This is a genomic window from Ochrobactrum sp. 19YEA23 (genome assembly GCF_029909865.1).
GTDB lineage: Bacteria > Pseudomonadota > Alphaproteobacteria > Rhizobiales > Rhizobiaceae > Brucella > Brucella gambitense.
The window spans coordinates 1-57,115 of the sequence record NZ_JASAMQ010000011.1 but is presented as its reverse complement, the minus strand read 5'-3'; the positions used below and the strand labels follow the sequence as shown (position 1 = coordinate 57,115).

Genomic DNA, 57,115 nt, shown 5'->3' with positions numbered 1-57,115 from the left:
TAATCACGGGTGAATTTGATCGCAGAAACGTCGGTTGCAGAACCCGCTTTCATATGGGCAGGAACGACGACTTCAGGATTGCGCGCGGCAATCGCATCCAGTGTTCTAATCCATGCTTCGCGCTGCGCCAGGTCAGGCGTATCGGCCAGCCAGATATGTTCACCCGCTCCAATCAGGACACCGCCGAACACCGCTTTCAGCGACGGCACCCAGAGATAGCGGCGATTCGTCATGCCTTCAGCCGGAACGATTTCGATCTCGTTGCCTTCCAGCGTAAGCGTCTTTTCATCCGATGCCTGCGGCAAAACAAGATCGGACAGGCTCTGCGGGCCATTCTCCTTGAGTTGCGGTCCCCAGACCTTCAGCTTCGTCTCGACATTGCCGTCGATGGCAGCAACGGCCTCAGGAGCAGCAATGATTTTGACATCGGGGAAAGCCGACTTGATTTCACGCAGGTTGAAATAATAGTCGGGATCGCTCTGGCTAACATAGACTGTGGTGAGCTTCTTACCGGTTTCCTTGATCTTCTCGGCAACTGCCTTGCCATCGGAGAAGGTGAAACCACCATCAAGAAGAACAGCCTCTTTCTCTCCGGTCAACAGAACCGGTGTCCGGTTGAAGCCGTTCTCATCGGCCTGAAAAAACTGCCATTTCAGCGGCGCTGCTTTTTCCTGTGCCGCTGCCGGACCAGCAACCGCCAGCCCCGCCACACCTATTGCTGCAAAGACTGCGCCTCGCAGGATGTCTGAAAATCGCTCCATCTGAATACTCCTGAAATTATGATTGAACCGACGGCAATACCGAGCGGCTTTCATGCGTGACGCTTCGGGCAAGTCCCTTCCCAATTTTCGCATCACGCCTCGGGCAATATGCAAATTGTAAATTAGTTCATTTGAAACAAGGAGTTATAAAAATGTTTGTAAGGAACAGCGATGTTACCTTGCTGAATTCCTTGAGCCTTTTTGTCATCAGCGAAACAAAAAAAGCGGCGCCCGGAAGCGCCGCTCTTTGAATTTCAGATCAATGAACCAATCAGAGCTTCGAGAGCTTCTGTGCCAGTGCGAGGAAAACCTGTTCGGCCAGCTCTTCTGCTGCACGCTTGCGCGCATCGCGTTCGGCACGCAGGTTTGCGAATTCCTGACGCGGACGATCGAAGGAAGCGCCCGTCGTACGTGTACCTGTGGCAAGCGGCTTGCCGTCCTTGTCACGCAGCACGAAATTCGACGTCGCCTTGACGATACCAGCCGATGGACGGCCCGTACGGTCGGTCTGATCGCCGATATCCACACTCACGGCGGAAATCGTGTTCGTGCTCAGGCCGAGGCTCAGACGATACATCGGATTGGCTGGCTCGCCAGCGCCACCGCCCAACAGGAAGATCAGGCGATTGCGAACCTGCTGGCCGTACACGTCATGGGCCGCATCAACGGACACAGAAGCAAGCTTTGTGCGCATGTCCGGCGTCACGCTGCCGCCGATGGAACCACCTGCGCCGCCGCCCGATGAATAGAGCGGCTGCACCGTGCAGGCAGCAAGAAGAGCCGCAGCTCCCACAGCCACAAAAGCGACGCGGAAAGCCTTGATTGCGGAGAGGAAACGATCAGGCAACGACATTGACGATCCTTTGCGGCACCACGATAATCTTCTTCGGCGAGCCCCCGTCGAGCGCAGCCTTGACGAAGTCAAGTTCGAGCACCGCCTGTTGAATGCTAGCTTGATCAGCGTCGCGGGCGATTGTCAAATCCCCACGCTTCTTGCCGTTGATCTGCACGGGCATCACAATCTCGTTTTCCACCACCAATGCGGCATCGAATGCCGGCCATGGCGCGCGGGCGACCAACGTTTCCTGTCCGGCGATCTTGCCGCCCAGTTCCGTCAGGCACTGTTCAGCCAGATGCGGCATCATCGGCGCGAGCATCTGGATGAGCTTTTCCGTGGCGTCACGAACAGCGCCCTTCAGCTCGTCATCGGCCTTGTCCGAGGCGACAAGCTGCAACGGTGCTGCAAGCGCATTCACCAGCTCATAAAGACGCGCAACACCGCGATTGAAGGCGAGCTTTTCGATATCGTCGCCAACAGCGTTGACCGTCTTATGCACGGCCTTGGAAACGGCAAGCGCTTCGCCCTGCGACCCGGTCTTGGGCGCAATATCTTTCAGATGCTCGGCTGCTTCCGACACCAGACGCCAGACGCGCTGCACAAAACGATGTGCGCCTTCTGCGCCTGCTTCCGTCCAGATCACGTCACGCTCTGGCGGCGAATCGGACAGCATGAACCAGCGCGCGGTATCTGCACCATAGGAAGAAATGATATCGTCGGGATCGACGACATTCTTCTTCGACTTGGACATCTTTTCGATGGAACCGATTTCGACCGGCGCGCCGCTATCCAGCATGGTCGCTATGCGCTTGCCGTCAATGTCCTCGATGCGGATATCGGCAGGCGCAACCCACTGGCCATCAGCCTTGTAGGTTTCGTGCACAACCATGCCCTGCGTGAACAGGCCCTTGAAAGGCTCGTCCAGACCGACATGGCCCGTGACCTTCATGGCGCGGGTGAAGAAGCGCGAATAGAGCAGATGCAGGATCGCGTGTTCAACACCGCCGATATACTGGTCGACCGGCAGCCAGCGATCAGCAACCGCACGATCCGTCGGCTCGTTTTCCCATGGAGCCGTGAAGCGGGCATAGTACCAGGACGAATCGACGAACGTATCCATCGTGTCCGTCTCACGACGAGCTTCGCCGCCGCATTTCGGGCACTTCACATGACGCCATGTCGCGTGACGGTCCAGCGGATTGCCCGGACGGTCGAAATCGACATCGTCCGGCAGCTTGACAGGCAGGTCGGCGCGCGGCACCGGATTGACGCCACAGCTTTCGCAATGGATCATCGGGATCGGGCAGCCCCAATAACGCTGGCGCGAAATGCCCCAGTCGCGCAGACGGAACTGCACCTTGCGGGCCGCTTGCGGCTGATTGCCGAGTGTGGACTGCTCCAGACGGTTTGCAACCTCGTTAAAGGCTGCTTCCGGAGTCAAACCATCAAGGAAGCGCGAATTGATCATCACGCCATCATCGGTAAAGGCCGTGTCGGTGATGGCAAAAGTCGCAGCATCGTCACCCTTCGGCAGAACAACCGGCGTTACCTTCAGCGCATATTTATTGGCGAAATCCAGATCGCGCTGGTCGTGCGCCGGGCAGCCGAACACAGCGCCCGTGCCATATTCCATCAACACGAAATTGGCGACATAGACCGGCAGCTCCCAGTTCTCGTCGAACGGATGCTTGACCTTGACGCCGGTATCGAAGCCCTTCTTTTCAGCGGTTTCAAGCGCTGCAAGCGACGTGCCGTGCTGGTGACATTCTTCGATGAAGCCCGTGAGCGATGCGTTGTTTTCCGCAAGCTTCTTGGCCAGCGGATGATCGGCGGAAATCGCGACAAAGGCCGCGCCGAACAGCGTGTCGGGACGCGTCGTGTAAACCTCGATTTCCGAGAAGCCTTCCGGTGCCGTCTTGCCGTCGAGCGCAAAACGAACCTGCAAGCCTTCCGACTTGCCGATCCAGTTGCGCTGCATCAGGCGGACTTTTTCCGGCCACTGGTCAAGCGTGTCGAGACCGGCCAGCAATTCTTCGCTGAAATCGGTGATCTTGAAGAACCACTGCGTCAGTTCGCGCTGTTCGACCAGCGCGCCAGAGCGCCAGCCGCGACCATCCACCACCTGCTCATTGGCAAGCACGGTATTGTCGACCGGATCCCAGTTGACCTTGGAGGTTTTGCGCGTCACCAGGCCTTTTTCGAACAGGTCGATGAACAGCATCTGCTGACGGTGATAATATTCCACATCGCAGGTCGCGAATTCACGCGACCAGTCAAGCGACAGGCCCATGGACTTGAGCTGGCGCTTCATCGTGTCGATGTTCTGGTAGGTCCATTCCTTCGGATGCACCTTGTTCTGCATCGCCGCGTTTTCCGCAGGCATGCCGAAAGCGTCCCAGCCCATCGGGTGAAGGACGTTGAACCCCTTGGCGCGCTTGTAGCGGGCGACGACATCGCCCATCGCATAGTTGCGCACATGGCCCATATGGATGCGCCCCGATGGATAGGGGAACATCTCAAGCACATAATACTTCTCGCGCGGATCGCTGTTGTCCGTTTCGAAAGTCCGGTTTTCTTCCCAGACTTTCTGCCAGTGAGCTTCCGCCACGCGCGGATTATAACGTTCGGCTGCCATGTCCGTATTTACTCGTACGAAGGTGATGCAATAAGGAGAGTCGATATTTAATGGCGACCTTCACCACGTATTGGCGAAAGCGTCAACCTTTTGCGGATGAAAAGCCTGAAAGCGAGAGTTTCATGTCAGATATCGTCACGAACCTGAACACGGTCAAGGCCGCAATCGCCACTGCCGAAAAAGAAGCGCATCGTAACAAAGGCTCGGTCACGCTCGTCGCCGTGTCGAAAACCTTCGATGCGGATGCAATCCGCCCGGTGCTTGACGCCGGACAGCGCGTCTTCGGCGAAAACCGCGTGCAAGAAGCGCAAGCCAAGTGGCCTGAACTGCGCGATGATTATTCCGGCGTTGAACTGCATCTGATCGGCCCACTGCAATCGAACAAGGCCGCCGATGCCGTTGCCCTGTTCGACGTCATCGAAACGGTCGACCGCGAGAAGATCGCAGCAGCCCTTGCCGACGAGATCAACAAGCAGGGCAAGAGCCCGAAACTCTATGTGCAGGTCAATACGGGCCTGGAAGAACAGAAGGCCGGCATTGCACCGAAGGATGCCGTTGCCTTTGTCGCGCGGTGCCGCAGCGAACATGGCCTCGTCATCGAAGGACTGATGTGCATTCCACCGGCAGATGAAAACCCGGGACCGCATTTTGCCCTGCTGGAAAAGCTCGCCCGCGAAGCTGGTGTCGAAAAGCTCTCCATGGGTATGTCGGGCGATTATGAAACCGCCATCGGCTTCGGCGCAACTTCGGTTCGTGTCGGCTCGGCGATTTTTGGCGGACGTTCCTATACGTCTCCAGCCTGAACCTCACCGCGCGCTTTGATGCGACCGATGATCCGCGTGTAGACCCAGGCAAGCGCAATCGCCACGGCGCATCCAAGCGCGATTTCGACAAGCCTTGAAAGGGCGAGCAGCAATTCCTCATTGCGCGTCTGGGCAAAGCGTCCCGCATCCATGACAATCACCACGGTTGCGGGCGCCAACCGCCAGTTGATCGGATATTTGTCGATCATCAGGATGAGCAGCACCGTTAATGCCGCGCCGAACAGGCTGGCCAGCGGAGAATAACCGAATATCCAGATCGTCAGCATCCCGATGGAACAACCGACCGCCGTGTTGATCGCCCGCGCCTGCGCCAATGCCAGTGTCGCCCGCACATCCGGATCGGAAATGATCAGGACGGTAATCACGGCCCAGATCGGATGCTCAATTCCCACCCAGCGAAGCGCGAACCAGCAAATAAGGCAACCGAGCAATGTCTTCGAGGCGTAAAGCAGCGCCTTGCCTGGATTGGTCAAATGCGGAAGCGTCATATGGCCTCGGTTGCCTGTTTGCTCACATTATCGTTCAGTGCAGAACGATCTCCCCTTGCACATTCCTCCAGTCCGATGGGCCGAGCAAGCGGCAATGCGTATAGGTCACCGAATGCAGCGGCCCGTCGATCTCCCGTTTCCAGAACTCGATGAAATGGTGCAGCACCGGAAATTCCGGCGCGACATCATATTCCTGCCAGACAAACAGCTGAAGCAGATGCGGATGATCCGGCATGTGATAGAAGAGTTTCGCCGTCGTCAGACCATAACCGGCGAGTTGCAGTTCGAAGGCCGATTTCGCGTGAAAAGCGGACGTCGTCATGGCGATTTCCCCTTTTTGTGAAGAGCCATATATTCGGCTCCTGGATTTGAGATAATCACTCCAAATGGTTTTTAAAGTGTAAAAACAATATGTTAGCAACAAATGGCTATGAGTGCTGCCAATTCAAAGATTTAACCTGCGTCATTGTGGACGAGAGACGCACCAATCGTCTAATTTACCTTCACAGCTTAGGAAGCTAGATAAGACCCAACAGTGGTTACGAACCACGCACCGACGAGAGGACGTTGGTGAAACTTGGAGGAAATGATGTCGGAAAAGCTTTACCCCGTACTGCCGGAGGCAAAGAAGAACACGCTCATTGACAATGAGACCTACCTCGAATGGTACAAGGAAAGCGTGAGCGATCCGGATGGCTTCTGGGCCAAGCACGGTCGCCGCATCGACTGGTTCAAGCCTTTCACCAAGGTCAAGAACACCGATTTCAACGGCGACGTATCCATCAAGTGGTATGAGGACGGCGTCACCAACGTCTCCTATAACTGTATCGACCGCCACCTGAAGAGCCGTGGCGACAAGGTCGCGATCATCTGGGAAGGTGACAACCCCTATATCGACAAGAAGATCACCTATCGCGAGCTTTATGAAAATGTTTGCCGCATGGCGAATGTTCTTAAGAAGCACGGCGTCAAGAAGGGCGACCGCGTCACGATCTATCTGCCGATGATCCCGGAAGCCGCCTATGCCATGCTCGCCTGCGCGCGCATTGGCGCGGTGCATTCGGTGGTTTTCGCAGGCTTCTCGCCGGAAGCGCTGGCCGGTCGTATCGTCGATTGTGAATCCACTTTCGTCATCACCGCCGATGAAGGCGTGCGTGGCGGCAAGCCCGTTCCGCTGAAGGAAAACACCGACACCGCCATCGATATTGCCGCCAAGCAATATGTCATGGTCAACAAGGTGCTGGTCGTGCGCCGCACCGGCGGCAAGGTCAGCTGGGGTCGTGGCCGCGATCTCTGGTATCATCAGGAAGTCGCCAGCGTCGAACCGCATTGCGAACCGGAACCGATGAATGCGGAAGATCCGCTGTTCATCCTCTACACCTCCGGCTCCACCGGCAAGCCGAAGGGCGTGCTGCACACCACTGGCGGTTATCTGGTCTATGCCTCGATGACCCATCAATATGTTTTCGACTATCACGACGGCGACACATATTGGTGCACGGCAGACGTGGGTTGGGTCACCGGCCATTCCTATATCGTCTATGGTCCGCTGGCCAATGGCGCCACAACACTGATGTTCGAAGGTGTACCGAATTTCCCCGATCAGGGCAGGTTCTGGGAGATCATCGACAAGCACCACGTCAACATCTTCTATACCGCACCAACGGCCATCCGCGCATTGATGGGCGCTGGAGATGAATTCGTCACCCGTTCTTCCCGCTCATCGCTGCGCCTGCTCGGCTCGGTCGGCGAGCCGATCAATCCGGAAGCCTGGGAATGGTATTATCACGTGGTCGGCGATGAAAAATCGCCCATCGTCGATACCTGGTGGCAGACGGAAACCGGCGGCATTCTGATCACACCGTTGCCCGGCGCAACCGATCTCAAGCCCGGCTCCGCTACGCGGCCCTTCTTCGGCGTCAAGCCGCAGCTCGTGGATAATGAGGGCAACGTGGTTGATGGCGCGACCGACGGCAATCTGTGTATCACCGACAGCTGGCCGGGCCAGATGCGCACGCTTTATGGCGACCACAAGCGTTTCATCGAGGCTTACTTCTCCACTTATAAGGGCAAGTATTTCACCGGTGACGGCTGCCGCCGCGACGAAGACGGCTATTACTGGATTACCGGTCGCGTCGATGACGTGCTGAATATTTCCGGCCACCGTCTTGGCACGGCGGAAATCGAATCGGCGCTCGTCTCGCATCACTCGGTTTCGGAAGCCGCCGTTGTCGGCTATCCGCACCCGATCAAGGGACAGGGCATCTATTGCTACGTCACCTTGATGACGGGCGCTGAGGCGCAGGACGCTGATGAGCTGCGCAAGGAGCTGACCCAGCATGTGCGCAAGGAAATCGGCCCTATCGCGACACCGGACAAGATCCAGTTCGCGCCCGGCCTGCCGAAGACCCGCTCGGGCAAGATCATGCGCCGTATCCTGCGCAAGATCGCCGAGGACGATTTCGGCTCACTGGGCGACACGTCGACACTCGCCGATCCGGGCGTCGTGGACGATCTGATCGAAAAACGCCAGAACAAGAAGTAAAACAAAAAGGCCGGGAAATTCCCGGCCTTTTTGTTGATTGTTGGCTTGTCACGCTATCGCCGAAGCTTGGTGAGATTTTCGGTCCTGCATGCCGAAAATCGTGGTCTTCGAGAACCGGAGCGGAGTGTACTTAAGTACATGAGCACCGGAAGCGCAGAAGAACGCGATTTGCAGGCCGCAGGAGCGGGAATATCCCAAGCTTACGAGCTTAGAAGTCGATGGTACGCCCCTTGATCTCCCAATCGCCGAAACGCGCCGGGTCCTTACCGCCGCGCCCGCCGATTTCACGCGGGGCTTTGGCATTCGTTTCGGCGGCGCGGCGTTCTTCCGCTTCCTGGAGAGCGCGCTGGGCAGCCGGAGGCAGATCGTCAAACTTGCGCGGCGCAGCGTTCTCGTCGATGTCGGTTTCGTTGAGTTTATCGGTCATCCGCTGAAGTCCTATTATTGAAGCGCAGGCTTTTGATACCCATCATATAGGCAGGAATAGGTGGGACGCAAAACCCTGTTTGAGATAAACTCTCGCTGAATTGGAGACCAGAACGCATGAATATGACGAAAACTGCCATGCTGATTGCTCTCATGACAGTCATGTTCATGAGCATCGGCTATTTGCTGGGCGGCGGCGGCGGCATGATGATCGCGCTGGTGTTCGCTGTCGGTATGAACCTGTTCGGCTACTGGAACTCCGACAAGATGGTGCTGCGCATGTACAATGCGCAGCAGGTGGATGAACGCACAGCCCCGGATTATTACCGCATGGTGAGCGGACTTGCCGCCAATGCCGGTCTGCCCATGCCGAAGGTGTTCATCATCCACGAAGACCAGCCCAATGCTTTTGCCACCGGACGTAACCCGGAAAATGCGGCTGTCGCCGCCACCACGGGTCTTCTTCAGCGCCTGACGCCGGAAGAAGTCGCAGGCGTGATGGCGCATGAGCTGGCGCATGTGCAAAACCGCGATACGCTCACCATGACCATCGTGGCGACGCTGGCTGGTGCCATTTCGATGCTCGGCAATTTCGCTTTCTTTCTGGGCGGCAACCGTGAAAACGGCAATGGCGTTATTGGCGTCATCGGCACCATTCTGGCGATGATCGTCGCGCCCTTTGCCGCAATGATCGTGCAGATGGCCGTCAGCCGCACCCGCGAATATGCCGCCGACAAACGCGGCGCGGAAATCTGCGGCAATCCGCTGTGGCTGTCTTCGGCGCTCAACAAGATCGCGCGCAGCGCCAAGGCTACCGTCAATGAAAATGCCGAACACAACCCGGCAACCGCGCATATGTTCATCATCAATCCGCTAAGCGGACGCGGTGCCGACAATCTTTTCTCAACCCACCCGGACACCGATAATCGTATCGCAGCGCTTGAACAACTGGCCGGGGAAATGGGTATTCGCTCGGCGGGAATGGCTCCACGCGCTGCTGCCCCTTCCCAAAGCAGTGGTCCATGGGGTAATGCAGGCGATAGTAACAGTGGTGGTTCCGGCTATCGGGGCCCATGGTCCTAAAAGCGTATCCCAAAAGCGCAAAGCCGTTTTGGATGAGATGCGCGCCAGATAAAGTAGAACAGCGTGAACGATAAGAAACCCGCGCCAAAGCGCGGAAACAACAAGCCGTTAGTACAGAACAACACCGTGGATCGCCCCGGCTTGCCGGCGCGCCAATGTGCAGCGCGTCTGCTGGGTGCGGTGATTGAAAAGAACACCTCGCTCGACGGACTGACCGACAACAGTCACGGCCACCCGCAATATCTGGCGCTGGAACCCCGTGACCGTGCGCTGGTGCGCGCCATTCTTGGCGCAAGCCTGCGCAATCGCGGCGCTATCGAACGGGCCATTTCCAAGCGTCTCGACCGGCCTTTGCCGGAAAACGCCGTCGCGCTGAAGCATTTGCTGCATGTCGCCGTGGCGCAGATTTTCTATCTCGACCTGCCCGACCATTCGGCCGTGGATCTGGCGGTGGAAGCCGCCAATGCCGATCCGCGCAATCGGAAATATGCCGGTCTGGTCAATGCATTGCTGCGCCGTCTGTCGCGCAACAAGGAACGCGCGCTCGCACACACATTGCTACCGGAAGGCAATGTGCCCGAATGGTTTTCCAAGAGCATCGTCGATGCTTACGGCGCGGAAAAAGCCGCAGCCATCTTTGCCATGCATGCCTATGAGCCGCCGATCGACTTCACCGTGAAGGGCGATCCGAAAGTCTGGGCTGAGAAACTGGGCGGTATTGCGTTGCCGAATGGTTCCGTTCGCGTGCATACCGTTGAAGGCGCACTGACCGATCTCCCCGGCTTCGCCGAGGGTGACTGGTGGGTGCAGGATGTGGCGGCAAGTCTGCCTGCGCGCCTGATGGGCGACATCAAAGGCAAACGCGTCGCCGATCTTTGCGCGGCACCGGGCGGCAAGACGGCCCAGCTGGTTCAGCAAGGCGCTGATGTCACCGCGCTCGATCTGTCCGAAAACCGGTTGAAGCGTCTGCGCGGCAATCTGGAACGCCTTGGTTTCGAAGCAAAAACCGTCGCGACCAATCTGATGGATTTCGCGCCCGAAGAGCTTTTCGATGCTGTACTTCTTGATGCGCCCTGCTCGTCCACCGGCACGGTGCGTCGCCATCCCGACGTTCCTTGGACAAAGACACCACAAGATATCACGAAGCTCGCCGATCTTCAGGGCAAGCTGCTGGCCCATGCTGCAACGCTGGTGAAGCCGGGCGGCGTGATCGTCTTTTCCAATTGCTCGCTGCATCCGCTTGAAGGCGAGGAAATGGCCCGCAAGGCGGCGGAAAATCCGCTGCTGGAACCCTACCCGATCACCCTTGATGATTGTCCCGGTCTTGAAGGGCTGATCACCAGCGAAGGCTATCTGCGCTCCACGCCAGCCGATCTGCCAGCGGACCGTTTCGACGGCGATCCGCATATGGCGGGCATGGACGGTTTCTTCGCAGCACGCTTCAAGCGGCGCTCGTGAGCCAACCAAATCGTAAAAATTGTCATAACGGGTAGCGATACCCGTTATGGTTAACGCTCGATTCATCATTCTATAGAATTGTAAAGAAGGCCGGAATTCTGATCCGGCCTAGAGGATTAGAGCATTTCCAGCAAAAGTGCGAAGCGGTTTTGCATTGGATATGCGTAAACACAATGACAAACGATACGGAGAAAGACCGGGTGGCAGTCGCGCTGAGCGAAACCCCTCACCTTTGGGGACTGGCCGTAGCACAGGCGTGGCGCAAGTTTAGCCGCCGCCTGCGTATGGGGCCGCTTTACAGCTGGCGCTTCACCGGCTTTACGCCCGACCGTATCCTGATTGCACCGCCGGATCTGCGTGTTGCCGATCCGCAGCTGGCGCAGGAATTCTATCACGGGCGCTTCGCGCTTGCAGGCCGTCTCGTCGAAACCGGCGGGCTTTCGCCCTTTGCCGTCGAGCCGCCGACACCCGAATGGGAAGCAGCGTTGCAGAGCTTCGGCTGGCTGCGTCACCTGAAAAGCGCAAACAGCGAACTGGCGACTGCCAATGCGCGGGCGCTTGTCGATGACTGGATGCGCATGTTTGGCAAGCGGATCGGAGGTCTTGCCTGGGCGCCCGAAGTGACGGCGCAGCGCATCATCGCCTGGTTGCAGCACTCCAATCTTATCCTTTCCGGCGCAGAAATGCCCGCCTATCGCAAGTTCATGCGTTCTCTCGCCATGCAGGTTCGCTATCTGCGCACGGTGGCAGGTGCGATGGACGACGGCGAAGAGCGGCTGCGCGCACGTATCGCGCTGGCTTTCGCGGCGCTCGCATTGCCAGTGTCACCGCCAACCGCACGGGCTGCCCGGCGCAATCTCGAATATGAGCTGAAGCGCCAAATTTTGCCCGATGGCGGGCATATCTCGCGCAATCCGGTGACAGTTCTGGAGCTGCTGGCTGATCTTCTGCCGCTGCGCCAGACCTATGCCAATGGCACGGAATCGCCGCCGAAAGCCCTGATTGAAGCAGTGGAGCGCATGCTGCCCGCATTGCGCTTCTTCCGGCATCAGGATGGCAGCTTGGCGCTGTTCAACGGCGTTGGCCCGACCATGCCGGAGCGCATCATTTCCGTGCTGCGCCACGATGAAACGGCTGGTTCACCGCTGACCCATGCGCCCTATTCCGGCTATGAACGTCTTTCCATGGGATCGACGACCATCATCGCCGATACGGGCCTGCCGCCGCCGGTCACCGCCTCGCGGGACGCCCATGCGGGCTGTCTCGCCTTCGAAATGTCCTCCGGACGCCAGCGCTATATCGTCAATTCCGGCATCGACCGTTTCGGCCCGCCGGAATTTCGTCCATTGGGACGTTCGACCGCCGCCCACTCAACGGCGACCATCAACGACACATCATCGTGCCGGTTCAGCCTCAATGCCGGGCTTTCCAACATGATCGGCACGCCGATCATTGCCGGGCCGACGCGTGTGCAGCGCGACCGTATCGAAGAAATGGGCAGACAGGGTTTTGTGGCAAGCCATGACGGTTATGCACGCCTGTTCGGCATATATCACGAACGCCGCCTCGTGCTCTCACACAATGGCAGCGTCATTCAGGGTGCCGACCGCTTCTATCGCGGCGACGGGCGACCATTGAAATCCAATGGGCGCGACAATATTGCGGTGCGGTTCCATCTGCACCCCACGGTCGATATTTCCTACGATGAAAATGGCCTGATCGTCCTGTCTGCTGACCGGGACGACACCTGGGTTTTCTCCTGTTTCGAGGTCGCGCCACAGCTCGAAGATACGATCTTCTTCGCCGGTTTCCGCGGGCCTGTCACGTCCAAGCAGATCGTGCTGTCTTTCCCGGCTTCCGAACTGCCGGAAATCAACTGGCAGTTCAGCCGCGTGGCGCTGGGAAGCTACGTCTGACCCACCCCTCCGGTCACGGATGCGGCGGCGGGAAGCCGTGCCGCTCCGTCAACGCGGCCAAAATTTTGTGCGGATCGGCAATCAGCGAACGCCCCTGATAGGTGCCCGTTTCGAATGGCAAGCGGTCGCCATCTTTCAAAACCAGCAACGGCAGAGACTGATTTTCCTCACCCGCAAGCTGGATCACCTTCTCGCGCGGTATTGCAAATGCGACGCGCTCGATCTTCAAATCTCCACCGAGTGACGGAAACGACGCCAGAACGCCCTCGATCAGCGCGCAATGCCAGCAGTAGAATTCCTGTCCGGGATAGGCCGGATCTTTGAAACCCGGCGTCAGAAGAAACAACGTATCTTGGGTCATTTTGCTTTGGCCTCAGAGCGAATGGATTTACAAATACCCGCTTCGACATTCCATAGCAGTTCTTCACCAAGCCGTCTTCAAAAGTGAGTAACCGTTGCGGAACCGGATGTACTGCATATCGTTCCGGTTCGACACCGGTCCTCAACAACAGGAGTTACCCCATGGGCGAAAAGATCAACCAGCGCATCGTGCTCGCATCGCGTCCGGACGGACGCCCTACGGCGGAAAACTTCCGGCTTGAGGAAGCGGCAATTCCGAGCGCTGGCGAAGGCGAAGTGCTTCTGAAGCTGCGCTATCTTTCGCTCGACCCCTATATGCGCGGTCGCATGAGCGCCGCCAAATCCTACGCGGCACCAGTGGAGATCGGTTCGGTCATGGAAGGCGGCACCGTGGGCGAAGTGGTGGAAAGCCACAGCGCAGGCTTCGCGCCAGGCGACTTTGTACTGTCCCATTCCGGCTGGCAAAGCTATGCGGTGGCCAATGCCTCAGCCTTGCGCAAGCTTGATCCTGAGCAGGCACCACTGACCACCGCGCTTGGCGTTCTCGGCATGCCGGGCTTCACCGCCTATTCCGGCCTCTTGACCATCGGCCAGCCCAAGGAAGGCGAAACCGTTGCGGTTGCCGCAGCCACCGGTCCGGTTGGTTCCGCCGTCGGGCAGATCGCCAAGCTGAAGGGTGCACGGGCGGTCGGCATTGCGGGCGGTGCAGACAAGTGCAAGGCGCTGATTGACGAATTCGGTTTCGACGTCGCGGTTGACCATCACAGCCCGAACTTTGCGCAAGAGTTGGCACTGGCCTGCCCGGACGGTATTGACGTCTATTTCGAGAATGTCGGCGGCAAAGTTTTCGCGGCGGTCTTTCCGTTGCTGAATCCTTTTGCCCGTGTGCCGGTTTGCGGGCTCATCGCGCAATATAACCAGAGCGGTCCATTTGACGGTCCCGACCGCCTGCCAGTGCTGATGCGCGATATCCTGTCCAAGAGCCTGACCATTCGTGGCTTCATCCAGCGCGACTTTGCCGACCAGCGCCCCGCTTTCTATCACGATATGGCAAAATGGATCGCTGACGGCCAAATCCGCTATCGCGAAGACATTGTGGAAGGACTCGAAAACGCACCGAAAGCCTTTATTTCCATGCTTGAAGGCGGCAATTTCGGCAAACTCGTCGTAAAGCTCTCATAGAATGCAACTATTCCGCTTGCAGAACCACGTTGCAAGCATAATGCTACGCCGGGTTTCGGGGATGCGAGTCACTTCGGCGAGGCAGGCAGATCATGGGTGAACGCCAGCAGGCTGGCATAGGCGAGGATGCAGGCGGTCCGGGACGCGAGCGCCAGGAAGAAGCGCGCCGTATTCTGGATCGGCTGGACCGCGAACAGACCGGGGCGGAAGGTCTCGTCCGTCGCGGTTTTGCCCACACCGCCAATCACCTTGCCGCCGGGGACGCGCCGGAAAACGACCGTATCGAACTCTGGGCTACCCGCATCGGACGAACCCTCGGCCTTCTCATCACGCTGGCGATCATCGTCTGGCTCCTCTTTTATCTCATGCAAAGCTAGGTCTAACATGACGCTTTCTGCGCCTTCGGACGCGACAACCGTTATTGTCATTTCAAGCCATGTCGTGCGCGGTTCGGTGGGCAACCGGGCCGCTGTCTTCGCATTGGAAACGCTGGGGTTTCCTGTCTGGGCCGTGCCAACCGTAGTCCTGCCCTGGCATCCCGGCCATGGCCCAGCCGGGCGCATCGTGCCGCCGCCGGAAGAATTTCTGCGCCTGATGCAGGATCTTCAGCGCGCACCGTGGTTAGGGGAAGTCGGCGCAATCCTGACGGGCTATCTTGGCCACCCGGAACAGGCGGCAGCCGTTGCCGAGCTGGTCAAGGGCGTCAAGGCCCAAAACCCGAACGCCGTCTATCTCTGCGATCCGGTGATTGGTGACGAGAAAGGCCTCTATGTGCCGGAGGCAACCGCTATCGGCATCCGCGACAAGCTCATGCCGCTTGCCGATATAGCAACGCCCAACCGGTTCGAACTATCCTGGCTGACGGGCGTGCCGCTTGAAGACAACAAATCGCTGATGGAAGCTGCATTGGATGCGGGCCCGGCGACCATGCTTGTCACCTCCGCCTTCCCGCTGATGGCGGGCAGCATCGGCAATATATTGCTGACGCCGACCATGGCGCTGATGGCAGAGCATCGTCGTGTGGACGGCCCAACCAACGGGCTTGGCGATCTGACCTCGGCTGTGTTTCTCGCACGCCGCCTTTCCGGGCAATCGGAAGAAAAGACCTTGCAGAGTACAACGGCTGCCGTGTTCGAAATCATGGCGCGCTCGGCAAAACGCGGCGCCGATGAGCTGATGCTGGAAGCCGACGCCTCCAGCCTTGCCACGCCCATGGCCATGGTCCAGACGCGACGTCTTGTGCACCCAACCAAGGGATTGCGCGCTTGACGCGTGAAGCGACGCCCGTTGCAGGCGTCGATGGCTGCCCGGGCGGCTGGATCGCCGTGTCGGGTGAAGGCAGTGGCATGCGTGCCGACGTTTTCAGCAGCTTTGGCGCACTGATTACGGCGCTGCCGGCCAATGCCGTTATCGCGGTTGATATGCCGATCGGATTACCGGAAACAGGCACACGCGCAGCTGAACGCACAGCGCGGGCGCATCTTGGCGCAAGACAATCGAGCCTCTTTTGCATTCCTCCGCGCGAAGCCGTTTATGCCGAAGATTATCGTGAAAGCTGCGCCCGCTCGATGGAGCGGTCCGATCCACCCCGCAAGGTTTCCCGACAGGCCTTTGGACTGTTTCCGAAAATCCGCGAACTCGACACGGTTCTGCGCGGCGAACCCCGTCTGCGCGAGCGTGTAATCGAATCTCACCCGGAACTCGCCTTTGCGATGCTGAACAGTGGATCCGATGGCCCAAGCGCCATGACGCTGCCCAAGAAGATCAAAGGGCGTGTCAATCCAGAAGGCATGGCCGAACGCCAAGCCTTGCTGATACGCTGTGGTCTGCCGGAAAATTTTGTCAGCCTGCGCGCTCCGCGTGGCGCAAAGGATGATGACTTTCTCGACGCCTGCGCCATGTTTCTCGTGGCCAGACGTTATACGCACGGCAAAGCCCGAGCACATCCTGCCCTTGCCGAGCATGATGCACACGGTCTGCGAATGACGATATGGGCCTGATCATTTTGATTGATCTCGGTTTTCGATAAGGATATTGAAACGCCATGGCTGATCTTCCGGACACACTCCTCTCGGGTTACAAAACCTTCATGACGGAGCATTTCGCGCGGGAAACCGCGCGCTATCGCGAACTGGCGGAAAAAGGACAATCACCGGAAACTCTGGTTATTGCCTGCTGCGATTCCCGCGCTGCTCCCGAGACAATCTTCAACTCTGCGCCCGGCGAAATCTTCGTCCTGCGCAATGTTGCCAATCTCATTCCCCCTTACGAGCCCGACGGCGAGTTTCATGCGGCATCGGCTGCGCTGGAATTTGCTGTGCAAAGCCTCAAGGTGAAGCACATCGTGGTCATGGGCCATGGACGATGCGGCGGCATTAAAGCTGCGCTCGATACGGAAAGCGCGCCCCTGTCGCCTGGTGATTTCATTGGCAAATGGATGAGCCTGATTGCGCCTGCGGCTGAAGCTGTCAGCGGCAACAGCCTGATGACGCCGACCGAGCGCCAGACAGCACTAGAGCGCATTTCGATCCGTTATTCGCTGAATAATCTGCGCACCTTCCCTTGCGTCGATATTCTGGAGAAGAAGGGCAAGCTCAGCCTGCACGGCGCATGGTTCGATATTTCGACCGGTGAGCTTTGGGTAATGGATCACCAGACCGGCGATTTCAAACGCCCTGAAGCCGGCGAACCCATTCTGTAATTCTTGCCATACGGCAATAAAAAGCCCCGGTTGAACCGGGGCTTTTTTGATTCCAGAACATGCGGAGCGCTTCAGCAGCGCTCCGTCATTCTTCTTAATTCCCGTCGATAGCCTTGCCCATGACGGCAATGGCGCGCTGGTAAACCTGCGCTGCATTCCAGCCCTGGATCGCGCCATAATTCGGCTCACCCGGCTGATAGCCAGCACCGCGGCTCCAGCCATGGCCAACCAGGAAGTTGGCGGTCGAGTGAAGAGCGTCCGCCTTGTTCTTCAGATCGAAATGAGCACTGCCCGAACCGCTGACGCCGTATTTCAGGACGTTTGCCGGCATGAACTGGGTCTGGCCAACTTCACCATGCATGGCGCCAACAGCCTGCGGGCTGAGGTCGCCCTGATCGACGAGCTTGAGTGCAGCGTAGAGCTGTTCGGTGAAATATTCGGTACGGCGGCAGTCATAGGCCAGCGTTGCAACGGCCGAAACCGTGTTCTGCTTGCCCAGATAGTTGCCGAAGCCGGTTTCCATGCCCCAGATCGCGATCAGCGGACCGGCAGGAACACCGTAACGCTTTTCGATATTGGCGAAGAGAGCCGCATTCTGCGCCTTCATGGCCTTGCCGCGCTTGATGATCGTATCCGCGCCGCGCTTCTTCATGAAGTCTTCGAAGGAGAGCTTGAAGCTCTTCTGATTGCGGTCGGCATTGATGGTGGCCTGCGCATATTTGGTGCTGGCCAGCGCGCTGATGCCCGCCTTGCCAACGCCGCGCGATGGCGCTTCCTTCAGGGTCTGCTGCAGCCACGCATTGTAACCGGCAGCATTATTGCCGCATTGTGCGGCCTGCGCCGCGCCTGCACCCGCAAACATGCCCGCTGCAAGAACTGTCGCCGCCCAAATCCGGCCCTTGGCAGTCAACGCCATTCTTATCTCCTTGTGAGTGATCTGCTTTGAACTGTTCCGCGAAAATGATTCGCCTTATGCGGGAATTTGCCATTCCCACACCGTAATGTCATCGGCGGATATGCGCTAAATCGGGTGAAAGAACGGCAAAACGACCGAGTTTTGCTTGACATTCGGCGCTTTGAGCCCTAATCCACCCCTCAATCTATCCGCGATCTTCAGAACGCGAGCCACCGACCGGGACCCATTTTGGTATAAAGCGATCCCGGAGGTCCACATCCGACAGCGCGTTGCGCCCTCGGGTGCTGTATCGCTTTGGGTGCTTCTTGAACTGGCAGACACGCGGGAGGATCTATCCCGGATAAGCCTCCCGCCTACTCCCGGATATAAGGAAACGCGATGTTTGAATCACTTCAGGAGCGTCTTGGCTCCATTCTGAACGGCCTCACCGGACGCGGCGCTCTCTCTGAAAGCGACGTGACGGCAGCGCTGCGCGAAGTGCGTCGTGCGCTCATTGAAGCCGACGTTTCGCTGGAAGTGGTTCGCTCCTTTACCGACCGCGTTCGTGAGAAGGCAGTCGGCGCAGAGATTCTCAAGAGCATCAAGCCCGGCCAGATGGTCGTTAAGATCGTCCATGACGAGCTTATCGAAATGCTCGGCACCGAAGGCGTTTCCATTGATCTCAACGCGCCTGCGCCAGTCGTCATTATGATGGTCGGCTTGCAGGGTTCGGGTAAGACGACCTCCACCGGCAAGATCGCCAAGCGCCTCACCGAGCGCCAGCGCAAAAAAGTGCTGATGGCCTCGCTCGATACGCGCCGTCCGGCCGCGCAGGAGCAGCTTCGTCAACTGGGCATCCAGACCGGCGTCGACACGCTGCCGATCATCGCCGGTCAGACGCCGGTCGAAATCGCCAAGCGCGCCGTTCAGGCCGCCAAGCTTGGCGCACATGATGTCGTCATTCTCGACACCGCCGGCCGCACGCATATTGACGAGCCGCTGATGGTGGAAATGGCGGATATCCGCAAGGCCGCCAATCCGCATGAAATTCTGCTGGTTGCCGACAGCCTGACAGGTCAGGACGCTGTCAATCTGGCGCGCAATTTTGATGAACGCGTCGGCATCACCGGTATCGTTCTGACCCGTATGGACGGTGACGGTCGTGGCGGTGCAGCCCTTTCGATGCGCGCGATCACCGGCAAGCCGATCAAGCTGATCGCCACCGGCGAAAAAATGGATGCGCTTGAGGAATTCTATCCCAAGCGTATTGCGGACCGTATTCTCGGCATGGGCGACATTGTTTCGCTCGTCGAAAAAGCTGCTGAAAACATCGACGCGGAAAAAGCCGCTGCGATGGCCAAGAAGATGCAGTCCGGCAAGTTCGATCTCAACGATCTCGCCGACCAGTTGGGCCAGATGAAGAAGCTCGGCGGCATGGGCGGCATCATGGGCATGATGCCCGGCATGGGCAAGATGAAGGATCAGGTTGCTGCAGCCGGTCTCGACGACAAGGTCTTTGACCGCCAGCTCGCCATTATCGGTTCCATGACCAAGGCTGAGCGCGCCAATCCAGACCTTTTGAAGCACAGCCGCAAGCAGCGCATTGCCAAGGGTTCCGGCACCAACGCTGCCGACATCAACAAGCTTCTCAAGATGCACCGCCAGATGGCCGACATGATGAAAGTCATGGGCAAGGGCAAGGGCGGAATGATGAAGCAGATGATGGGCGGCCTTGCCAGCAAGATGGGCCTTGGTGGCGGCATGGGCGGCCTCGGCGGCATGCCGGATCTGTCGAAGATGGACCCGAAGCAGCTTGAAGCACTTGCCAAGCAGGCGGAAGCGGCTGGTCTGACGAAAGGCGGCGGCTTGCCTGGACTTTCTGGCGGCGGTCTCCCCGGTTTGGGCGGACCCAAGCTTCCGGGTCTTGGTGGCGGCCTTCCAGGTCTGCCGAAGAAGAAGTGAGCATTATGAGCGACGAACAGAACACTGCACCCGCCGAACTTCTGTCACTGCGTGCCTCCATCGACAATATCGATGCGGCGCTGATCCATATGCTGGCCGAACGCTTCCGCTGCACAAAGGCAGTGGGCGTGCTGAAGGCCGAACGGGGCCTTGCCCCGGCTGACCCGGCTCGCGAAAAGCGTCAGGTCGAGCGTCTTCGCGCTCTGGCCGTCGACGCCCATCTCGACCCCGATTTCGCCGAAAAATTCCTGAACTTCATTGTGAAGGAAGTCATTCGGCATCATGAGCATGCCGCTGCCAATCACAGCGGAAAATAAATAGCCGATAACGGCTCGATCCATTGCCCAGACGGGCAGAACTACCGATAGCCCGTCAGGGCCAAACAATTGTCTAAAGGAAAGAAAAATGTCCCTCAAGATTCGTCTCGCCCGCGCTGGCTCCAAGAAGCGTCCTTACTACCACGTCGTCGTTGCCGACGTCCGCAGCCCGCGTGACGGCCGTTTCATCGAAACCGTTGGCGCATGGAACCCGATGCTGGCCAAGGACGCTGAACGCGTAAAGCTCGACGCCGACCGCATCCAGCATTGGATCGCTCAGGGCGCACAGCCGACTGATCGCGTTCTGCGCTTCCTCGACCAGGCTGGCATTGCCAAGCGTCCGGCTCGCAGCAACCCGACCAAGGGTGAGCCAGGCAAGAAGGCTCAGGAGCGTATCGCTCTGGCCAAGCAGGCTGAAGAAGAAGCTGCTGCCAAGGCTGCAGAAGCCGCTGCTGCTGCCGCTGAAGCCGCAGCCGCTCCAGCTGAAGAAGCTGCTGCAAGCGAATAATCTTTCGCGCAGTTTGCGTTTTGAGAAAGCGGCGGAGCAATCCGCCGCTTTTCTTTTATGCGCTGGCCTTCATTTGTCCGGGAAGACTTGCCGTGAGGTCCAGTTCCCATGTCTGGCCAATCAGATCGACACCGAAGGAATGGTGCGGCGCTTCTTCGACAAGCCTAAATCCGGCGCGCTCATAGAGACGCCGCGCAGCCGTCAGAACACTATTCGTCCAGAGTGTGAGGCGCTCATCGCCGACATCCTGCGCGCGCTCGATACAGGCATTGACGAGCTTTGCCCCGACACCTGCGCCCCGCGCATCCGGTTCGACATAGAGCAGGCGCAGTTTCCCAAGTTTAGGCTGGTCGCCCTTGACCAGAAAGACCGATCCCACGATGCGACCGTCGATTTCCGCCACCCATGCTGCATCATGGGCAGGGTCGAAAGCCTGCTTGAAATCGGCGAGAATGCGGGCGACGAGCGCTTCATAATCACTGTTCCAGCCATATTCGCCGGTATAGAGAACGGCCTGGCGATGGATGATCCAGCCGAGATCACCGGCTTTGAGATCACGCAAGAGTACGTGCCCGGTCTGATCTTCATCGAAAACGCGCATGATCGCACCGGTTGCCGTCAGCAGATCGCGACGGCGGTCGGGTTGTAACCCATCGAGAAGTTCGCCCACGGCATCGCAGGTATTGCGCTCCAGAGCGCTGAATGTCGTGCGGCCAGCCTCGTTCAACAGAATTGGGCGGCTGCGACCGCCTTCCGGATGCGGCTCCGTCTCGATCAGTCCGCGCTCGGTGAAGCGCTTCAATGTCCTGCTCAGCTGGCCACGATCAAGTCCCAGCGCCCGCATGATATCCGCCGCGGTTGGCGCGGCGCGATGTGCGATTTCGTAAAGAATACGCGCCTCGGTCAAGGTGAACGGGCTTTTGTCGAGATGCGCGTTCAACAGGCCAAGGCGGCGCGTATAGACACGATTGAAAGCGCGCAATGCGCCAATGTCATCTCGTTTTTCCACGTCCGTCATCGCTGCATACGCCGTCGTGCGGCGTCTCCCTATGTTGACTCTATCAATATCCAAAATGTTGACTAAGTCAACATAGGGCTGAAACGCATGGCATACTCTCACCAAACGGACTGGACGAGGCGCGAAATTACGCTATCTTATTGATTTGACGGCTCGCATTTGCGTGATTGCGAATATTCGGGCCACGACATCAGTATTCGGGCGCTTGGCAAAGCGTCCTTTTTCAGGAGAAACCCATGTCGGCTGCGACGGTTGCCTCTTCTTTTTCTTTCCGCCGTATTTTCATTGCTCTTGGTCTCACCCTTCTTGTTCCGCTGCTCTCCGCATGCGGTTTCAACACGATCCCGACCAATGAGGAAAAGGCCAAGGCTGCCTGGAGCGAGGTGCAGAACCAGTACCAGCGCCGCGCCGATCTCGTGCCAAATCTGGTTGAGACCGTGAAGGGCTATGCGGCCCATGAAAAGGACACGCTGCAAGCGGTGATTGATGCGCGCGCCAAGGCCACGCAAGTGCAGATCACGCCGGAAACGCTCAACAATCCTGAACTCTTCAAGCAGTTCCAGGACAATCAGGCCAATCTCACCAGCGCCCTGTCGCGCCTGATGGTGGTGGTCGAGCGCTATCCGGACCTCAAGGCCAATCAGAACTTCCTCGCGCTGCAATCGCAGCTCGAAGGCACGGAAAACCGCATCGCCGTGGCGCGCCGCGACTATATCGAAGCGGTTCGCGTCTACAACACAACGCTACGGACCATGCCGACCATGATCTGGACCTGGATCTGGTATCGTGACGCCCAGCCGATGCAGACCTTCAGCGCTGATGCTGGCAGCCAGACAGCACCGCAAGTCAAGTTTAACTGACGGTCGCTTCCGTGGCGGCGGGCACAGCATTTTCGCGCGATCATCGCGGCCTTCACTGGCCGCGATACCTGTTTGCATTCATCGTTCTGCTGTTTTCCGCTATCCTGACCCTGCAACCGACCTCGGTTGCTTATGCGCAGGACACGACGAAGCAGACACCTGCCCTCACTGGTCGGGTGGTCGACAATGCGGGCATCATCGACCCGGCAGAGCGGCAGCAACTGACCCAGAAACTGGCGGATTTTGAAGCCAGGTCGTCTGATCAGGTGGTGGTGGTGACGGTGCCGAGCCTCAATGGCGAGGATATCGAATCCTATTCAAACCGCCTGTTTCGCAACTGGGCACTTGGCCAGAAGCAGGAAAACAACGGCATCCTGCTCGTTGTCGCGCCGAACGACCGCAAGGTGCGTATCGAGGTCGGCTACGGGCTTGAAGGCACGATGACCGATGCACTGTCGAGCGTTATCATCAACGGCACCATCATTCCCGCCTTTCGCACTGGCGATTATAGCGGCGGCATCGTGCAGGGCGTGGACGGCATTCTTTCCGTTCTCTCCGGTGATGCAGCCGAACTTGAAGCGCGCGCCAAGCGCAATGCGCAAACCAGCTCGGACGATGTGGACTGGGTTGCCGTCATCTTCATCACCTTCTGGTGCCTGATTTTCTTCGGCGGTTTCGGTTTCGCGGTGCTTGCCCCGATCTTCGGACGCAAGCTCGGCCCCGGGCGCTATGAGTGGCTGGGCATGACAATCAACACCAATTCAAGCGGCGGCTCCGGCGGTCGTGGTGGCGGCTGGGGCGGCGGCGGTGGCTGGTCATCCGGTGGCGGTGGCGGCGGCTTTGGTGGCGGCGGCGGTTCATCGGGTGGCGGCGGCGCCTCGGGAAGCTGGTAGGGAGACGCGACGATGAAGCATCACACGCTGATTGGCGCCGAAGACCACACTCGCATTGCAGAGGCAATCCGGCAGGCGGAAGCCGAGACCAGCGGCGAAATCTACGCCGTGCTGGCGCGCAGCAGTGACGACTATTTCTTTGCAGCGGGTTTTGTCGCGACTTGCGGCATCCTGCTTGCTTCGGTCATCGCCGCCTTGCTCGCACATTGGTACTGGTTTGATATCAGCCTGCCGATGTTCGGCCTTGCCATTTTGGCCGCCTTCATTTCGGCGATGCTGGTTCTCTGGCTCTTCCCATCAATCCGCATGCTGCTGGTGCCGCGCCGTATCCGCTACAAGCGCGCTCATCTCAACGCACTGCAACAATTCCTCGCGCGCAACGTCCACATCACGGAAAACCGCACCGGCATTCTGCTCTTCGTTTCCATGGCCGAACACTATGCCGAAGTCATCGCCGATGCGGGTATTCATGCACGTGTCGAACAGGACGAATGGAACGCCATTGTCGCAACGCTGATCCATCATGCGTCGCGGTCGCAGATGGCGGAGGGGTTCGTCATGGCGATTGGTCAGGCGGGCACGCTTCTGGAAAAACACTTCCCCGCAAGCGCCGACAATATTAACGAATTGGACGATCATCTGATCGAACTTTGACAGCGCCTACACCTCAGAATCATCTACGACTTTGGTCTGAATTGTGGCGAAGCGGAGCCATTTCCGCCGTCAGCGGACGTCGTTTTATAGCGCACGGTGAATTTCTCCGGTATTTTTAGAAAAATTGCCCGAAGTTTTCGATATTTTGTTCCAAATTAAATGGATTAGATGCCAATTTTCTGACTTTTCGGGAAATTTTTCGTTATTCGCAGCGATTTGTCATCGAAAGAAAAGTCTAATCTGCTAGTTTGGCGCGCATTGCCATCATGACAGGAGTATCCGACGTGACTGCAAAGCAGGATCGGTCGAGCAAAGTTAAGAATTCCAAGGCAAGCAAAGAGGAAAAAAAGGGGGGGAAGCCGAAGGCGCTGGCAGCCTTCTCACAGCTCCTCTTCGAGTGGGCCCCGCCAGAAGATCTGGCTGCTTACGATGCCGAAGCTCTCGACAGTTCTGCCCGCCATGGCTATGCGGCGCTTGAATCCTACCGCAAGGGTAAGAGCATCATCAGCGTCGATAATGGCATCGAGCGTCACGGTCGCCCGGTGAATGTCATCACCATCGTCAATGACAACATGCCGTTCCTGCTCGATTCCATTCTGGGCGAGCTGAACAATCACGTCAGCCAGATTTTCATGGTCGTGCACCCGGTTCTCGATATTGCTCGGGAAAAGGATGGACTGGTCATTCTCGGCGAAGCATCGCAGCTCGCACCCGCCAAGGGCGTTGAGCGCGTCAGTCTTGTGCAAATTCACCTCCCCGCGCTTGGCAAACAGGCCAAGGCCGATCTGACGGACGGGCTGAAGCGCGTTCTCGGTCAGGTGCGTTTTGCCGTCAGCGACTGGAAGCCGATGTTGAAGCGTCTCGATGACGCCATTGCAGATTACAAGCGCGCTTACGAGCTGAACGGCAACGCCGCCATGCCCGAAGCCATCGCCTTCCTCGAATGGCTGCGCGACGATCATTTCATCTTCCTCGGCATGCGTGAGCTTGCCTTTGAAGGCTCAGGCAAGAAGCGCAGCCTTGTCGCTGTCAAGGAGCCGCTTGGCGTCCTTGGCGACAATGAAGTGCGCGTCTTGCGCAAGGATGACGACGACACGGTAACGCCGCGCGAAGTCACAGAATTCCTCGATAGCAGCGAGCCGCTGATCGTCACCAAGGCAAACACGCTGTCGCTGGTGCATCGCCGCTCCTATCTCGACTATATCGGCGTGAAGATCTTCGGACCGAAGGGCGAAGCCGTGGGTGAACTGCGCCTCGTCGGCCTGTTCACATCGGTCGCCTACATCAGCTCGGTCGCCAGCATCCCGTTCATTCGTTCAAAGGCCGATGCCGTCATCAAGCATCTGGGCTTCAACCGCGAAGACCATTCGGGCAAGGCGCTGATCAACGTGCTGGAAGAATATCCGCGCGATGAGCTTTTCCAGATCGACACGGAAAGCCTGACAGCCAATGCCGAACTCATCCTCGCGCTGGGCGAGCGTCCGCGCGTGCGCGCCATTCCCCGTCTCGATCGTTTCGGTCGTTTCGCGACCGTGCTGGTCTATATCCCCCGTGACCGCTACGACTCGGTCGTGCGTGAAAAAATCGGCCGCTATCTCGTCGACGTCTATGGCGGCGACAGCTTTGAGTTCCACCCGGTCTTTCTTCAGAACGGCCTGACACGCGTTCAGTTCGTCATTCGCCGTCACGAACGATCTACCCCGCATATCGACCGCGAAGCACTGGAAGCGGAAGTCCGCGCCATGGTCCGCACCTGGGAAGATGCGGTGCGTGAAAGCGTTGAAAATGCCGATGCAGGCGTCGTGGCGCTGGCTGCGAGCTTCCCGCCATCCTACCGCGAAATCTTCACCGCGCCGGAAGCGCTGGTCGATGCCGAGCGCATTGCCGGTCTCAGCCCGGAAGCACCGCTTTTCGTGGATTTCTACCGCTATCGCACCGATGGACCAGATGCGGTTTCACTGAAGCTCTATCATCACGGTGCGCCGGTCGTGCTATCGCAGCGCGTGCCGCTTTTGGAAAATATGGGCTTCCGCGTCGTCAGCGAACAGACCATCGACCTGCCGCAAGCCGGAAAAGACGGTGCACCGGTCTATGTTCACGACATGCAGCTCGTCAACGCCTATGGCGCGCCCGTCGATCTCACCGATGACGGCGAAATGCTGGAAGACGTGTTCCGCACTGTCTGGGACGGCTTTGCCGACAATGACGGCTATAATGCGCTGGTACAGACGGCGCGCCTCACCGCGCGCCAGATCATGATCCTGCGCTCCTATGGCCGTTATCTGCAACAGGCAGGGATCGCCTATTCGCAGGGCTTCATCGCAGCCGCGCTCAACCGCTATCCGGAAATCGCCAGCGATCTTTATTCGCTGTTCGATCTGCGCTTCAACCCAGCGGCGAAGCGCCGTGACGCCGCCGAAAAGAAGCTGATTGACGCCATCGAAACAGCACTTCTGGGCGTGCCGAGCATCGATGACGACCAGATCCTGCGCCGATTCCGCAACCTGATTGAAGCGACACTGCGCACCAATGCCTATACGCTGGATGGTGACGGCAAGCCGCGCGTGACCTTTGCCTTCAAGCTCAATCCGCGCCTCGTCGACGGACTGCCTGATCCGCGCCCGTATCGCGAAATATTCGTCTACGGCCCGGAAGTCGAAGGCGTGCATCTTCGTTTCGGCGCAGTGGCTCGTGGCGGCCTGCGTTGGTCGGACCGCGCACAGGATTACCGCACCGAAGTGCTGGGCCTCGTGAAAGCACAGCAGGTCAAGAATGCCGTGATCGTGCCGGTTGGCGCCAAGGGCGGTTTCTATCCGAAACGCCTGCCAGTGGGCGGCGACCGCAACGCCGTGTTTGAAGCGGGTCGCGACGCCTATAAGGTGTTCATCTCGACGCTTCTTTCGGTGACCGACAATATCCACGACAACGATGTGGTGCCGCCACAAAATGTCGTGCGTCACGACAATGACGATCCTTATTTCGTCGTCGCCGCCGACAAGGGCACGGCTACCTTCTCCGATACGGCCAATGCCATCAGTCAGGCGCATGATTTCTGGCTGGACGATGCTTTCGCATCGGGCGGTTCCGCCGGTTACGACCATAAGGGCATGGGCATCACCGCCCGTGGCGGCTGGGAAGCCGTGAAACGGCATTTCCGTGAATTCGACATGGATATCCAGACCGAGCCGTTTACGGTTGTCGGCGTGGGCGACATGTCGGGCGACGTGTTCGGCAACGGCATGCTGCTTTCCGAGCAGATCAAGCTGGTTGCCGCCTTCGACCATCGCGACATCTTCATTGATCCGAACCCGGTTCCGGCTGACGGCTTTGCCGAGCGCAAGCGCCTGTTCGAACTGCCGCGCTCCAGCTGGCAGGATTATGATCGCTCCAAGCTGTCGTCCGGTGGCGGCGTCTATAGCCGCAGCCAGAAGACCATCACATTGTCTGCCGAAGCAGCAGCCGCAATCGGCCTTGCCAAGACCACGGCAACGCCGCAGGAAATCATGACGACCATCCTGAAAGCTCAGGTTGATCTCTTATGGTTCGGCGGTATCGGCACCTATATCCGCGCCTCCAGTGAAACGGATGCGCAGGTCGGCGACCGCGCCAATGATGCCATTCGCATCACCGGCTCGGATGTGCGGGCCCGTGTGATCGGCGAAGGCGCCAATCTCGGCATGACCCAGCGCGGACGTATAGAATATGCGCTCGCTGGTGGTCGCAGCAACACCGACGCCATCGACAATTCGGCTGGCGTCAACTGCTCGGACGTCGAGGTCAACATCAAGATTGCGCTGGCCGCAGCCATGCGTTCAGGCAAGCTCAAGCGCCCTGCCCGCAACAAGCTTCTGGTCAGCATGACCGACGATGTTTCGGAACTGGTGCTGCGCAACAACTATCTCCAGCCGCTGGCGCTTTCGCTGAGCGAGCGTCAGGGCTTGGCGGAGCTCCCCTATCAGGCACGCTTCATGGCGGAGCTGGAAAACCGGAAGCTTCTGGACCGCAAGGTCGAGTATCTTCCATCGGATGCGCTCTTGACTGAGCGCCAGAAGGCTGGCCAGCCGCTGACCCGTCCGGAACTGGCGGTGCTGCTGGCCTATGCCAAGCTGTCGCTCTCCGACGATCTGGTGGCGAGCGCACTTCCAGACGAGCCTTACTTCCAGTCGCTGCTGTTCGGCTATTTCCCGAAGCGCATGGCTAAAACCTATGCCGAGGAAATCTCCGGTCACCGCCTGAAGCGGGAAATCGTTGCGACCTTGCTGGCAAATGATGTCATCAATCGCGGCGGTATCACCTTCATCAGCCGTCTGGCCGACACGACCGGCAAGTCGCCTTCGGATATCGTTCGCGCCTATGTCGCCGTGCGTGACGGCTTCGAGATCGATGCGATCTACGACGCCATTGACGCATTGGATAACAAGGTGCCGGGCGATGTGCAGAACCAGTTCTACCATCTGGTCGGCGAAATGTTGCAGGCGACGACAGCTTGGGTTCTGCGCAACGATACGACCCGCGCAAACCTCACCGAGCTGGTTGGCACCATCGTCAAGGCGCGCGCCGAACTGGAACCGCGTTTCGAAGGCCTGATGCCGGAATTCCTGCGCAACGCTGTGCGTGCCGACAAGGCCGCCTTTGTTGAGAAGGGTGCGCCGGAAAAGCTGGCCCAGCGTCTCGCCAATCTCCAGCTTGCGGGCATCATGCCGGATATCGCGCTGATCGCGCATCTGGCGGAAGCCGATCTGGTGGCAACGGCCAAGGCCTATTTTGGCGTGTCGGAAGCCTTCCGCATCGGACGCATCGAAGATGCCGCTCGGTCCATTCCCGTCACTGACTATTATGACGGATTGGCTCTGTCGCGTGCCAGCGAGACCATCACGCAGGCCGCGCGCGGGATCACCATCGCCGCTCTGAAGCGCTTCGCCAAGGAGAAAGACCCGGCTGCGGCGTGGCTCGATGCAGACGGCGTCCGGATCGAACAGGTGAGAAACCGCATGGTCGCGCTCACCGAAGGTGGTGACCTCACCGTCTCGCGTCTGGCCGTTGCGGCGGGCCTGATGTCGGATCTGACGCAATAATCCGCACCGACAACAAAAATTTAAAGGGCAGCTTAGAGCTGCCCTTTTCATTTCTTGTCGGGCAACCATGGTCCGTATAAGCTCCGGCCACATTCGCAAGGGAGTGGCATTTGACCGATCAGGCAGTCAGCGAACGCAGCTACGCATCTCGTCGCGGCATATGGGGCTGGATGCTGTTCGACTGGGCGGCGCAACCGTTTTTCACCGTCGTCACAACCTTCGTTTTCGGCCCCTATTTCATCTCCCGCATGGCGGCAAACCCGGAAGCCGGACAGGTTGCATGGGGCTATGGCATCGCTGCGGCGGGCTTTATCATTGCCGTTCTGTCGCCAGTTCTGGGTGCTGTTTCGGACCGTACGGGCGCACGCAAACCCTGGATCGGCTTCTTTGCCGTTTTGAAGATCGTCAGCCTGTCGCTCCTCTGGTTCGCCGCACCGGGCGCTAGTCTGTTCTGGGTGCTGCTGGTCTTCGCAATCGCCTCGACTGCCGCCGAATTCTCCATTGTCTTCAATGATTCCATGATGCCGCGCCTCGTGCCGCGCGCGGATATTGGACGTATCTCCAACATCGCCTGGGGGCTTGGCTATCTGGGCGGCATGATCATGCTGATCTTCGTCGTGCTGTTTCTGGCCGGATCGCCGCAAACCGGCAAGACGATCATCGGCATTGAACCGCTTTTCGGCCTCGACCCTACAACCGGCGAAGATGCTCGCATTACAGGCCCGCTCGCAGCGCTCTGGTATCTGGTCTTCGTGCTGCCGATGTTCCTCTTCACGCCGGATTCGGCGCGGGGCGAGCCTTTGTTCAAGGCGATGCGTCATGGTCTTTCGGAACTGAAAGCCACGCTGCGCGAAGTGCGCCAGCGCTCCGGCATCATGCGCTTTCTGATTGCCCGCATGGTCTATCAGGATGGCGTCAACGCTTTGCTGGCGCTGGGCGGAGGCTATGCCGCAGCCATGTTCCACTGGTCGATTACCGAGATCGGACTGTTCGGTATGATCCTCAATGTCATGGCGATCTTCAGTTGCCTTGCCGCCAGCCGCGTGGATACGCGCTTCGGCTCGAAAGCCGTGGTTATCGGGTCGCTGGTGCTGCTGCTGCTCGCCACGCTCGGTATCGTATCGACAGGGCGTGACTACACGTTTTTCGGGCTGCTTCCCTTTGCGGAAAGCACCGCGCAGGGACTTTTCTCGACGCCCGCAGAACATGCCTATCTGATTTATGGCCTGATGATCGGCGCGGCCTTTGGCCCCGTGCAGGCGTCATCGCGCTCGTGGTTTGCACGCAGCATCCAGCCGGAAGAGTCCGGCCGTTATTTCGGCATCTACGCGCTGGCTGGTCGTGCGACCAGCTTTCTGGCCCCATTTCTGATCGCAACCGTGACGGCAATCAGCGGATCGGCAGCAATTGGAATGGCAGTGCTGGTGATTTTCTTCGCCGCGGGTCTCTATCTGACGAAAATGACGCCCTATCCAGCCGAGCGCCCTGCGTGAAAACTGGCGCGAGAATAATCGCACCAGCTCCGTGACCTCAACTTACATCATGCCGACCGCGCTGGCCGCGCCGATGGCCAGCAGACCGCCGACGATCGGCGCGGCAACGGGCACCCAGGCATAAGACCAGTCAGAACCGCCCTTACCTGGAATCGGCAAGAGCGCATGCGCGATACGCGGTCCAAGATCACGCGCCGGATTGATGGCATATCCTGTCGGCCCGCCAAGCGAAACGCCGAGTGCCCACACGAGAAGACCAACCATCAGCGGAGCGAGAACGCCATCGGCGCCAACAGCCTTGGCACCAATCGCGATGACCACGAAGACAAGCACGAAAGTGCCGATGATTTCAGTCACACAATTGGCTGGAATGTTGCGGATTGCCGGGGCCGTGCAAAACACGCCAAGTTTCAGCGCCTTATCCGTGGTCGGCTTCCAATGCGGGAGATAGGCAAGATAGACAAGCACTGCCCCCACAAAAGCACCCAGCAATTGCGCGGCGATATAGGGAACCACTTCCGCAGCCGGAAAGCTCCCCGCCGCATAGAAAGCGAGCGTGACGGCAGGGTTGAGATGGCCGGCAGCCCCCGCCGCAACTGAAACCATAACGCCGCAGAGCACGGCCAGACCCCAGCCGACCGAAATAACGATCCAGCCGGAATTCTGTCCCTTGGATTGTGCCAGAAGCACATTTGCGACGACCCCGTCGCCAAGCACGATCAGCACCATCGTGCCAAGGAATTCGCCGAAAAAACCACTGGTCATAATCTCATCCCGAAAAAATTCACATTGCAGAAATTCATCCGGTGGACGCGTAATGCCCACCGGCCTGCTAAAAAGGTTTTGCAATTCTCTGTTTCGCTCGGTCTCAACGACCGAGCTTCAGCTTCAATCCACCCAGTTCAGGGAGCGTTGCACCGCTTTTTCCCAGGATGCGAAAAGGCTCTCCCGCTCCTTCTTCGGCATTTTCGGATGCCAGCGATGACCAACCTGCCAGTTTTCCACGACATCTTCCGTGGATTTCCAATAGCCGACGGCAAGGCCAGCGGAGTAAGCCGCACCCAGCGCCGTGGTTTCCACGATCTTTGGGCGAACCACTGGCACGTGTAGAATATCGGCCTGAAACTGCATGACGAAGTCGTTGACGGTCATGCCGCCATCAGCGCGCAGTTCACTGATCTCGACGCCGGAATCCTTCACCATTGCTTCCAGCACCTCACGCACCTGATAGCAGCTTGCTTCGAGCGCCGCGCGGGCAATATGGCCCTTATTGGCAAAGCGGGTCAGCCCGGCAATAACGCCACGCGCCGACGATTCCCAATGCGGCGCGTAAAGCCCGGAAAATGCAGGCACGAAATAGACGTCGCCATTATCGTCGACGGTGCGGGCGAGCGTCTCGATATCGCTGCTATTGCGAATAATGCCAAGATTGTCGCGCAGCCACTGCACCAGCGCCCCGGTAATGGCGATGGAGCCTTCCAGTGCATAGGAGGGCTTGGCATCACCGAGCTTGTAGGCGACGGTGGTCAGCAGGCCATAATTCGACGAAACGAGCTTGTCGCCCGTATTCATCAGCATGAAGCAGCCCGTACCATAGGTGTTTTTGGCCGCACCTGGCTCCAGACAGGCCTGTCCGAAAAGCGCAGCCTGCTGATCGCCGAGAATACCGGCGAGCTTTACGCCGTTCAGGGCCCGGACGGTAATCTCGCCATAGACCTCGCTTGAGGAGCGTATCTCCGGCAGACAGGCACGGGGAATATGGAAAAGGTCGAGAATTTCCGCGTCCCATTGCAAACTTGCAATATCCATCAGCTGTGTGCGCGAGGCATTGGTGACATCAGTGATGTGAATGCCGCCCTTCGGGCCGCCGGTCAGGTTCCAGGCCAGCCACGTATCGATGGTGCCAAACAGCGCCTCGCCCGCCTCGGCCTTTTCGCGGGCGCCCGGAACATTGTCGAGAATCCAGCGCAGTTTCAGTCCGGAAAAATAGGTGGCAATCGGCAGGCCGGTTTTGGCGCGCAGACGATCCGCGCCACCGTCTTTGGTATATTGCGACACGAGGTCAGCAGTGCGCGTATCCATCCAGACCAGCGCATTGTAGAGCGGCTGGCCGGTGGCCTTGTCCCAGAGCAGCGTTGTCTCGCGCTGATTGGTAATGCCGACAGCGGCAATATCTGCCGCCGTCAGCTTGGCCTTCTTCAGCGCCTCGGCGACGACATGCTGCGTGTTGCGCCAGATCTCAAGCGGGTTGTGCTCGACCCAGCCAGCCTTGGGGTAAATCTGCTCATGCTCGCGCTGATCCATGGCGATGATATCGCCTTGCTGATCGAAAATGATGCAGCGTGTGCTGGTGGTTCCCTGATCAATGGAACCGATAAATTGCTTCGTACTCACGGTATCCTCCCGTCGAATATCTTTCTGTAAAACCTATTCAGTTTACATCAGGTGATGAAACGCTCCGCTTGTGCCGTGGGCACCCTCCTTCTGATGCAAAGCATGCTCGCATTTGCGCGACCGCTTACAAACGAATGTAAAACGAAACAATTCGAAACTCAACGAAAACAAAAAAGCCCCGAAATTTTTCGTTTCGGGGCTCGTTTTCAGATTGTAAACCAATGAATTAATGGCGGAAATGACGCATCCCGGTCATCACCATGGCAATGCCATGCTCATCGGCAGCAGCGATCACTTCTTCGTCACGCATCGAGCCGCCGGGCTGAATCACAGCCGTGGCACCCGCCTGAACAGCCGAAAGTAGACCGTCTGCAAACGGGAAGAACGCGTCGGAAGCGACCACACAGCCCTTGGTCAGCGGTTCTGCGAGACCGGCAGCTTCTGCCGCATCTTCTGCCTTGCGGGCAGCGATACGTGCGGAGTCCACACGGCTCATCTGGCCTGCGCCAATACCAACCGTTGCGCCGTCCTTCACATAGACGATGGCGTTCGACTTCACGTGCTTGGCGATGCGGAAGGCGAACTTCATGTCGTTCAGTTCAGCTTCGCTCGGGCTGCGCTTGGTCACGACCTTGAGGTCGAGATCATCAACAACGCCGTTGTCGCGTGATTGAACCAGCAAACCACCGGCAACTGTCTTCGCGGCAATGCCCTTTGCGCGCGGATCAGGAAGGCCGCCCGTCACCAGCAGACGCAGGTTCTTCTTGGCGGCAACGATGGCCTGTGCACCCTGCGTTGCATCGGGAGCAATGATGACTTCCGTGAAAATCTTGACGATTTCCTCGGCGGCATCTTCATCCAGCGTCTTGTTGAGCGCAACAATACCGCCAAATGCCGACACCGGATCGCAGGCCAGCGCCTTCAGATAGGCATCCTTGATAGATGTGCCTTCCGCCACGCCACACGGATTGGCGTGCTTGATGATGGCAACCGCAGCCGTGCGTGCCGGGTCGAACTCGGCAACGAGTTCGAATGCCGCATCGGTATCGTTGATATTATTGTAGGAAAGCTGCTTGCCCTGAAGCTGTGTTGCCGTGGCAACGCCCGGGCGCTTTTCGCCAGAGAGATAGAAACCTGCGGTCTGGTGCGGGTTTTCACCGTAGCGCATGACCGAATGCAGCTTGCCTGCAACCGAACGCCAGACCGGCGTTTCTTCTTCAATGGCTTCGGCAAACCAGTTGGAAATCGCCGCGTCATAAGCCGCAGTGCGCGAGAAGGCCTTTGCGGCAAGCTTCTTGCGGAAAGCGAGCGGCAGCGAACCGCCATGCTTCTCAAGCTCGGTGACCACCTCGTCATAGTCTGTCGCATCCACGACAGTTGCGACATAGGCGTGGTTCTTGGCCGAAGCGCGGATCATCGCCGGGCCGCCAATATCGATATTCTCAACCGTGGTGTCGTAATCGCCACCCTGGAAGCGGACTTCCTCAAACGGATAGAGATTGATCACGGCGAGATCGATGCCGCCGATCTTGTGCTCTTCCATTGCGGCAACATGTTCCGGGTCGTTGCGCACGGCGAGCAGACCGCCATGGACTGCCGGATGCAGCGTCTTCACGCGCCCATCCATGATTTCGGGAAAACCGGTGATTTCGGAAACGTCACGAACCGGAATGCCTTCTGCGGCAATGGACTTGGCCGTACCGCCGGTCGAGAGGATCTCGACACCATGCGCATGAAGCGCCTTGGCGAATTCGATCAGGCCGGTTTTGTCGGAAACGGAAAGGAGGGCGCGGCGCACCCGATGAAGATCGGGAGCGGGAATATGCTTTGAGCTGACAGCCATAGGAAACGGTCTCTTCGTTGCTGAAGCGTTTTGCGTTCAGGAAAGGGGACAGCGTCGCCGTAGCACAGTCGGACAAGGAATCCTACCGCAAAAGACCGGAAACCACCGGCGAAAGAAAAACCCCGCCTTGAAGGCGGGGTTTCCTGTGAGACATTGCGACTATTAAGGCGCCTTACTTCATCGTCGGGATGACGAATTCAGCCCCATCCTTAACCCCACGCCGCGCGCCCGCAGCGAAGCGAGGACGCGCAAACGTAAAGAATCGTCTGGCTTACTTCATCGTCGGGATGACGAATTCAGCCCCATCCTTAACCCCAGACGGCCAGCGCGAGGTGACAGTCTTGGTCTTGGTGTAGAAGCGGAATGCATCCGGTCCGTGCTGGTTGAGATCGCCGAAGCCGGAAGCCTTCCAGCCGCCGAAGGTGTAGTAAGCGATCGGAACCGGGATCGGTACATTGATACCAACCATGCCGACCTGAACACGGCTTGCGAAATCGCGGGCCGCATCGCCGTCACGGGTGAAAATGGCAACGCCGTTGCCAAATTCATGATCGTTCGGCAGAGCCAGCGCTTCCTCGTAGTTCTTGGCGCGAACGACCGAGAGAACCGGACCGAAGATTTCTTCCTTATAGATGCGCATGTCGCGCGTCACATTGTCGAACAGGCAGCCGCCCATGTAGAAGCCATTTTCATAGCCCTGCATCTTGAAGTTGCGGCCATCGACAACAAGCTTTGCGCCTTCTTCGACACCGAGATCGACATAGCCGCGGATGCGGTCAAGGGCGGCCTGCGTGACAACCGGGCCGTAATCGGCGGAATTGTCGGTGGACGGGCCGATCTTGAGCGATTCAACGCGCGGGATGAGCTTTTCCATCAGGCGGTTGGCGGTGTCTTCACCGACAGGAACGGCCACGGAAATTGCCATGCAGCGTTCGCCTGCCGAGCCGTAACCAGCGCCGATGAGCGCATCGACGGTCTGGTCCATATCCGCGTCCGGCATGATGAGCATGTGGTTCTTCGCGCCGCCGAAGCACTGCACGCGCTTGCCGTTCGAGCAGCCGCGACCATAGATATACTGGGCAATCGGCGTGGAACCAACGAAGCCGATGGCCTGTACATCCGGATCGTCGAGCAGTGCATCGACAGAATCCTTGTCGCCGTTGACGACGTTGAAAATACCGGCTGGCAGACCAGCTTCCATGAACAGTTCAGCCAGACGCATCGGGACACCCGGGTCACGCTCGGACGGCTTCAGAATGAAGGCGTTGCCGCAGGCAATTGCCGGACCGGCCTTCCAGAGCGGGATCATGGCCGGGAAGTTGAACGGGGTGATGCCGGCAACAACGCCGAGCGGCTGGCGCATGGAATAGGTGTCGATGCCCGTGCCGGCATTGTCGGTGAATTCGCCTTTCAGCATGTGTGCGGAACCGAGGCAGACTTCCACCACTTCGAGACCGCGCTGAATGTCGCCCTTGGCGTCGGCAATGGTCTTGCCATGCTCACGCGCCAGCAGTTCGGCCAAGCTGTCATATTCGGCTTCAACGAGTTCAAGGAACTTGCGCAGGATGCGCACGCGGCGCTGCGGGTTGGTCGCTCCCCATGCAGGCTGTGCAGCCTTGGCGTTTTCGACAGCGGCGCGCACTTCAGCCTTGGTGGCAAGCGCGACTTTGGCCTGTACCGTGCCGTCGAGCGGCTGGAAAACGTCGGCGGTGCGACCGCTATTACCGGCAACATGCTTGCCGCCGATGAAATGTCCGATATTGCGCATCGAGAAACCTCCCTGATTACCGTTTATGAGAACATACCCTGCCCTCATCGTTGCACCTATCCTGACTCTGCAAATTCATGATTGCAAGGCGCTGAAAAGCGTATCCGTTGTGCATTTTTTATAGTACGAAACATGATCCCGAAAAGTGCGAAGCGGTTTTCGGACAAGATCATGGTCAGGCAAAGTACATTATGAACTGGGATGATATTCGCATATTCCTCGCGGTCGCGCGCTCGGGCCAGATTCTGGGCGCGGCCAAGCGGCTTGGCCTGAACCACACCACTGTGGCGCGACGGCTGACGGCACTTGAAACAGCGCTTTCCACCACGCTTCTGACGCGCCGGACCAATGGTTCGACGCTGACACAGGCGGGTGAGGAATTTCTACTCGCCGCCGAGCGCATGGAAGCGGAAATGCTGTCCGCCCGCGCGCAGGTTGGCAATGCGGATGTCGCGGTTTCAGGCACAGTGCGCATAGGCGCGCCGGATGGTTTCGGCGTGACCTTTCTTGCACCGCGCCTCGCTCGGCTGACACAGCAATATCCAGACCTCACCATCCAGCTGGTACCGGTGCCGCGTTCTTTCTCGCTGTCCCGACGCGAGGCCGATATCGCTATTACCGTCGAACGTCCGGATCAGGGACGGCTCATCGCGCGCAGACTGGTCGATTATACGCTCGGCCTTTATGCCCACCGCAGCTATCTGGAAGCCAACGGCACGCCCGAAAATTCAGACGACCTCAACCACCATCGCCTGATCGGCTATGTGGAAGATCTGGTCATCAACCCATCGCTTGCCTATGCGCCGGAAATCAGCCGCGACTGGAAACCAGCTTTCGAGGTGTCGAGCGCTCTGGGACAGGTGGAAGCGGTGCGCGCAGGTGCAGGCATAGGCATTCTGCACTCGTTCATCGCCCGCGCAGACCCCGATCTTGTGCCGGTTCTGCCCGACCGGGTGATCCGGCGCGCCTATTGGCTCGCCTATCACGAATCCGCCCGCACATTGCGGCGCGTGACCGCCGTATCGGCACTCATCTCGGAACTGGTGGAAGGCGAAAAATCGCTATTCAGTTGAGGGCAGGCATGCTCAATTGAGCCGCATATAGGCGGCCATAACACCCACAATCATCGCAGCCGGAACGAACAATGCGTCAAGGCCGATGAAAGCATGGCCAAGGCCACCAGCAACCGCACCGAGCATCAGCGACAGCCAGACAGAAACATGCTGCAACCAGCGCCACTTTGGCGTTTCGCCGCGCAGCGAACAGGCAAGGTCGGCGGCGGCATTGAAAAGCGTTCCGGTCACATAGGTCACGCCGAGACGCGCCGCCCCTATGGGCTGGACGGCAGCATTCTGCGCGCCCATCGCGGCGGCGAGCAGCAGCACCGGCTGGATGAACATCGATCCCTCCCGCCGTAGCACGCCCACTGCCAGCAAGATCGCCACGACGCTGGCCATCACATAGAGGCTGCCCCAGCGCCCATAGGCGCGCACGGTCAGTGTGCCGAAAAACGCGCCCAAAAAGAACAATATGATCAGGATGGCGGGAAACCAGACCAGCACAGAGCCTTGAACGCCGGGTTGCCCCGCGAGTGCGACGCCGAGCTGCGTGGTATTGCCGCTCATGAAGGAAGCGAAGAAACCGCCTAGTTGCAGAAAGGCTATCGCATCAACGAAACCAGCCGATGCGGTAAGAACCAGACCGAGCGACAATTTGGAATTCGGTGTCATTTCACTGGACTTCGGGAAAGGAAACGACCCGGCTTCGACAATGCCGGGTCTTGCTAGAAGTGGAACTGATACTCAGACGCGTTTGACGATGCGCAGAATGATCAGAAGTATTGCCGCGCCGATGAATGCGTTGATGATCGAGGCAATGATCCCGCCGCCAACGGAGAAGCCGAGGCGCGGCAAAAGCCAGCCTGCAAAGAACGCGCCGATCACACCAACAATAATATTGCCGATCATGCCGAAGCCACCGCCCTGCACGACCTTGCCGGCCAGCCAGCCCGCAACGAGACCGACAAAAAGAAATACGATTAGACTTCCAACATCCATGCGCTTTTCTCCCTCCAGAGCACATCCCGAAAAGTGTGAAACGGTTTTCGGACGAGATGTGCGTCAAAACAAACGGTTAGAGCGCCGTCACCCGACGCATCTGGAGTGAGTTGACAATATGTTGGTCGAGCACACAAGAGGGGTGCGAAAATTTGAGCACATCCTGAAACAGCCTCGCATTTTTCAGGATGTGCCTGAAAATTACGGCGCCAGATGCCGGAATGCGGCGACGACTTCCTCGTAGACCTTGCGCTTGAACGGCACGATCAGTTCCGGCAGCTGCTGCATCGGCTTCCAGTCCCAGCTGTCGAATTCAGCCGTGTGACCACCGGGCGGCGGATTGATCGCGATCTCGCTTTCATCGCCCTCGAACCGATAGGCAAACCATTTCTGAGTCTGGCCGCGATATTTGCCCTTGAGCGCCTGCCCCACCAGATGCGGGGGCAGATCATAATTGATCCAGTCCGGCGCTTCGGCAAGCAGCGAGACCGACTTCATGCCGGTTTCTTCATAAAGTTCGCGCAATGCGGCTTCGACCGGGTCTTCGCCCTTGTCGATGCCGCCCTGCGGCATCTGCCAGAGCTGCGTTGCGCCATCCATCTCATCGCCCGGAATGACGATGCGATGACCGGCCCAGACGAGACCGGCCTTGTTCAGCACCATCAGCCCGACACAGGGGCGGTAGGGCAAGCTTTCAGGATCGACGGGGCCTTTGTGCTTCGACATGACATTCTCCATGATATGCAGCATTTCCAGCAAAAGTGCGTAGCGGTTTTGCGTAGGATAATGCGTAAAAACAACTAGTGTCGTTCCGGGTCGCGAACCAGCGCCGAAACGGGAACGATTTCGATGCCGCGCTTCTTGACCTCATTCGCCCAATCCCGCACTGCATCGACGGTCACGCCGAATGCGGAGCCGGTGCCAATTGCGCTGCCATTGGCGCGCGCAATGCGTTCCAGCTCATTGAGCCGGTCGAGCACCGCCGAGCGATCCTGCGACGCATCGATCAGCACATCGGCTGCCGCATAGGGCACGGCGTCCTTTTGCGCGATCTGATCGGCCTGACTGCGGGCAGACGTACCATCATCCAGATAATAAAGCCCGCGCCTGCCGATCTCGCCCAGCACCGGCGCAAATGCATCCGCCTCGCCGGTAAAGCGTGCGCCCATATAGTTCATCACACCGGCATAATTTGTCATGCGTGACAACGCCCACAAAAGCGACGTCTGGTTTTTGGCGGCTCCGTCATCCACGGTCAGCGTGTTGCGCCCGGGATTGATGCGCGGATAGTCGAATGGCTCCATCGGCAATTGCAGCAAAAGCTCATGGCCGTTCTGACGCGCCGCCTGCATCCAGCGTTGCAGGCTGTTACCCTGCGGCGCGAAGGCCAGCGTCACTTCCGATGGCAGCTTCTCTACAGCTTCCATGCTACCGGTCTGTGACAGGCCAAGCCCGCCAATGACCAGCGCGATCCTTGCGCCCCGCGCACCCGACCAGCCGACGGCATAGGCATCCATCGGCCGCAAGCCGTCAGAGCCGCGCGCAGGCAACGGCCCGGTCGCGCTTTGCTCTACCAGTTCTTTTTCCGGCAGATGCGCGACCCGTGGATCCTGCCCCGTCTTGTGCTGGTTCTGCACGACGACAACATTGCCATCCGCCGTCCCGGCCGTGACATTTGGCATATCAGGCGTGACCTTGATGATTGCCGGGCCGGTTTGCTGCCCTCCGGTGCCGCGCAAAACGGTTCCCGGCGCAGGTGTGTTGCCAGTCGCGGTTAATGCCTGCTGACCCGCTTTGGCTGCGGCGTCGGGCGGCGTTTGCGTCTCGGCAACCACGGCTTTTTCAGGCTTGCGAAAAGCATCGCGGTTGGTTTGCCAGACGGTGAACATCGTGCCACCCGCTACACCCAGAACCACTGCTGCACCTAAGCCAAGCAAAGACCAACGAAAAGCGCGGGAGCGTTCGCTCCCGCGCTTTCGCGGTTTCTTATCCAGTCCTAGCGGGCTGTTCAGATCCAGCATGGAACGATCAGTTCAACACGCCCTTCTTCGGATCCGGCGGGAATGCGGCATTTGCCACTTCGCCACGCAGGAGCTTCAGAGCTTCATTGAGCTGGATATCGTCCTTTGGATCGGCAGGAACATAGGCCGACGAACCGGAGCCGTTATCATCTTCGGCATTGCCCTTGATGTGGCCCTTGAGTTCGGATTCGCCGCGAACGACGTCTTCACCCTTCAATTCCGGCGGCAATGGCTGATCGACCTTGATGTCAGGCGTGATACCCTTGCCCTGGATCGACTTGCCCGACGGCGTATAATAAAGCGCTGTGGTTAGACGCAGCGATCCGTTTTCGCCAAGCGGGATGATCGTCTGCACCGACCCCTTGCCGAAGGACTGCGTGCCGAGAACCGTCGCACGGCGATGGTCCTGAAGCGCGCCAGCAACGATTTCCGACGCGCTGGCCGAACCGCCATTGATGAGAACGATTACCGGCTTGCCATCCGTCAGATCGCCCTTGCGGGCATCGAAGCGGGTCACGTCCTGCGGATCGCGGCCACGGGTCGAAACAACTTCACCCTTGTCGAGGAAGGCATCGGAGACAGCGACAGCCTGATCGAGCAAACCACCCGGATTGAGGCGCAGATCGAGCACGAAGCCCTTGAGCTTGTCGCCCGGAATCTTGCTCTGAATGTCCTTGATCGCCTTGCCGAGATCGTCAGCCGTCTGTTCGGTGAAGGAAATCACGCGCACATAACCGACATCGTTCTCGACACGATAACGAACGGCCTTCACCTTGATGACGGCACGCGCGATCTTGAGTGTGATCGGCTTGTCGACACCCTGACGCATGAGCGTCAGCTCAATCGAGGAGCCGATTTCGCCGCGCATTTTGTCAACCGCATCACTGAGGCTGAGGCCGCGCACTTCCTGACCGTCGATCTTGGTGATCAGATCGCCTGCGAGAACACCGGCCTTCGAGGCAGGCGTATCGTCGATCGGCGCAATGACCTTCACAAGATCATTGTCCATGGTGACTTCAATGCCGAGACCGCCGAATTCACCCTTGGTCTGCACGCGCATATCCTGCGCGGCTTCCGGATTGAGATAGGACGAATGCGGATCGAGCGAGGTCAGCATGCCGTTGATGGCGCTTTCCGTCAGCTTCTTGTCATCCGGCGGCGTCACATATTGCGCGCGCACACGTTCGAAAATATCGCCGAAAAGCGCCAGGTCCTTATAGACGTCAGCATCCTTGGCGGCTGCGAAAGCCGTCGAAGCTGGAGCGCCCTGCACCATCACCATGGCGGATGCCCCCATCAGGGCCCCGGCGAACAGCAGCGACAGTTTACGTATCATTTTTACGTCCTTCCAGAAAGCCGCTCGGTCCACCAAGGGGCCGGATCGACGGGTTTTCCATCTTTTCGAAATTCAATGTAAAGCAACGGCGCACCATTGCCCACCTCTATCGGCGCAACACTCGCGAGAAGTTTATCTCCCATCGCCCCGACCGGTTCGCCCGCCAGTACAAACTGGCCTTGCGCCACGTCGATTCGCCCCATGCCTGCCATCACGATATGATATCCATTGCCCGCATCGAGGATCAAGAGTTGCCCGTAAGATCTAAACGGTCCCGCATAAAGCACAACGCCATCGGAAGGTGACGTAATCGTGGCAGAAGGCAAGGTTTCCAGCACCTGCCCCATCATGGCGCCACCAGCACCATCCTTGTCGCCAAAGCGGCGCGACGTCTTGCCCGCAGCGGGCAAAACCAGTTTTCCCTGCAAGGAGGCAAAATTCGTCTGTGCGCGCAGATGATTGTCATCCGGCGTCGCCTCGCCAGCCCGCTCCTGGGCTGATGCCAGACGGTCGGCCTCGGCCTTGCGCGCGGCATCGGCGGCATCACGCACACCGGCCATCTGCTTGTCGAGCCCGTCGATCAGGTCCTTGAGGCTGTCTGCCTTGGCCGCCAGTTCTTCGGAACGCTTGCGCTGCGCTTCCATTTCCTGTTCCGACTGTGCCTGCAGCTTCTTCTTTTCATCGAGCAAAAGCGACTGGCGCTTCTGTTCCTCAGCCTGCGTGGTGCGGGTCTGTTGCAGCTTTTCGCGCTCCTGCGTAATGGAAGCGGTCACCGTCTGCATATCTTTCAGATCGCCTGTCAGCTCTTCCACCTGCTCGCGCATTTCCGGCACCACTGCACCAAGCAGCACTGCACTGCGCACTGAGGCAAGGGCATCGTCGGGGCGAACCAGAATAGCAGGAGGCGGGTTAAGCCCCATGCGCTGCAAGGCAGCCAGCACTTCGGCCAGAACCCCGCGCCGCGCCCGTAGCGACGTGCGAATGCCAGCCTCCTGCTCATGCAGGGAGACCAGTTTTTCCGCGATATCTGTAATGTCCTGCTGCAGTTTCTTGTCGGTCTTGGCTGATTGGATCAGAGCCGCCGTAATTGTGTCCTGATCCTTTTTGAGGCTCGCAACTTCGCTCTCGAGTTGCTTGACCTTGTCTCCGGATACGGTCAGCTCGCCGGTCAGCTTTTCATATTCGCCAGCCGCCTGATCGCGCTGCTGCTGCAATGCGTCCTGCGCCAAGCCGAGCTGCGGAAAGGCCACCACGCCCAAAAAGGCGCAGGTCGCAAAAAAGCCCGCCCGCGCTAGAGCGAGCAGCCGGGGCTTGCTGAAAAGACGTACAGGACTCATGCGTGTTCTATCAGGGCGAAACAAGGCTAAAATCAGGGCCAAAAATCAGGCTCCAATCAACCTATCCCGATACCGTTAACGAAACATCAACCATAAGCACCGCGATCCCAAACATTGGCTCGCGAAGCTTAATCCAGCCCGTGCGGACAAATTCAGGATCACGGAGTTGTCGGTTCCATCAGCTCTATGCGGTTTCCAAATGGATCGGAAACGTAACAGCGATTATAACCCGCCAGAGGCTCATCTTCCGTCACGGCACATCCGGCATCGGTCAACCTCTGCACCAATGCCCTCAAGCCACCGACGATAAAAGCTGGATGCGCTTTGCGCGCCGGGACAAAATCGGGATCGACGCCCAAATGAATTTTCAATGCGCCGCTTTCAAACCAGCAACCGCCTCTTGCGATAAGATTCTGCGGCTTGGCGACCTCGGGTATGCCGAGAAGAGCGCCATAAAAGGCACGCGCCTTGTCTTCCCCGCCTTTCGGCATGGCCAGCTGAACATGATCGAGTTGCTTGATCCACATGGTTCCGTTCTCCCGCTTTCGCGAACGGTCCGGTTCATGATCGATGATAAGGATGACCGGCCAGAATGGTCGCGGCGCGATAAAGCTGTTCGGCAACGAGAATGCGGGCAATCTGGTGCGGCCAGGTCAGTTCTCCCAAAGCCAGAACCAGATCGGCGCGCGACCGTAAAGCCGGGTCATGCCCATCCGGGCCACCGATAGCAACGATCAGCTGCCGTTTGCCGTCATCACGCATCCGCCCGATGCGCTCGGCAAAAGCTTCGGAACCCAACGCCTTGCCGCGCTCGTCCAGCAGAATAAGACCCGCGCCATTATCCAGCGCTTCATTGATGCGCTGGGCTTCTTCCGTCTTGCGCAATTCTGCCGTCTGGCCACGACTTTCCGGGATTTCGCTCACACCGGCGAATTCAAGCCCTAAAGGCGGCCCCGCTTTGGAAAAACGGTCGAAATAACGCTCGACCAACTCCCGTTCGGGGCCGGCTTTCATCCGGCCCACGGCATAAACACTCACACGCATCACGCCCTCAATATGGCAGGGAGTTAAAGCACCTGCCGGGTCGCAGCAGACGACAGATCAATGGACGGTTTCCAACGCACGTTCGTCGTCGAAATCGTCATCGAGCCATATCTTCTCGATATTGTAGAAGTCACGGACTTCTGGTCGGAAGATGTGCACGATGATATCGCCCGTGTCGATCAGGACCCAATCGCCACTGTCTAGCCCTTCGACCCGCACATTCTTGCAGCCCGCTTCATTGAGCGCCTGCAAAAGATGGTCGGCCACAGCCGTCACGTGACGGTGCGAACGGCCCGATGCGACGATCATATAATCGCCGATCGTTGATCTTCCGCGAATGTCGATGGGGATGATGGATTCTGCCTTGGAGTTTTCGAGACTGGCCAAGGCCGCGTCGAAGGTCTGGGACACGAGATCAGTCTCGTTCATCCTGACCAGTGAAGGCGCGTGGAGAGCCTTCTTCTCAAGTGCTGTTCTCAGTGTATTGCCTTTCTAACAAGAACAACCCGCTACGGCAGTAAAAGCACCGTACAGACCTAAGATAGGCAGAGTCCCTGTTTTGTTTCAAGAGTCGCGACCTTACAGGGCCGTTCACTTTTTCGATTATCTCGCTTTTTTTCGCATATATCTTGTTAAAACCGTCACGGAACTATCAAGATCGTGTGCCGGACTTGCGAATAGCGCTTGATGAAAGTGACGAACGCGGGCCATGGATAAAGGTCCAGGCTGGCGGCGTGCGACGCGCCAGCATCGGCGCATACTGCTCATCGAGACGGCTGTGGGAAAACGTCTGTGCCATACGCGACGACAGGTAAGCCAGCGTCGAGCCGGGACGGTCGATCACTGCAATCGGGAAATTATTGGCGATTTCGCGCCAGCGCTGCCAGCGATGGAACGATGCCAGATTGTCAGCGCCCATCACCCAGACAAAATGCACGCCGGGATTGGCATCGCGGATCAGGGCCAGCGTATCGGCGGTGTAGCGCACATTGAAGGCCGCTTCGAGCGCCGTCACCTTGATGCGCGGGTCACTAGCGATTTCTTCGCTCCACCGCAGCCTCTCCGCCAGAGGGGCCAGTTCGCGCGTATCTTTCAGCGGATTGCCCGGCGTCACCATCCACCAGAGCTGATCGAGCTTCAGTCGCCTGATGGCAATCTCCGCGACCAGAGCGTGACCGCCATGCGGCGGGTTGAACGAACCGCCGAACAGGCCGACCGCCATGCCTTTCTCGGCATGCGGCATGCGCAAATATTTTGCGTCAACGTCTGGATACTGTTCTTTCAGTGCGGAAAGCCCGAAGCCAAAGCGCATCAGCTTCGAATCTGCCCGTTGCCGCGAACGCGATATTTGAATGAGGTGAGCTGTTCGACACCCACCGGGCCGCGTGCATGCATCTTGCCCGTGGCAATGCCGATTTCCGCGCCCATGCCGAACTCACCGCCATCGGCAAACTGCGTCGAGGCATTGTGAAGCAAAATGGCCGAGTCGATGTCATTGAAGAACCGCGCAACCGCTTCCGCATCCTCGGCGACGATGGCTTCGGTATGATGTGAGGAATAGCGGTTGATGTGCCGGATCGCACCATCGACGCCATCGACAAGCGTGACTGAAATGATCGCATCCAGATATTCGGTGGACCAGTCTTCTTCACTCGCCGCAATGGTTGCCGGATAAAGCGCCTTCACCTCGTCGCTGCCGCGAATTTCGCAGCCCTTGGCGGCCAGATCTTCAAGGATCGGCACGAGATACGTCGAGGCCACGGCGCGATCCACCAGCAGCGTTTCCGCCGATCCGCAAATGCCTGTGCGCCGCATCTTGGCATTGACCGCAATGTTGCGCGCCATGTCGAGATCGGCAGTCTTGTCGACATAAAGATGGCAGATGCCTTCCAGATGCGCGAAAACCGGCACACGCGCTTCCGATTGGATGCGTGCGACAAGGCTTTTGCCGCCGCGTGGCACAATCACGTCGATAGCGCCGTCGAGCCCTTTCAGCATTTCACCGACCGCCGCACGATCTGTCACCGGCACAATCTGGATAGCGTCGGCAGGCAGGCCGCCGGCTTCCAGTCCGGCCACCAGTGCCTTGTGAATCGCTGCGGACGAATGGGCCGAATCCGAACCGCCGCGCAGGATCACCGCATTGCCCGCCTTGAGGCAGAGCGCACCGGCATCCGCCGTCACATTCGGACGGCTCTCATAAATGACGCCGATCACACCAAGTGGCGTGCGCACGCGCTCGATATGCAGGCCATTGGGACGATCCCATTCGGCAATCACCGCACCAACAGGATCAGGCAATGCTGCAATGGCGCGGATGCCTTCCGCGATCCCCTCAATGCGCTTGTCATCGAGCGTCAGGCGATCCACGAAGGAAGCGGCCATTCCGCTCTGGGCGGCATTGGCCAGATCAAGCTTGTTGGCTTCGAGGATGGCGTCGCGGCCTTGGAGAATGGCCTCGGCTGCTGCCAGAAGCGCCTTGTTCTTCTGCTCCGTGCCAGCAATCGCCAGTGGTGCTGCGGCGGCTTTCGCCTTACGGCCCACTTCGGCCATGATCGCGGCTATGTCGCTTCCAGCTTCCACTTTATTCAGCATCCTCTCCCGCCTTTCAGTGTTTAAGCATCTTCCGTCTCGGTTGCCACGGCTGCGCCGCGCACCACGAGATCATTGCGATGGATCATTGCCGCACGGGCATCATAGCCAAGAATGGTGCTGATCTCATCGCTTTTATGCCCGGCAATCTTGCGCGCATCTTCGGCATCGTAAGCGATCAGCCCACGTGCAATCTCACGACCATCTTCATTGAGCACAGCCACCGTATCACCGCGCTCGAAATGACCGTCAACGTCCCTCACGCCCGCAGGCAAAAGTGACTTGCCCGATTTCAGCGCCTTGGCAGCGCCTGCATCAATCGTGAGACGGCCCGCCGGTTCCAGATTGCCGGAAATCCATGTTTTCCAGGCATTGACCGGGGCACGCGCAGCTTCGAACAAGGTCGCACGCTCACCGCGATCAATCGCCGAAAGCGGTCCCATGCGGATACCGGACGTGATGATCATCGCCGTTCCAGCGGCATTGGCGATCTTGCCCGCATCGAGCTTGGTCTTCATGCCGCCGCGCGACAGTTCGGAAGCCGCAGCGCCTGCCATGGCCTCGATCTGCGGGGTGATGGTTTCCACCAGCGGCAGAAACGCGGCATCCGGGTTCTTGTGCGGCGGCGCCGTATAAAGCCCGTCAATGTCGGAAAGCAGGATCAGAAGGTCAGCGCCCATCATGGTCGCCACGCGGGCGGCCAGACGATCATTGTCGCCATAGCGAATTTCTGTTGTCGCCACCGTGTCGTTTTCATTGATGATCGGCACGGCCTTGAGCTTCAAAAGCGTCTCGATGGTCGCGCGCGCATTGAGATAACGACGGCGCTCTTCGGTGTCGGAAAGTGTCACCAGAATCTGGCCCGACTTGATGCCATGGCCACCAAGCACGTCGGCATAGGCCTTGGCCAGTGCGATCTGACCGGCAGCCGCGGCTGCCTGACTTTCCTCAAGCTTAAGCGCTTTCTTCGGCAGGCCGAGGACGGTGCGCCCCAGCGCGATAGCCCCGGATGAGACCACCAACACCTCGACGCCCGCGTGATGCAGGGCGGCAATGTCCTGCCCCAGGCTTTCCAGCCATTCGCGCTTCAGCCCCTTGGCGCGATCCACCAGAAGAGCGGAACCAATTTTAACAACAATGCGGCGATAGTCTTTCAGTTGCTTCAGCATGCTTTCATTCCTCTCGCCGCATTCAGCCTTATTCGTCGACTTTCGCCGTTCCGGCTTCCTGCGCACGACTCGCGTCGATAACAGCGCCAAGCTGGCGGAGCGCATCGTTCAGGCCTTCATGGCTGACAGCAGAAAGCAGCAGCGGATCGCGTCCGCAGGCCTTTTTCAACGCCTTGACCTTGGCCTTGCGCGCATCGGGATCGAGCGTATCGATCTGTGACAGCGCAACGATTTCCGTCTTGTCTGCGAGACCGTGCTCATAAGCTTCAAGCTCGCCGCGAATGACCTTATAGGCCTTCGCCACATCTTCTTCCTGCGCCGACACCAGATGCAGCAAAACTCGCGTGCGCTCGACATGACCGAGGAAACGGTCGCCAAGGCCAACGCCTTCGCTGGCGCCTTCGATCAGGCCGGGAATATCCGCGATCACGAATTCACGCGCATCCACGCGCGCAACACCGAGATTAGGGTGCAGCGTGGTAAACGGATAATCGGCAATCTTCGGCTTGGCCGCTGTCACACTGGCCAGGAACGTGGACTTGCCTGCATTGGGCAGACCGACCAGACCGGCATCGGCGATCAGCTTCAGGCGCAGCCAGATGGTACGCTCGATGCCTTCCTGTCCGGGATTGGCGCGGCGCGGCGCGCGATTGGTCGAAGTCGTGAAATGCAGATTTCCAAAACCGCCATTGCCGCCCTTGGCCAGACGATAACGCTGGCCAACCTCTGTGATGTCACAGATCAGCGTTTCATCATCTTCTTCAAAAACCTGCGTTCCAACCGGCACCTTGAGAATGACATCGTCACCCTTGCCGCCGGTCATGTTGCGGCCCATGCCATGCATCCCGGTCTTGGCCCGGAAATGCTGCTGATAACGATAGTCGATCAGCGTGTTGAGGCCGTCCACCGCTTCAACCCAGACATTGCCGCCACGTCCGCCGTCGCCGCCATCGGGGCCGCCGAATTCAAGAAACTTCTCGCGGCGAAACGATACGGCCCCCGCCCCGCCGTCGCCGGAGCGGATATAGATCTTGGCCTGATCGAGAAATTTCATTGAACCTTACCTCTTGCGGCGCAATCGCGCCTTAAACCCGGGCCCGCGCATCATCTTGCGCGAGCCAAATTGCAATTACAGCAAAACCCGTTTCCTGCAAACAGTTGCAGTGCTTGGATTTCATCAGAACTTGTCTTTCCAGACAGGTTCGCTGAAGTCGATATAGAGCAGTTCCTGATCCAGATACTGCCCCTGCACAAAAAGCGACTTCGGCTCAAGCCCGTAGGTCTTGAAGCCGAGCGCATGATAGATCCGCTTTGCCGGTTCGTTCGTCGCCACCACCTTGGCATCGAGAAGCACAACCTCTGCCGCGGAATGTTCGATCACTTTTTGAACCAGAGCCTTGCCCAGTTCCAGCCCGCGCGCTTCCGGCGCTACAAACACGCCCCAAAGCGTTCCGCGATGGCGCTCGGATTTGCGGTCGTGGCGAAACATACCCGCCGTGCCCAACAGATTTTCACCGTCGAATGCGCCGAAGATAATATTGCCATCCACCTGCTCCAGACGGCGCGCAAACACGCTGTCGGAATAGGCATTTTCTTCTTCGAAGCTCGAACCGAACGACATTGGCGCACGGCTCAGCGCGCTCAATCTGATAGCGCGATAGCGATGCAGGTCGCCCTTATCGAGGGCGCGCACCACAATCTTTTCGGGTACACTCACATAAGCGTCGTTCATTGCATTCCCCATTCTCTTTATATTTTCCCGACCATCTGCCGAAAACCGCTTCATGCTTTTCGGGACGTGTTCAAGGCGGCCCTGCGAAACACGCAGGGCCTTATGTTCCTATGACTGCCAGCTTCTCAGGCCGATCCAGGTGCGCCGGTCGAGAACATAGCGTTCAACGGGCACGTTTCCGGCAGCAAGCGTATCCGACATGCCCATATTGCTGAACTGGAAACCGCACTTGTGGATCACACGACGTGATCCATTGTTGGTCGCCCGGCAGGAAATATGCAGGCGGTCGATTGCGGTCGCCCGAAACACCAGATCGATCAACGAATGGGCGGCTTCGGTGGCAAAGCCATGCCCCCAATAGGGCTCGCCCAGCCAGTAACCAATCTCCAGGCCGTCACCATGTTTATTCGCATGAATGCCGCAACAGCCCATAAAGATGCCGGTCTCGGCTTGCGTAATGGCGTAGATGCAATTGCCCATCTCGCCTTTTCGCACGCGTTCGACAAAGTCGACGGCGTTATCACGCGTGTATGGATGCGGCATGCGAGTGAGCATGCCAGAGACGCGAAGATTGTTGGCAAGATAGGAAATGGCATCTACGTCTTCGACATGCGGCGGGCGCAGAACCAGCCTTTCGGTGACCAAGACGGGGCAATCTAGCTCAGGGGCTAACTCAGGAGCCAATTCAGGCTCCAGATCAGCTGCCAGCCCGGGAGAGAAATCGGCGAAACGCTCTCTCCGGCTCGTACAGCTTTCTGCGTAACTATCTTCTTCTAAAACGTCGACAACCATTTGTCTGTCCTCCAGATGCAAAAAGGGAAGATGGTGGCCCCATCTTCCCTTCGATCTTTTGGCTAGGCTGCCATATACACCGGGTCCGATGGGACGCCGGTGGTTTTAAGAGGCCCGGCTTACTCTGCTGCTTCCGCGATCGGGTCTACCGATACGTACGTGCGGCCGTTGGCTTTCGTACGGAAAGATACGGAACCGTTCGTGGTTGCAAAAATAGTGTGGTCCTTGCCGAGGCCAACATTGGCGCCCGGATGCCACTTCGTGCCGCGTTGACGCACGATGATGTTGCCAGCGAGCACAGCTTCGCCGCCAAACTTCTTCACGCCAAGGCGTTTGGATTCTGAATCGCGACCGTTACGCGAGGAACCGCCAGCTTTTTTGTGTGCCATTGGTGTTCTCCTTTAATCTCTCTACTTACTCAGCCGACTCGGCCTTGGCTGCAGCCTTCTTAGGCGCTGCCTTCTTCGGCTTTGCGACTTCGCCTTCAGCGGCTTCTGCCTTCGGAGCCTTCTTCTCAGCGGCCTTCTTCGAAGGCTTTGCGCCGTCGGTGAGGATCTCCGAGATACGGATGGTCGTCAGTTCCTGACGATGACCACGGGTGCGCTTCGAATTCTGACGACGACGCTTCTTGAACGCGATGACCTTGCGGGCACGGCCCTGTTCGACGACTTCGGCGGTCACGAGAGCGCCTGCGACGACTGGTGCGCCAATGGTCGTGCCGACCATCAGAACTTCTGCGAATTCTACGATGTCACCGGCTTCGCCAGCAACTTTTTCGACCTTGATCAGGTCATTTGCGGCAACGCGATACTGCTTGCCACCGGTCTTGATGACTGCGAACATTTGTTGTCCTTTCGGTTGTTCGGTCCGGCTCTCATTTCCACGACATTAGCGCCGAAGTGATGGGCCGTCTTTTTATCAGTCGGTTAAGTGAAGGGCTTGCACCCCTTGATCGCGGCCCGGAAACCCGGAAATCCTCAATCAAAACAATAGGCGCGGACTGCCCCACGCCTAAGGTCTGGTGCTTATAGGTTCGGAACGTGGGAAAAGTCAAGAATTTTCACGAGAGAATGCAAATTAGGTCTTGTCTAATTGCAATCAGCCCGCTATTGAGCCGCTACACACTTAGCATTCGCTTTTGATGCTGTTTGACGGTGCGGTTATATAGATCGTTTTACCGGATTGCACAATGCGGAGAGGTGGCTGAGTGGTCGAAAGTACCGCACTCGAAATGCGGCGTGGGGGTAACTCCACCGTGGGTTCGAATCCCACCCTCTCCGCCATTTATTTCCTATCCAACTCCACGGCCAATCCAAGCAACCATACTTCTCTGTGCCCGATGAACCATGCTAGAAGGCAGCATGAGTGAGTTGTCATCCGTTGCCCCTATTTATAATCCGCCGCTGGAGCCGTATGTCTCCATCATCCATCGCGATGCGGATCTTCTGGTGTTGGATAAGCCAAGCGGGCTTTTGTCCGTTCCCGGTCGTCACCCAGCTCTCTCTGATAGCCTTGCCACGCGGGTGCAAAAGCAGTTTCCGCAGGCGCTCATGATCAACCGGCTGGACAAGGACACGTCCGGTCTGGTCCTGATGTCGCTGAACCGGAAAGCCCATGCTTATGTCGCAGCGCAGTTCGAGGCCCGGACCACGGAGAAGTCCTATATTGCCGAAGTATGGGGGCACATAGATCGCGACGAGGGTTTCATCGATCTGCCGCTGGCAATCGATCCCGACAACAAGCCGCGCCATCGCGTGGACCATGAGCACGGCAAACCGGCACAGACGCGTTGGCAAGTTCTGAGCCAAGGTGAAAACAGCACGCGTTTGCGCCTCTTTCCCCTGACTGGCCGCACCCATCAGCTGCGCGTCCACATGCTGGCGATAGGACATGTCATTCTCGGTGACGAATTCTATGCGGAAGGCGTAGCGCTGGCAGCAGCAGACCGCCTGCTTCTGCACGCCGAAAAGTTGGCCTTTCGTCATCCCGCTGGACGTGACGTGACATTCACCGCGCCCTGCCCTTTCTAACCCGGTCCTGAGATCACAGATGTCGCAGAAACTAGATACATCGGAGCTGGTTGTCGATTTCGTTGGCGGCGCTGTCGGCCACCGCTTTCGTTCCGGTGAAGGGCGCGGACAGGCCCTTGCCAAAGCGGTGGGTCTCACCCGCGGCGTCACGCCTGAAATTGTCGATGCGACGGCAGGGTTAGGCCGAGATGCATTTCTGCTCGCATCGCTCGGCGCTCGCGTCACCTTGATTGAACGTTCCGAGACAATGCATGAATTGCTGGCTGATGGTTTGGCGCGGGCTGCCGCAGAAGGCGGCCAATATGCCGAGACCGTTGCGCGCATGACCTTGTTGCATGGCGATTCCTGCGAACTGCTGCCAGGCTTGAAGCCGCAGGTGGTGCTGGTTGACCCCATGCATCCGCCACGCGGGAACACGGCGCTCGTCAAAAAGGAGATGCGGCAGATCCGCGAGATCGTCGGGACAGACCCGGATGCGGAAAAGCTGATGCAGGTCGCGTTGGAAGCAGCGCTCAATCGCGTGGTGCTGAAATGGCCTTTACGCGCCGAGCCAATGGTGGGCTTGCGTAAGCCCTCGCATCAAATTCTGGGCAAAAGCACGCGTTACGACGTGTTCGTCAAAGCGAAGATTGCATAAAGCCTCTCTTTGAAAGGCTCCAAAGATCGTCAGCGGATCGCAGGTCAAACGAGCGAAAAATATAGAAATTTTGATAATTCAGGTTACTTTGACGACTCTGCATTTCGCAAAACGTAATTCATAATATTACTGAGGGCGTATGAAGACACAGATGGATTTGACGACAGCGCCAATCAATCAAGCGCTGTTGCTCTTCGCCTTACCGACGCTTGGATCGTCGATCCTGCAATCGGCAAACGGTTCCATAGACACAATCTGGATTGGCCATTTGCTTGGAACAAATGCGCTGGCCGCCACAACCAACGGCAATCTCGTCATGTTCCTGCTGACGGCCTTTGTCTTCGGCTTCGGCATGGCATCGACCATTCTGATCGGACAGTCTTTCGGACGCCGGGAAATTGAAACAGCACGCGCCATTACGGGTACGACGCTGGGCGCATTCGTGCCAATCAGCATACTTGTTTCTATAGCAGGCTGGTTTCTGGCGCCGCATGTTCTGACCCTGCTTGGAACGCCGGAAACAATCGAGCCTTTGGCCCGCGCCTTCCTGCAAGTCACCTTCGTCGCCATGCCTGCCATCCTCATGCAGACAATCCTGATGATGGCTCTGCGCGGCAGTGGAGACTCGATCACCCCGCTGATTTTCATGGGGCTGGCAGTTATTCTGGATATCGTCTTCAATCCCCTGCTCATCCTCGGGATCGGCCCTATCCCCGCATTGGGCATATCCGGTTCGGCGCTGGCCACAGCGGTCGCGAACTATATCAGCCTCGCTGCCATGCTGTTTTACATCTATCAGAAGGACCTCCCCTTGCGTTTGAAAGGTCAGGAACTCCGGTTTCTGATACCGGACCTCAAAGTGCTGAAACTTATCTTCAGCAAGGGTCTGCCGATGGGAATCCAGATGATTGTGGTTTCGAGCGCGATGCTGACCATGATGCGGCTCGTCAATCAGGAGGGCGTCGATACAACAGCTGCTTTCGGCGCGACCCAGCAGCTATGGACCTATGTGCAGATGCCTGCCATGGCGCTTGGTGCGGCGGTCAGCGCTATGGCAGCGCAGAATATCGGTGCAGGCAACTGGGACCGCGTCAGCAGCATCACCCGCATCGGTGTGCTCTATGCAATCTTGATGACCGGTATTCTCGTCGTTGTGCTGCTGATTGCCGACCGGCAGGCGATGGAAATATTTCTCGGCGCTGAAAGCCCGGCTATTCCGATTGGCCAGCATATCGGCAAGGTGGCCACCTGGGGCTTCATTGCCTTCGGCGTCTCGATGGTGCTGTTCGGAACGGTTCGCGCCAACGGTCAGGTGATCTGGCCGCTCATTATCCTTTTCGTATCGATGTATCCGGTTCGGTTGGGCGTTGCGCTCGGCTTGCGAGAATGGCTTGGTGTAGACGCGCTGTGGCTCAGTTTTCCGGTTGCCATGCTATCCACCATGCTGATGGCGGGCGTTCTTTACCTCAAAGGCAACTGGCGCGAAAACAAATCGATGAATGTCGATAAATACGAGCAGGACAATGTTGCCGCTTCAACCTCTCAGACGGCGGAAGCTGCCCCTCCTTGCAATGCGCTTGCGCCCAATGCGCCAGCTGTGATGGAGGGAAGTGCAACGGGCGCGCGGTGAAGCAGGAGATTTCGCCGGCTATCCGAATGTCCGCATGTGCCGGTTAGGTCTGTTGAAAACAATGCAAAATTACCGATGCGGACCTGTTGCAATCTGCATGGCCTTGGTTCATATAGCGCGGGCCTGACAGAATCGGTTCTTTATAGAATCGGCTGGCGCGAGCGGGTGTAGCTCAGGGGTAGAGCACAACCTTGCCAAGGTTGGGGTCGAGGGTTCGAATCCCTTCGCCCGCTCCAGTTTTCTGGTCAGTCTAGCTTTCAAAATCCCGGCTTTGTCCGGGATTTTTGCTTAAATGGTTTTCAATCCGCTTCGAACTGCTGACGATGTTCTCAATTGTTTCTCAGGAACTTGAACGGAACACCGGAGATAAGCGCTTTCACATAGCGCGGCTTTTGATAATAGCCGTTCAGCGATACACGCGGCAATCTCATGAGAGACTGAAGGCTATTGCAGTTGAGAACACCCGGCTGAGTCGTGACGCCGACCGCAAAACCCGCCTCTGCAATGGCTGACGTCTCACGCTTCCCGACCGCAGTCGGCCAGCCATAGGGATAGGAAAATGAACGTGGCTTCTGCCCGACATAGCGTTCTATCGCTGCGGCGGACTGCTCAATCTCTTGATGCAACCGGTCTTCAGCGACGCGCCTCAGATTGAGATGATTCATCGTGTGTGCGCCAAAGTGAACCAACGGGTCTTGGGCCAATTGGCGAAGCTCCGCTTCATTCATCACCAACTCTTCAATGATGCCAATCGGTGACACGCCGTGCAGCTGTGCTACAGCATCGATTCGGCCCACAGCCTCGTCTTCATCAATGGCCTTAACGAAGGTCGTGAACCGATCAAAGGCGGCTAATTTCTCGTGCAGCGTCCCGCAGCGAACGTGTTCACTTCCATTGCCAAAGTCGAATTCGAAGCTTGAGGCTTTCCGCACGAAGGCCTCCGCTGTTTCCCACCAGGCGCTGCGCTTGCGTTCGACAAACCCAGGATTGACGAAGATTGTGTAGGGCACAGAAAACTTGCGGAATATGGGCGCAGCGAACTCGGCGTTATTGCGATAACCGTCATCCAGGCTGAAAGCCACGAAGCTGCGTCTGTCCGCCTTATCGCCGAGCAACGTTGGCAGATCATGCAAATGAACCGGTGTCAGCCCCTCGTTGATAGCGACGTTGATAGCTTCTTCCAGAAACTCGGGCGTGACCGACAGGTGAGCGTTGGGCGAGAACCGCTCGACGTGCGCAGGCCGAACATGATGCAAGGTGAAGATTACACCTCGCCCCGCAGCACCTGAGAACAGTTTGCGTACAAAGGGAACAGCGGCCAACTCAAGCCCGGCCCTGATCATGCCGTAGCGTAGAGAGGAGCACACCCCCTGAAACGATCGCATTGCACCGCGCGCCATCCGGCGCGTCCCTATTAAGTAAAAATCAAAAATGTCATTACACTATGTTTCGTCAATAAGTCATTTATGAACACTGATAGGTACTATCTCATCCCAACATATCGGCTTTATAGAACTGCATGATACGGACTATATCCGACCCGCGAGGCGGTTAAAGCGACCCCAGCGTTCGATGTTATCATCCCATGCATTAGCTTGTCATGGGGCACTATCATCAAGTCCAGAACAGGTCCACATTATGAGCGCCTTATTGCACCATGGAATTAAGCCTTGTGCTCAGGCTTAGTTTCCAAGTCTTGGGCTTGTTTTGCGTTTGTTGCGCTGAAGAGGCGCTTGAGCCTTTGCTGATCTCTTTACGGGAACACACGACGGCTTGTGCCTGAGTGGGGTCGCGGCTATGAACATAGCCTTGGGCGCCCTCTTCCGGTCTTTTCAGTGCTT

The 57,115-nt window shown here is 58.2% G+C and carries 54 protein-coding genes and 2 tRNA genes (1 of these 56 cut by a window edge); 24 read left to right on the top strand and 32 right to left on the bottom strand.

The window, feature by feature from the left end:
• From QBD01_RS21990 to leuS, 3 genes are all read right to left on the bottom strand, one after another.
• A protein-coding gene (locus tag QBD01_RS21990; protein WP_280994532.1) for an MBL fold metallo-hydrolase crosses the window boundary here: on the bottom strand, positions 1–761 show its 5' portion. It extends 148 nt beyond the left edge of the window; 761 of the gene's 909 nt are visible here — the first part of the coding sequence; the start codon lies at positions 759–761; its stop codon lies beyond the left edge, outside the window.
• Between the two features lie 271 nt (positions 762–1,032).
• Positions 1,033–1,614, bottom strand: a complete 582-nt coding sequence (lptE, locus tag QBD01_RS21985) for an LPS assembly lipoprotein LptE (protein WP_280994531.1) — start codon at positions 1,612–1,614, stop codon at positions 1,033–1,035.
• Entirely contained in the window at positions 1,601–4,234 is a 2,634-nt protein-coding gene (leuS, locus tag QBD01_RS21980; protein WP_280994530.1) for a leucine--tRNA ligase, read from the bottom strand. The genes lptE and leuS overlap by 14 nt, the downstream gene beginning before the upstream one ends.
• Before the next feature lie 122 nt (positions 4,235–4,356).
• Between leuS and QBD01_RS21975 the strand changes: the two genes are divergently transcribed.
• Positions 4,357–5,037 (top strand): YggS family pyridoxal phosphate-dependent enzyme, encoded by a 681-nt coding sequence (locus QBD01_RS21975; RefSeq protein ID WP_280994529.1) that lies wholly within the window; start codon positions 4,357–4,359, stop codon positions 5,035–5,037.
• Here the strand turns inward: QBD01_RS21975 and QBD01_RS21970 are convergent.
• Positions 5,019–5,546: an FUSC family protein gene (locus tag QBD01_RS21970; RefSeq protein WP_280994528.1), complete on the bottom strand. Its 528-nt coding sequence runs from the start codon at positions 5,544–5,546 to the stop codon at positions 5,019–5,021. The genes QBD01_RS21975 and QBD01_RS21970 overlap by 19 nt on opposite strands.
• 34 nt (positions 5,547–5,580) lie before the next feature.
• Complete coding sequence (locus QBD01_RS21965) at positions 5,581–5,868, bottom strand: usg protein (RefSeq protein ID WP_078339559.1); 288 nt, start codon at positions 5,866–5,868, stop codon at positions 5,581–5,583.
• A 267-nt stretch (positions 5,869–6,135) separates the two neighbouring features.
• On the opposite strand from QBD01_RS21965, the gene acs reads away from it, so the two are divergent.
• On the top strand, positions 6,136–8,091 hold the full coding sequence (gene acs, locus QBD01_RS21960; RefSeq protein ID WP_182521786.1) for an acetate--CoA ligase: 1,956 nt from the start codon (positions 6,136–6,138) through the stop codon (positions 8,089–8,091).
• A 208-nt stretch (positions 8,092–8,299) separates the two neighbouring features.
• Here acs and QBD01_RS21955 read toward each other — a convergent pair whose 3' ends face one another.
• Entirely contained in the window at positions 8,300–8,518 is a 219-nt protein-coding gene (locus tag QBD01_RS21955) for a DUF1674 domain-containing protein (protein ID WP_280994527.1), read from the bottom strand.
• A gap of 116 nt (positions 8,519–8,634) precedes the next feature.
• On the opposite strand from QBD01_RS21955, the gene htpX reads away from it, so the two are divergent.
• The 3 genes from htpX to QBD01_RS21940 all read left to right on the top strand — a co-directional run bounded on the left by htpX (position 8,635) and on the right by QBD01_RS21940 (position 12,974).
• Complete coding sequence (htpX, locus tag QBD01_RS21950; protein WP_280994526.1) at positions 8,635–9,600, top strand: zinc metalloprotease HtpX; 966 nt, start codon at positions 8,635–8,637, stop codon at positions 9,598–9,600.
• A 63-nt stretch (positions 9,601–9,663) separates the two neighbouring features.
• On the top strand, positions 9,664–11,058 hold the full coding sequence (locus QBD01_RS21945; RefSeq protein ID WP_280994525.1) for an RsmB/NOP family class I SAM-dependent RNA methyltransferase: 1,395 nt from the start codon (positions 9,664–9,666) through the stop codon (positions 11,056–11,058).
• A gap of 173 nt (positions 11,059–11,231) precedes the next feature.
• Entirely contained in the window at positions 11,232–12,974 is a 1,743-nt protein-coding gene (locus QBD01_RS21940) for a heparinase II/III family protein (protein ID WP_078339564.1), read from the top strand.
• Between the two features lie 13 nt (positions 12,975–12,987).
• On the opposite strand, the gene QBD01_RS21935 is transcribed toward QBD01_RS21940, so the two are convergent.
• On the bottom strand, positions 12,988–13,335 hold the full coding sequence (locus tag QBD01_RS21935; RefSeq protein ID WP_280994524.1) for a DUF3088 domain-containing protein: 348 nt from the start codon (positions 13,333–13,335) through the stop codon (positions 12,988–12,990).
• Positions 13,336–13,496: 161 nt separating this feature from the next.
• Here QBD01_RS21935 and QBD01_RS21930 point away from each other — a divergent pair, with 161 nt between their 5' ends.
• The 5 genes from QBD01_RS21930 to QBD01_RS21910 all read left to right on the top strand — a co-directional run bounded on the left by QBD01_RS21930 (position 13,497) and on the right by QBD01_RS21910 (position 17,217).
• Complete coding sequence (locus tag QBD01_RS21930; protein WP_280994523.1) at positions 13,497–14,516, top strand: NADP-dependent oxidoreductase; 1,020 nt, start codon at positions 13,497–13,499, stop codon at positions 14,514–14,516.
• Positions 14,517–14,608: 92 nt separating this feature from the next.
• The gene (locus QBD01_RS21925; protein WP_280994522.1) at positions 14,609–14,893 is read left to right on the top strand and encodes a hypothetical protein; all 285 of its coding nucleotides are present in this window, start codon (positions 14,609–14,611) and stop codon (positions 14,891–14,893) included.
• Between the two features lie 7 nt (positions 14,894–14,900).
• Positions 14,901–15,785: a pyridoxal kinase PdxY gene (gene pdxY, locus QBD01_RS21920; protein WP_078339568.1), complete on the top strand. Its 885-nt coding sequence runs from the start codon at positions 14,901–14,903 to the stop codon at positions 15,783–15,785.
• The gene (locus QBD01_RS21915) at positions 15,782–16,516 is read left to right on the top strand and encodes a DUF429 domain-containing protein (RefSeq protein ID WP_280994521.1); all 735 of its coding nucleotides are present in this window, start codon (positions 15,782–15,784) and stop codon (positions 16,514–16,516) included. Before pdxY ends, QBD01_RS21915 begins: the two co-directional genes overlap by 4 nt.
• A 44-nt stretch (positions 16,517–16,560) precedes the next feature.
• Positions 16,561–17,217 carry a carbonic anhydrase gene (locus tag QBD01_RS21910; protein ID WP_182521739.1) on the top strand — a complete coding sequence of 219 codons (657 nt, stop codon included), beginning with the start codon at positions 16,561–16,563 and terminating at the stop codon, positions 17,215–17,217.
• A gap of 94 nt (positions 17,218–17,311) precedes the next feature.
• Here QBD01_RS21910 and QBD01_RS21905 read toward each other — a convergent pair whose 3' ends face one another.
• On the bottom strand, positions 17,312–18,133 hold the full coding sequence (locus QBD01_RS21905) for a lytic murein transglycosylase (RefSeq protein WP_280994520.1): 822 nt from the start codon (positions 18,131–18,133) through the stop codon (positions 17,312–17,314).
• A 378-nt stretch (positions 18,134–18,511) separates the two neighbouring features.
• On the opposite strand from QBD01_RS21905, the gene ffh reads away from it, so the two are divergent.
• The 3 genes from ffh (at position 18,512) to rpsP (ending at position 20,899) form a co-directional block, all read left to right on the top strand.
• A complete protein-coding gene (ffh, locus tag QBD01_RS21900) occupies positions 18,512–20,074 on the top strand; it encodes a signal recognition particle protein (protein ID WP_182521741.1) in 1,563 nt (520 codons plus the stop codon).
• A 5-nt stretch (positions 20,075–20,079) separates the two neighbouring features.
• Complete coding sequence (locus tag QBD01_RS21895; protein WP_078339573.1) at positions 20,080–20,391, top strand: chorismate mutase; 312 nt, start codon at positions 20,080–20,082, stop codon at positions 20,389–20,391.
• A gap of 88 nt (positions 20,392–20,479) precedes the next feature.
• On the top strand, positions 20,480–20,899 hold the full coding sequence (gene rpsP, locus QBD01_RS21890; protein WP_109369837.1) for a 30S ribosomal protein S16: 420 nt from the start codon (positions 20,480–20,482) through the stop codon (positions 20,897–20,899).
• A gap of 55 nt (positions 20,900–20,954) precedes the next feature.
• On the opposite strand, the gene QBD01_RS21885 is transcribed toward rpsP, so the two are convergent.
• Positions 20,955–21,917, bottom strand: coding sequence for a helix-turn-helix domain-containing GNAT family N-acetyltransferase (locus tag QBD01_RS21885; RefSeq protein WP_280994519.1), 963 nt, complete (start codon positions 21,915–21,917; stop codon positions 20,955–20,957).
• Between the two features lie 236 nt (positions 21,918–22,153).
• On the opposite strand from QBD01_RS21885, the gene QBD01_RS21880 reads away from it, so the two are divergent.
• From QBD01_RS21880 to QBD01_RS21860, 5 genes are all read left to right on the top strand, one after another.
• Positions 22,154–22,777 (top strand): LemA family protein, encoded by a 624-nt coding sequence (locus QBD01_RS21880; RefSeq protein WP_280994518.1) that lies wholly within the window; start codon positions 22,154–22,156, stop codon positions 22,775–22,777.
• Between the two features lie 80 nt (positions 22,778–22,857).
• Complete coding sequence (locus QBD01_RS21875) at positions 22,858–23,670, top strand: YgcG family protein (protein WP_280994564.1); 813 nt, start codon at positions 22,858–22,860, stop codon at positions 23,668–23,670.
• Positions 23,671–23,682: 12 nt separating this feature from the next.
• Complete coding sequence (locus QBD01_RS21870; protein WP_280994517.1) at positions 23,683–24,324, top strand: TPM domain-containing protein; 642 nt, start codon at positions 23,683–23,685, stop codon at positions 24,322–24,324.
• A gap of 284 nt (positions 24,325–24,608) precedes the next feature.
• Positions 24,609–29,399, top strand: coding sequence for an NAD-glutamate dehydrogenase (locus QBD01_RS21865; RefSeq protein ID WP_280994516.1), 4,791 nt, complete (start codon positions 24,609–24,611; stop codon positions 29,397–29,399).
• Between the two features lie 110 nt (positions 29,400–29,509).
• Complete coding sequence (locus QBD01_RS21860) at positions 29,510–30,892, top strand: MFS transporter (protein WP_280994515.1); 1,383 nt, start codon at positions 29,510–29,512, stop codon at positions 30,890–30,892.
• Positions 30,893–30,934: 42 nt separating this feature from the next.
• Here the strand turns inward: QBD01_RS21860 and QBD01_RS21855 are convergent, their stop codons facing one another.
• From QBD01_RS21855 to QBD01_RS21840, 4 genes are all read right to left on the bottom strand, one after another.
• A complete protein-coding gene (locus QBD01_RS21855) occupies positions 30,935–31,657 on the bottom strand; it encodes an MIP/aquaporin family protein (RefSeq protein WP_280994514.1) in 723 nt (240 codons plus the stop codon).
• A gap of 123 nt (positions 31,658–31,780) precedes the next feature.
• Positions 31,781–33,286: a glycerol kinase GlpK gene (gene glpK / locus QBD01_RS21850; protein ID WP_280994513.1), complete on the bottom strand. Its 1,506-nt coding sequence runs from the start codon at positions 33,284–33,286 to the stop codon at positions 31,781–31,783.
• Between the two features lie 226 nt (positions 33,287–33,512).
• Entirely contained in the window at positions 33,513–35,129 is a 1,617-nt protein-coding gene (gene purH, locus QBD01_RS21845) for a bifunctional phosphoribosylaminoimidazolecarboxamide formyltransferase/IMP cyclohydrolase (protein WP_280994512.1), read from the bottom strand.
• A 271-nt stretch (positions 35,130–35,400) separates the two neighbouring features.
• Positions 35,401–36,897 (bottom strand): CoA-acylating methylmalonate-semialdehyde dehydrogenase, encoded by a 1,497-nt coding sequence (locus QBD01_RS21840; RefSeq protein WP_182521750.1) that lies wholly within the window; start codon positions 36,895–36,897, stop codon positions 35,401–35,403.
• A gap of 191 nt (positions 36,898–37,088) precedes the next feature.
• On the opposite strand from QBD01_RS21840, the gene QBD01_RS21835 reads away from it, so the two are divergent.
• On the top strand, positions 37,089–37,970 hold the full coding sequence (locus QBD01_RS21835) for a LysR family transcriptional regulator (protein ID WP_078340930.1): 882 nt from the start codon (positions 37,089–37,091) through the stop codon (positions 37,968–37,970).
• A gap of 12 nt (positions 37,971–37,982) precedes the next feature.
• On the opposite strand, the gene QBD01_RS21830 is transcribed toward QBD01_RS21835, so the two are convergent.
• The 17 genes from QBD01_RS21830 to rplU all read right to left on the bottom strand — a co-directional run bounded on the left by QBD01_RS21830 (position 37,983) and on the right by rplU (position 51,820).
• A complete protein-coding gene (locus QBD01_RS21830) occupies positions 37,983–38,627 on the bottom strand; it encodes a YoaK family protein (protein ID WP_280994511.1) in 645 nt (214 codons plus the stop codon).
• A gap of 72 nt (positions 38,628–38,699) precedes the next feature.
• Entirely contained in the window at positions 38,700–38,954 is a 255-nt protein-coding gene (locus QBD01_RS21825) for a GlsB/YeaQ/YmgE family stress response membrane protein (RefSeq protein ID WP_078340905.1), read from the bottom strand.
• A gap of 201 nt (positions 38,955–39,155) precedes the next feature.
• Positions 39,156–39,680: an RNA pyrophosphohydrolase gene (locus QBD01_RS21820; protein ID WP_078340931.1), complete on the bottom strand. Its 525-nt coding sequence runs from the start codon at positions 39,678–39,680 to the stop codon at positions 39,156–39,158.
• 74 nt (positions 39,681–39,754) lie between these two features.
• Positions 39,755–40,975 carry a divergent polysaccharide deacetylase family protein gene (locus QBD01_RS21815; protein WP_280994510.1) on the bottom strand — a complete coding sequence of 407 codons (1,221 nt, stop codon included), beginning with the start codon at positions 40,973–40,975 and terminating at the stop codon, positions 39,755–39,757.
• Positions 40,976–40,982: 7 nt separating this feature from the next.
• Entirely contained in the window at positions 40,983–42,311 is a 1,329-nt protein-coding gene (locus QBD01_RS21810; protein ID WP_280994509.1) for a S41 family peptidase, read from the bottom strand.
• A gap of 2 nt (positions 42,312–42,313) precedes the next feature.
• Entirely contained in the window at positions 42,314–43,648 is a 1,335-nt protein-coding gene (locus QBD01_RS21805) for a murein hydrolase activator EnvC (protein ID WP_280994508.1), read from the bottom strand.
• Between the two features lie 158 nt (positions 43,649–43,806).
• Entirely contained in the window at positions 43,807–44,175 is a 369-nt protein-coding gene (locus tag QBD01_RS21800; RefSeq protein WP_280994507.1) for a VOC family protein, read from the bottom strand.
• 34 nt (positions 44,176–44,209) lie between these two features.
• Positions 44,210–44,692, bottom strand: coding sequence for a 23S rRNA (pseudouridine(1915)-N(3))-methyltransferase RlmH (gene rlmH, locus QBD01_RS21795; RefSeq protein WP_280994506.1), 483 nt, complete (start codon positions 44,690–44,692; stop codon positions 44,210–44,212).
• A gap of 57 nt (positions 44,693–44,749) precedes the next feature.
• On the bottom strand, positions 44,750–45,121 hold the full coding sequence (gene rsfS, locus QBD01_RS21790) for a ribosome silencing factor (RefSeq protein WP_078340911.1): 372 nt from the start codon (positions 45,119–45,121) through the stop codon (positions 44,750–44,752).
• A gap of 223 nt (positions 45,122–45,344) precedes the next feature.
• Positions 45,345–46,004 (bottom strand): nicotinate-nucleotide adenylyltransferase, encoded by a 660-nt coding sequence (locus QBD01_RS21785; RefSeq protein WP_280994505.1) that lies wholly within the window; start codon positions 46,002–46,004, stop codon positions 45,345–45,347.
• A complete protein-coding gene (locus tag QBD01_RS21780) occupies positions 46,004–47,287 on the bottom strand; it encodes a glutamate-5-semialdehyde dehydrogenase (protein WP_280994504.1) in 1,284 nt (427 codons plus the stop codon). Before QBD01_RS21780 ends, QBD01_RS21785 begins: the two co-directional genes overlap by 1 nt.
• A gap of 20 nt (positions 47,288–47,307) precedes the next feature.
• The gene (gene proB, locus QBD01_RS21775) at positions 47,308–48,453 is read right to left on the bottom strand and encodes a glutamate 5-kinase (RefSeq protein ID WP_280994503.1); all 1,146 of its coding nucleotides are present in this window, start codon (positions 48,451–48,453) and stop codon (positions 47,308–47,310) included.
• Positions 48,454–48,481: 28 nt separating this feature from the next.
• Entirely contained in the window at positions 48,482–49,507 is a 1,026-nt protein-coding gene (gene obgE, locus QBD01_RS21770; protein WP_078340915.1) for a GTPase ObgE, read from the bottom strand.
• A 123-nt stretch (positions 49,508–49,630) separates the two neighbouring features.
• Complete coding sequence (locus QBD01_RS21765; protein WP_280994502.1) at positions 49,631–50,185, bottom strand: GNAT family N-acetyltransferase; 555 nt, start codon at positions 50,183–50,185, stop codon at positions 49,631–49,633.
• 108 nt (positions 50,186–50,293) lie between these two features.
• On the bottom strand, positions 50,294–50,977 hold the full coding sequence (locus tag QBD01_RS21760; RefSeq protein ID WP_280994501.1) for a GNAT family N-acetyltransferase: 684 nt from the start codon (positions 50,975–50,977) through the stop codon (positions 50,294–50,296).
• Between the two features lie 119 nt (positions 50,978–51,096).
• Positions 51,097–51,366, bottom strand: a complete 270-nt coding sequence (gene rpmA, locus QBD01_RS21755) for a 50S ribosomal protein L27 (RefSeq protein WP_010661520.1) — start codon at positions 51,364–51,366, stop codon at positions 51,097–51,099.
• A gap of 25 nt (positions 51,367–51,391) precedes the next feature.
• The gene (gene rplU, locus QBD01_RS21750; protein WP_280994500.1) at positions 51,392–51,820 is read right to left on the bottom strand and encodes a 50S ribosomal protein L21; all 429 of its coding nucleotides are present in this window, start codon (positions 51,818–51,820) and stop codon (positions 51,392–51,394) included.
• A 350-nt stretch (positions 51,821–52,170) separates the two neighbouring features.
• Between rplU and QBD01_RS21745 the strand changes: the two genes are divergently transcribed.
• The 5 genes from QBD01_RS21745 (at position 52,171) to QBD01_RS21725 (ending at position 55,510) form a co-directional block, all read left to right on the top strand.
• A tRNA-Ser gene (locus tag QBD01_RS21745) sits at positions 52,171–52,260 on the top strand.
• Positions 52,261–52,338: 78 nt separating this feature from the next.
• Positions 52,339–53,007, top strand: coding sequence for a pseudouridine synthase (locus QBD01_RS21740; RefSeq protein WP_280994499.1), 669 nt, complete (start codon positions 52,339–52,341; stop codon positions 53,005–53,007).
• A 19-nt stretch (positions 53,008–53,026) separates the two neighbouring features.
• The gene (locus tag QBD01_RS21735; RefSeq protein ID WP_280994498.1) at positions 53,027–53,644 is read left to right on the top strand and encodes a class I SAM-dependent methyltransferase; all 618 of its coding nucleotides are present in this window, start codon (positions 53,027–53,029) and stop codon (positions 53,642–53,644) included.
• A 139-nt stretch (positions 53,645–53,783) separates the two neighbouring features.
• The gene (locus tag QBD01_RS21730; RefSeq protein ID WP_392391464.1) at positions 53,784–55,274 is read left to right on the top strand and encodes an MATE family efflux transporter; all 1,491 of its coding nucleotides are present in this window, start codon (positions 53,784–53,786) and stop codon (positions 55,272–55,274) included.
• 161 nt (positions 55,275–55,435) lie between these two features.
• Positions 55,436–55,510 (top strand) — tRNA-Gly (locus QBD01_RS21725).
• A gap of 93 nt (positions 55,511–55,603) precedes the next feature.
• Here the strand turns inward: QBD01_RS21725 and QBD01_RS21720 are convergent.
• Both QBD01_RS21720 and QBD01_RS21715 read right to left on the bottom strand, forming a co-directional pair.
• Positions 55,604–56,674: a polysaccharide deacetylase family protein gene (locus QBD01_RS21720; protein ID WP_280994496.1), complete on the bottom strand. Its 1,071-nt coding sequence runs from the start codon at positions 56,672–56,674 to the stop codon at positions 55,604–55,606.
• Positions 56,675–56,921: 247 nt separating this feature from the next.
• The coding region (locus QBD01_RS21715; RefSeq protein WP_280994495.1) for a hypothetical protein at positions 56,922–57,115 on the bottom strand (194 nt) is incomplete at its 5' end.

Excerpts from the sequence above, each read along its gene's own strand:
- lptE (WP_280994531.1), bottom strand. The coding sequence starts at position 1,614 with ATGTCGTTGCCTGATCGTTTCCTCTCCGCAATCAAGGCTTTCCGCGTC.
- leuS (WP_280994530.1), bottom strand. The coding sequence starts at position 4,234 with ATGGCAGCCGAACGTTATAATCCGCGCGTGGCGGAAGCTCACTGGCAG.
- QBD01_RS21975 (WP_280994529.1), top strand. The coding sequence starts at position 4,357 with ATGTCAGATATCGTCACGAACCTGAACACGGTCAAGGCCGCAATCGCC.
- QBD01_RS21970 (WP_280994528.1), bottom strand. The coding sequence starts at position 5,546 with ATGACGCTTCCGCATTTGACCAATCCAGGCAAGGCGCTGCTTTACGCC.
- QBD01_RS21965 (WP_078339559.1), bottom strand. The coding sequence starts at position 5,868 with ATGACGACGTCCGCTTTTCACGCGAAATCGGCCTTCGAACTGCAACTC.
- acs (WP_182521786.1), top strand. The coding sequence starts at position 6,136 with ATGTCGGAAAAGCTTTACCCCGTACTGCCGGAGGCAAAGAAGAACACG.
- QBD01_RS21955 (WP_280994527.1), bottom strand. The coding sequence starts at position 8,518 with ATGACCGATAAACTCAACGAAACCGACATCGACGAGAACGCTGCGCCG.
- htpX (WP_280994526.1), top strand. The coding sequence starts at position 8,635 with ATGAATATGACGAAAACTGCCATGCTGATTGCTCTCATGACAGTCATG.
- QBD01_RS21940 (WP_078339564.1), top strand. The coding sequence starts at position 11,232 with ATGACAAACGATACGGAGAAAGACCGGGTGGCAGTCGCGCTGAGCGAA.
- QBD01_RS21935 (WP_280994524.1), bottom strand. The coding sequence starts at position 13,335 with ATGACCCAAGATACGTTGTTTCTTCTGACGCCGGGTTTCAAAGATCCG.
- QBD01_RS21930 (WP_280994523.1), top strand. The coding sequence starts at position 13,497 with ATGGGCGAAAAGATCAACCAGCGCATCGTGCTCGCATCGCGTCCGGAC.
- QBD01_RS21925 (WP_280994522.1), top strand. The coding sequence starts at position 14,609 with ATGGGTGAACGCCAGCAGGCTGGCATAGGCGAGGATGCAGGCGGTCCG.
- pdxY (WP_078339568.1), top strand. The coding sequence starts at position 14,901 with ATGACGCTTTCTGCGCCTTCGGACGCGACAACCGTTATTGTCATTTCA.
- QBD01_RS21910 (WP_182521739.1), top strand. The coding sequence starts at position 16,561 with ATGGCTGATCTTCCGGACACACTCCTCTCGGGTTACAAAACCTTCATG.
- QBD01_RS21905 (WP_280994520.1), bottom strand. The coding sequence starts at position 18,133 with ATGGCGTTGACTGCCAAGGGCCGGATTTGGGCGGCGACAGTTCTTGCA.
- ffh (WP_182521741.1), top strand. The coding sequence starts at position 18,512 with ATGTTTGAATCACTTCAGGAGCGTCTTGGCTCCATTCTGAACGGCCTC.
- QBD01_RS21895 (WP_078339573.1), top strand. The coding sequence starts at position 20,080 with ATGAGCGACGAACAGAACACTGCACCCGCCGAACTTCTGTCACTGCGT.
- rpsP (WP_109369837.1), top strand. The coding sequence starts at position 20,480 with ATGTCCCTCAAGATTCGTCTCGCCCGCGCTGGCTCCAAGAAGCGTCCT.
- QBD01_RS21885 (WP_280994519.1), bottom strand. The coding sequence starts at position 21,917 with ATGACGGACGTGGAAAAACGAGATGACATTGGCGCATTGCGCGCTTTC.
- QBD01_RS21880 (WP_280994518.1), top strand. The coding sequence starts at position 22,154 with ATGTCGGCTGCGACGGTTGCCTCTTCTTTTTCTTTCCGCCGTATTTTC.
- QBD01_RS21870 (WP_280994517.1), top strand. The coding sequence starts at position 23,683 with ATGAAGCATCACACGCTGATTGGCGCCGAAGACCACACTCGCATTGCA.
- QBD01_RS21855 (WP_280994514.1), bottom strand. The coding sequence starts at position 31,657 with ATGACCAGTGGTTTTTTCGGCGAATTCCTTGGCACGATGGTGCTGATC.
- purH (WP_280994512.1), bottom strand. The coding sequence starts at position 35,129 with ATGGCTGTCAGCTCAAAGCATATTCCCGCTCCCGATCTTCATCGGGTG.
- QBD01_RS21840 (WP_182521750.1), bottom strand. The coding sequence starts at position 36,897 with ATGCGCAATATCGGACATTTCATCGGCGGCAAGCATGTTGCCGGTAAT.
- QBD01_RS21835 (WP_078340930.1), top strand. The coding sequence starts at position 37,089 with ATGAACTGGGATGATATTCGCATATTCCTCGCGGTCGCGCGCTCGGGC.
- QBD01_RS21830 (WP_280994511.1), bottom strand. The coding sequence starts at position 38,627 with ATGACACCGAATTCCAAATTGTCGCTCGGTCTGGTTCTTACCGCATCG.
- QBD01_RS21825 (WP_078340905.1), bottom strand. The coding sequence starts at position 38,954 with ATGGATGTTGGAAGTCTAATCGTATTTCTTTTTGTCGGTCTCGTTGCG.
- QBD01_RS21820 (WP_078340931.1), bottom strand. The coding sequence starts at position 39,680 with ATGTCGAAGCACAAAGGCCCCGTCGATCCTGAAAGCTTGCCCTACCGC.
- QBD01_RS21815 (WP_280994510.1), bottom strand. The coding sequence starts at position 40,975 with ATGCTGGATCTGAACAGCCCGCTAGGACTGGATAAGAAACCGCGAAAG.
- QBD01_RS21810 (WP_280994509.1), bottom strand. The coding sequence starts at position 42,311 with ATGATACGTAAACTGTCGCTGCTGTTCGCCGGGGCCCTGATGGGGGCA.
- QBD01_RS21805 (WP_280994508.1), bottom strand. The coding sequence starts at position 43,648 with ATGAGTCCTGTACGTCTTTTCAGCAAGCCCCGGCTGCTCGCTCTAGCG.
- QBD01_RS21800 (WP_280994507.1), bottom strand. The coding sequence starts at position 44,175 with ATGTGGATCAAGCAACTCGATCATGTTCAGCTGGCCATGCCGAAAGGC.
- rlmH (WP_280994506.1), bottom strand. The coding sequence starts at position 44,692 with ATGCGTGTGAGTGTTTATGCCGTGGGCCGGATGAAAGCCGGCCCCGAA.
- rsfS (WP_078340911.1), bottom strand. The coding sequence starts at position 45,121 with ATGAACGAGACTGATCTCGTGTCCCAGACCTTCGACGCGGCCTTGGCC.
- QBD01_RS21785 (WP_280994505.1), bottom strand. The coding sequence starts at position 46,004 with ATGCGCTTTGGCTTCGGGCTTTCCGCACTGAAAGAACAGTATCCAGAC.
- QBD01_RS21780 (WP_280994504.1), bottom strand. The coding sequence starts at position 47,287 with ATGCTGAATAAAGTGGAAGCTGGAAGCGACATAGCCGCGATCATGGCC.
- proB (WP_280994503.1), bottom strand. The coding sequence starts at position 48,453 with ATGCTGAAGCAACTGAAAGACTATCGCCGCATTGTTGTTAAAATTGGT.
- obgE (WP_078340915.1), bottom strand. The coding sequence starts at position 49,507 with ATGAAATTTCTCGATCAGGCCAAGATCTATATCCGCTCCGGCGACGGC.
- QBD01_RS21765 (WP_280994502.1), bottom strand. The coding sequence starts at position 50,185 with ATGAACGACGCTTATGTGAGTGTACCCGAAAAGATTGTGGTGCGCGCC.
- QBD01_RS21760 (WP_280994501.1), bottom strand. The coding sequence starts at position 50,977 with ATGGTTGTCGACGTTTTAGAAGAAGATAGTTACGCAGAAAGCTGTACG.
- rpmA (WP_010661520.1), bottom strand. The coding sequence starts at position 51,366 with ATGGCACACAAAAAAGCTGGCGGTTCCTCGCGTAACGGTCGCGATTCA.
- rplU (WP_280994500.1), bottom strand. The coding sequence starts at position 51,820 with ATGTTCGCAGTCATCAAGACCGGTGGCAAGCAGTATCGCGTTGCCGCA.
- QBD01_RS21740 (WP_280994499.1), top strand. The coding sequence starts at position 52,339 with ATGAGTGAGTTGTCATCCGTTGCCCCTATTTATAATCCGCCGCTGGAG.
- QBD01_RS21735 (WP_280994498.1), top strand. The coding sequence starts at position 53,027 with ATGTCGCAGAAACTAGATACATCGGAGCTGGTTGTCGATTTCGTTGGC.
- QBD01_RS21730 (WP_392391464.1), top strand. The coding sequence starts at position 53,784 with ATGAAGACACAGATGGATTTGACGACAGCGCCAATCAATCAAGCGCTG.
- QBD01_RS21720 (WP_280994496.1), bottom strand. The coding sequence starts at position 56,674 with ATGGCGCGCGGTGCAATGCGATCGTTTCAGGGGGTGTGCTCCTCTCTA.